43 protein-coding genes, 1 pseudogene and 1 other annotated feature (2 of these 45 only partly in view) are annotated in these 57,671 nt (G+C 45.5%); of the genes and pseudogenes, 19 read left to right on the top strand and 25 right to left on the bottom strand.

Translation table 11 applies throughout. The annotated features are described in order from the left end of the window. The 4 genes from prfB to xerD all read right to left on the bottom strand — a co-directional run. Positions 1 to 425 (bottom strand): peptide chain release factor 2 gene (gene prfB / locus HRQ85_RS20360; RefSeq protein WP_100208942.1). Its coding sequence is split into 2 segments (ribosomal slippage): positions 1 to 349 and positions 351 to 425, totalling 1,098 coding nucleotides (it extends 674 nt beyond the left edge of the window); the frame shifts between segments, so codons are not numbered across the junction. Positions 426 to 660: 235 nt separating this feature from the next. Further along, a complete protein-coding gene (gene recJ / locus HRQ85_RS20355) occupies positions 661 to 2,397 on the bottom strand; it encodes a single-stranded-DNA-specific exonuclease RecJ (RefSeq protein ID WP_081231018.1) in 1,737 nt (578 codons plus the stop codon). A gap of 80 nt (positions 2,398 to 2,477) precedes the next feature. Continuing rightward, complete coding sequence (locus HRQ85_RS20350) at positions 2,478 to 3,257, bottom strand: thioredoxin fold domain-containing protein (RefSeq protein WP_050651909.1); 780 nt, start codon at positions 3,255 to 3,257, stop codon at positions 2,478 to 2,480. Between the two features lie 26 nt (positions 3,258 to 3,283). Then, complete coding sequence (gene xerD / locus HRQ85_RS20345; protein ID WP_017059327.1) at positions 3,284 to 4,198, bottom strand: site-specific tyrosine recombinase XerD; 915 nt, start codon at positions 4,196 to 4,198, stop codon at positions 3,284 to 3,286. Positions 4,199 to 4,348: 150 nt separating this feature from the next. On the opposite strand from xerD, the gene fldB reads away from it, so the two are divergent. Continuing rightward, a complete protein-coding gene (gene fldB, locus HRQ85_RS20340) occupies positions 4,349 to 4,870 on the top strand; it encodes a flavodoxin FldB (protein WP_048606779.1) in 522 nt (173 codons plus the stop codon). A 153-nt stretch (positions 4,871 to 5,023) separates the two neighbouring features. Here fldB and brnQ read toward each other — a convergent pair whose 3' ends face one another. Further along, positions 5,024 to 6,337, bottom strand: coding sequence for a branched-chain amino acid transport system II carrier protein (gene brnQ, locus HRQ85_RS20335; RefSeq protein WP_019820574.1), 1,314 nt, complete (start codon positions 6,335 to 6,337; stop codon positions 5,024 to 5,026). Between the two features lie 314 nt (positions 6,338 to 6,651). On the opposite strand from brnQ, the gene HRQ85_RS20330 reads away from it, so the two are divergent. Together HRQ85_RS20330 and srmB are read left to right on the top strand one after the other, a co-directional pair. Then, positions 6,652 to 7,380, top strand: coding sequence for a tRNA1(Val) (adenine(37)-N6)-methyltransferase (locus HRQ85_RS20330; RefSeq protein ID WP_172380475.1), 729 nt, complete (start codon positions 6,652 to 6,654; stop codon positions 7,378 to 7,380). 107 nt (positions 7,381 to 7,487) lie between these two features. Next, on the top strand, positions 7,488 to 8,753 hold the full coding sequence (gene srmB, locus HRQ85_RS20325; RefSeq protein ID WP_017059323.1) for an ATP-dependent RNA helicase SrmB: 1,266 nt from the start codon (positions 7,488 to 7,490) through the stop codon (positions 8,751 to 8,753). A gap of 115 nt (positions 8,754 to 8,868) precedes the next feature. On the opposite strand, the gene yaaA is transcribed toward srmB, so the two are convergent. Then, on the bottom strand, positions 8,869 to 9,645 hold the full coding sequence (gene yaaA, locus HRQ85_RS20320; RefSeq protein WP_048606773.1) for a peroxide stress protein YaaA: 777 nt from the start codon (positions 9,643 to 9,645) through the stop codon (positions 8,869 to 8,871). A 208-nt stretch (positions 9,646 to 9,853) separates the two neighbouring features. Then, on the bottom strand, positions 9,854 to 11,281 hold the full coding sequence (locus HRQ85_RS20315; protein ID WP_032545312.1) for an alanine/glycine:cation symporter family protein: 1,428 nt from the start codon (positions 11,279 to 11,281) through the stop codon (positions 9,854 to 9,856). A 709-nt stretch (positions 11,282 to 11,990) separates the two neighbouring features. On the opposite strand from HRQ85_RS20315, the gene HRQ85_RS20310 reads away from it, so the two are divergent. After that, positions 11,991 to 12,179: a DUF3545 family protein gene (locus HRQ85_RS20310; protein ID WP_017059319.1), complete on the top strand. Its 189-nt coding sequence runs from the start codon at positions 11,991 to 11,993 to the stop codon at positions 12,177 to 12,179. A 152-nt stretch (positions 12,180 to 12,331) separates the two neighbouring features. Here HRQ85_RS20310 and HRQ85_RS20305 read toward each other — a convergent pair whose 3' ends face one another. From HRQ85_RS20305 to nfo, 3 genes are all read right to left on the bottom strand, one after another. Further along, positions 12,332 to 12,883, bottom strand: a complete 552-nt coding sequence (locus HRQ85_RS20305; RefSeq protein WP_172380474.1) for a hemerythrin domain-containing protein — start codon at positions 12,881 to 12,883, stop codon at positions 12,332 to 12,334. Positions 12,884 to 12,969: 86 nt separating this feature from the next. Further along, a complete protein-coding gene (gene ung / locus HRQ85_RS20300) occupies positions 12,970 to 13,650 on the bottom strand; it encodes a uracil-DNA glycosylase (protein WP_172380473.1) in 681 nt (226 codons plus the stop codon). A 397-nt stretch (positions 13,651 to 14,047) separates the two neighbouring features. Beyond that, complete coding sequence (gene nfo / locus HRQ85_RS20295) at positions 14,048 to 14,956, bottom strand: deoxyribonuclease IV (protein ID WP_172380472.1); 909 nt, start codon at positions 14,954 to 14,956, stop codon at positions 14,048 to 14,050. 326 nt (positions 14,957 to 15,282) lie between these two features. On the opposite strand from nfo, the gene grcA reads away from it, so the two are divergent. Then, positions 15,283 to 15,660, top strand: a complete 378-nt coding sequence (grcA, locus tag HRQ85_RS20290; RefSeq protein ID WP_017059315.1) for an autonomous glycyl radical cofactor GrcA — start codon at positions 15,283 to 15,285, stop codon at positions 15,658 to 15,660. A gap of 153 nt (positions 15,661 to 15,813) precedes the next feature. Here the strand turns inward: grcA and HRQ85_RS20285 are convergent, their stop codons facing one another. The 4 genes from HRQ85_RS20285 to thrA form a co-directional block, all read right to left on the bottom strand. Further along, a complete protein-coding gene (locus tag HRQ85_RS20285; RefSeq protein ID WP_172380471.1) occupies positions 15,814 to 16,473 on the bottom strand; it encodes an NADPH-dependent FMN reductase in 660 nt (219 codons plus the stop codon). A 176-nt stretch (positions 16,474 to 16,649) separates the two neighbouring features. Continuing rightward, complete coding sequence (thrC, locus tag HRQ85_RS20280; RefSeq protein ID WP_172380470.1) at positions 16,650 to 17,936, bottom strand: threonine synthase; 1,287 nt, start codon at positions 17,934 to 17,936, stop codon at positions 16,650 to 16,652. Beyond that, on the bottom strand, positions 17,933 to 18,889 hold the full coding sequence (gene thrB, locus HRQ85_RS20275) for a homoserine kinase (protein ID WP_032545653.1): 957 nt from the start codon (positions 18,887 to 18,889) through the stop codon (positions 17,933 to 17,935). Before thrB ends, thrC begins: the two co-directional genes overlap by 4 nt. A gap of 17 nt (positions 18,890 to 18,906) precedes the next feature. Further along, entirely contained in the window at positions 18,907 to 21,366 is a 2,460-nt protein-coding gene (gene thrA, locus HRQ85_RS20270) for a bifunctional aspartate kinase/homoserine dehydrogenase I (protein ID WP_172380469.1), read from the bottom strand. Positions 21,367 to 21,395: 29 nt separating this feature from the next. Next, positions 21,396 to 21,514: a sequence feature (Thr leader region), on the bottom strand. Between the two features lie 317 nt (positions 21,515 to 21,831). On the opposite strand from thrA, the gene HRQ85_RS20265 reads away from it, so the two are divergent. Beyond that, positions 21,832 to 22,290: a ribonuclease regulator gene (locus HRQ85_RS20265; protein WP_172380468.1), complete on the top strand. Its 459-nt coding sequence runs from the start codon at positions 21,832 to 21,834 to the stop codon at positions 22,288 to 22,290. A 112-nt stretch (positions 22,291 to 22,402) separates the two neighbouring features. On the opposite strand, the gene HRQ85_RS20260 is transcribed toward HRQ85_RS20265, so the two are convergent. Further along, the gene (locus HRQ85_RS20260) at positions 22,403 to 22,888 is read right to left on the bottom strand and encodes a putative 4-hydroxy-4-methyl-2-oxoglutarate aldolase (RefSeq protein WP_017059310.1); all 486 of its coding nucleotides are present in this window, start codon (positions 22,886 to 22,888) and stop codon (positions 22,403 to 22,405) included. Positions 22,889 to 22,935: 47 nt separating this feature from the next. Between HRQ85_RS20260 and HRQ85_RS26260 the strand changes: the two are divergent. Next, positions 22,936 to 23,037: pseudogene (locus tag HRQ85_RS26260) on the top strand (ribonuclease activity regulator protein RraA); the annotation flags it as partial. 429 nt (positions 23,038 to 23,466) lie between these two features. Further along, positions 23,467 to 24,183: a two-component system response regulator ArcA gene (gene arcA / locus HRQ85_RS20255; protein ID WP_004741534.1), complete on the top strand. Its 717-nt coding sequence runs from the start codon at positions 23,467 to 23,469 to the stop codon at positions 24,181 to 24,183. A 136-nt stretch (positions 24,184 to 24,319) separates the two neighbouring features. Here arcA and HRQ85_RS20250 read toward each other — a convergent pair whose 3' ends face one another. The 4 genes from HRQ85_RS20250 to HRQ85_RS20235 all read right to left on the bottom strand — a co-directional run bounded on the left by HRQ85_RS20250 (position 24,320) and on the right by HRQ85_RS20235 (position 30,111). Then, positions 24,320 to 24,763 carry a hypothetical protein gene (locus HRQ85_RS20250; protein WP_172380467.1) on the bottom strand — a complete coding sequence of 148 codons (444 nt, stop codon included), beginning with the start codon at positions 24,761 to 24,763 and terminating at the stop codon, positions 24,320 to 24,322. 7 nt (positions 24,764 to 24,770) lie between these two features. Then, positions 24,771 to 27,140: an aerobic respiration two-component sensor histidine kinase ArcB gene (gene arcB / locus HRQ85_RS20245; RefSeq protein WP_172380466.1), complete on the bottom strand. Its 2,370-nt coding sequence runs from the start codon at positions 27,138 to 27,140 to the stop codon at positions 24,771 to 24,773. A 174-nt stretch (positions 27,141 to 27,314) separates the two neighbouring features. Next, the gene (locus HRQ85_RS20240; protein WP_065676727.1) at positions 27,315 to 29,066 is read right to left on the bottom strand and encodes a sensor domain-containing diguanylate cyclase; all 1,752 of its coding nucleotides are present in this window, start codon (positions 29,064 to 29,066) and stop codon (positions 27,315 to 27,317) included. Between the two features lie 91 nt (positions 29,067 to 29,157). Then, positions 29,158 to 30,111, bottom strand: a complete 954-nt coding sequence (locus HRQ85_RS20235; protein ID WP_017059306.1) for a TIGR01212 family radical SAM protein — start codon at positions 30,109 to 30,111, stop codon at positions 29,158 to 29,160. A gap of 530 nt (positions 30,112 to 30,641) precedes the next feature. Between HRQ85_RS20235 and gltB (HRQ85_RS20230) the strand changes: the two genes are divergently transcribed. The 11 genes from gltB (HRQ85_RS20230) to HRQ85_RS20180 all read left to right on the top strand — a co-directional run bounded on the left by gltB (HRQ85_RS20230) (position 30,642) and on the right by HRQ85_RS20180 (position 48,986). Further along, positions 30,642 to 35,189 carry a glutamate synthase large subunit gene (gltB, locus tag HRQ85_RS20230; RefSeq protein WP_172380465.1) on the top strand — a complete coding sequence of 1,516 codons (4,548 nt, stop codon included), beginning with the start codon at positions 30,642 to 30,644 and terminating at the stop codon, positions 35,187 to 35,189. After that, positions 35,189 to 36,658 carry a glutamate synthase subunit beta gene (locus tag HRQ85_RS20225; protein ID WP_172380464.1) on the top strand — a complete coding sequence of 490 codons (1,470 nt, stop codon included), beginning with the start codon at positions 35,189 to 35,191 and terminating at the stop codon, positions 36,656 to 36,658. Before gltB (HRQ85_RS20230) ends, HRQ85_RS20225 begins: the two co-directional genes overlap by 1 nt. 428 nt (positions 36,659 to 37,086) lie before the next feature. Beyond that, on the top strand, positions 37,087 to 41,550 hold the full coding sequence (gltB, locus tag HRQ85_RS20220; RefSeq protein ID WP_172380463.1) for a glutamate synthase large subunit: 4,464 nt from the start codon (positions 37,087 to 37,089) through the stop codon (positions 41,548 to 41,550). Between the two features lie 16 nt (positions 41,551 to 41,566). After that, entirely contained in the window at positions 41,567 to 42,979 is a 1,413-nt protein-coding gene (locus tag HRQ85_RS20215) for an FAD-dependent oxidoreductase (protein WP_050651923.1), read from the top strand. A 169-nt stretch (positions 42,980 to 43,148) separates the two neighbouring features. Further along, positions 43,149 to 43,577, top strand: a complete 429-nt coding sequence (locus tag HRQ85_RS20210; RefSeq protein WP_017070085.1) for a DUF1499 domain-containing protein — start codon at positions 43,149 to 43,151, stop codon at positions 43,575 to 43,577. 127 nt (positions 43,578 to 43,704) lie between these two features. Continuing rightward, the gene (mtnN, locus tag HRQ85_RS20205; RefSeq protein ID WP_012603226.1) at positions 43,705 to 44,400 is read left to right on the top strand and encodes a 5'-methylthioadenosine/S-adenosylhomocysteine nucleosidase; all 696 of its coding nucleotides are present in this window, start codon (positions 43,705 to 43,707) and stop codon (positions 44,398 to 44,400) included. A gap of 10 nt (positions 44,401 to 44,410) precedes the next feature. Next, entirely contained in the window at positions 44,411 to 45,364 is a 954-nt protein-coding gene (locus HRQ85_RS20200) for a cobalamin biosynthesis family protein (protein WP_172380462.1), read from the top strand. A gap of 1 nt (position 45,365) precedes the next feature. Further along, a complete protein-coding gene (btuF, locus tag HRQ85_RS20195; protein WP_081231285.1) occupies positions 45,366 to 46,235 on the top strand; it encodes a vitamin B12 ABC transporter substrate-binding protein BtuF in 870 nt (289 codons plus the stop codon). A 74-nt stretch (positions 46,236 to 46,309) separates the two neighbouring features. After that, on the top strand, positions 46,310 to 46,927 hold the full coding sequence (locus HRQ85_RS20190; RefSeq protein ID WP_050649519.1) for a TRIC cation channel family protein: 618 nt from the start codon (positions 46,310 to 46,312) through the stop codon (positions 46,925 to 46,927). A gap of 242 nt (positions 46,928 to 47,169) precedes the next feature. Further along, a complete protein-coding gene (locus HRQ85_RS20185) occupies positions 47,170 to 47,748 on the top strand; it encodes a flavodoxin family protein (RefSeq protein ID WP_172380461.1) in 579 nt (192 codons plus the stop codon). A gap of 392 nt (positions 47,749 to 48,140) precedes the next feature. Continuing rightward, positions 48,141 to 48,986, top strand: a complete 846-nt coding sequence (locus tag HRQ85_RS20180) for a LysR family transcriptional regulator (RefSeq protein ID WP_017059296.1) — start codon at positions 48,141 to 48,143, stop codon at positions 48,984 to 48,986. Here HRQ85_RS20180 and HRQ85_RS20175 read toward each other — a convergent pair. The 6 genes from HRQ85_RS20175 to secA form a co-directional block, all read right to left on the bottom strand. Beyond that, entirely contained in the window at positions 48,937 to 49,716 is a 780-nt protein-coding gene (locus HRQ85_RS20175) for a TSUP family transporter (RefSeq protein WP_065676112.1), read from the bottom strand. The genes HRQ85_RS20180 and HRQ85_RS20175 overlap by 50 nt on opposite strands. A gap of 195 nt (positions 49,717 to 49,911) precedes the next feature. After that, positions 49,912 to 53,142: a carbamoyl-phosphate synthase large subunit gene (carB, locus tag HRQ85_RS20170; protein WP_050622300.1), complete on the bottom strand. Its 3,231-nt coding sequence runs from the start codon at positions 53,140 to 53,142 to the stop codon at positions 49,912 to 49,914. A 16-nt stretch (positions 53,143 to 53,158) separates the two neighbouring features. Next, positions 53,159 to 54,313, bottom strand: coding sequence for a glutamine-hydrolyzing carbamoyl-phosphate synthase small subunit (gene carA, locus HRQ85_RS20165; RefSeq protein ID WP_010434758.1), 1,155 nt, complete (start codon positions 54,311 to 54,313; stop codon positions 53,159 to 53,161). Positions 54,314 to 54,816: 503 nt separating this feature from the next. Further along, positions 54,817 to 55,641, bottom strand: a complete 825-nt coding sequence (gene dapB, locus HRQ85_RS20160; protein ID WP_020628676.1) for a 4-hydroxy-tetrahydrodipicolinate reductase — start codon at positions 55,639 to 55,641, stop codon at positions 54,817 to 54,819. A 92-nt stretch (positions 55,642 to 55,733) separates the two neighbouring features. Further along, positions 55,734 to 56,132 (bottom strand): 8-oxo-dGTP diphosphatase MutT, encoded by a 399-nt coding sequence (mutT, locus tag HRQ85_RS20155; RefSeq protein WP_048618233.1) that lies wholly within the window; start codon positions 56,130 to 56,132, stop codon positions 55,734 to 55,736. Positions 56,133 to 56,425: 293 nt separating this feature from the next. Further along, a protein-coding gene (secA, locus tag HRQ85_RS20150) for a preprotein translocase subunit SecA (RefSeq protein ID WP_172380460.1) crosses the window boundary here: on the bottom strand, positions 56,426 to 57,671 show its 3' end. It continues 1,481 nt past the right edge of the window; 1,246 of the gene's 2,727 nt are visible here — the last part of the coding sequence; its start codon lies off the right edge, out of view; it ends in the stop codon at positions 56,426 to 56,428.

Here is a 57,671-nt window from a genome sequence, read left to right as displayed (position 1 = left end):
GAGCTTCTGTACCGCCCGAGCCTGACTGTAAATCGATGTAGCAATCTGATGCATCGTGATCACCAGAGAACATACGACGGAATTCCAGCTTCTCTAGCTTAGCTTCAAGCTCGGCCAGTTCTGGTTCAATTTCATCGAACGTTTCTTGATCTTCTTCTTCAACCGCAAGCTCTAATAGGCCATCAACATCCTCAACACCTTGGTCAAGTTGGTCGATCGTTTCTACTACCGCTTCCAATGCAGAACGTTCTTTACCTAGCGCTTGAGCACGCTCAGGTTCGTTCCATACATCCGGTTGTTCTAATTCTGCGTTTACTTCTTCTAGACGCTCTTTCTTAGCGTCATAGTCAAAGATACCCCCTCAGGATATTTGTGCGCTCAGACACATCCTGCAGACGGTTTTTTATAGGATTGATTTCAAACATTTTAGCTCATCATTTATGAGTAGAATTTAACCGAAGAATTGTACTCAAAAGTGTGACGGAGATACAGAATTTTTTAGAGTGGTGAACCAAGATTCAACAACTTAATGGAATATAAAATTGACAGGCAGAAAAAACACGTAAAATTTGTAAGGGCAGGAAGGAAAACAAGCCCTGTTTTTGAACAGAGCTTGTTGAATTTAGCGCTATATGATGCGCATTATTGAGCCCAAAATAACTATTTGGCTTCGATATGATCAATCATCAACTGCAACGATTGATTGCCACGAAATTCGTTAATATCGAGCTTAAATGCAAGGTGAACGGTTTTCACCGAGGCATCAGGCCAGCGACGTAGGTCGACGTTAAAGGCAATACCGTCAATCATCACATTGGTTGGGTGGCCTTTGTAGAGCGGCTCGAGCATCAGCTTAAGGTGCTTTTCACCCACCAGCTTTTGGTGCAGCACTTTAAACTCACCATCGAAGATTGGCTCAGGGAAAGCTTGCCCCCACGGGCCACCTGAACGCAGCGTTTCAGCGGTGTGCATCGAGAACTCTTCAGGTAACAGCTCACCATCAGACAAGATAATGCCCTTCAGTGCTGTTTCTCCAAGTTCATTCTTCACAACATCATTGAACAGCTTGCTGAAGCGTTCAAAGTCCTTTTCCATGATGGTTAAGCCAGCCGCCATTGCGTGGCCACCAAACTTAAGAATCAAGCCTGGGTTTTGAGTGTCGATTCGGTCCAAAGCATCACGCATGTGCAAACCTGGAATTGAGCGACATGAACCTTTGATACTGCCTTCGCCGCCATCTGCAAACGCAATCACTGGGCGGTGGTATTTGTCTTTGATACGCGAAGCCAAGATACCAATCACACCTTGGTGCCAATCACGTTGGAACAGAGCTAAACCAGAAGGCAGATCGTCTTTACCAAACTCAAGGCGCTCACAAAAAGCCATCGCTTCTTGCTTCATACCCTCTTCGATCTCTTTACGTGTTTGGTTCAAGCCATCTAACTCACTCGCCATTCGACGCGCCGCATGGATGTTGTTGCTCATTAGCAGCTCAACACCAAAAGACATATCATCCAATCGACCAGCTGCATTGATACGAGGACCAAGTGCAAAGCCAAAATCAGACGCCACCAAACGTTTAGCGTCCCGCTTAGCAATTTCGATCAAAGCTTGAATACCCGGACGCGCTTTACCCGCACGAATGCGTTGCAAACCTTGATGCACTAAAATTCGGTTGTTTTCATCGAGTGGAACCACGTCGGCAACCGTACCCAGCGCCACAAGGTCAATCAGTTCCATCAACTTAGGTTCTGTCATGCCGCGTTCTGCAAACCAATTCAGTTTACGCATGTGAACACACAGTGCCATCATCAGATAGAAAGCCACACCTACACCCGCTAAGGCTTTAGAAGGAAAAGCACAACTCTCAAGGTTTGGGTTAACCATCGCATCGACCATTGGCAGTTCATTGCCCGGCAAGTGATGATCGGTAACCAGAACCTCTAGCCCCTTCTCTTTAGCAAAGCGAACACCTTCAATTGAAGAGACACCGTTGTCGACCGTCATGATCACTTCAGCACCAAGATCGATTGCCTGTTCGACAACCTCCGGGCTCAAGCCATAGCCATCTTCAAAACGGTTTGGTACTAGATAATCGACGTTAGAGCTGCCGAGCATACGTAACGCTAAAACAGACAACGCCGAGCTGGTCGCGCCATCAGCATCAAAATCACCAACAATGATGATGCGTTTTTGCTGTTGAATCGCTTTGAACAACAGCTCAACCGCAGCATCTATGCCACCCAGTTTTTGATAAGAGTGCAAGCCTTTCGCTGCTGTCTCTAGTTGGTCGGCACTGTCGATTCCGCGACTCACATAAATGCGCTTTAACAAGTCAGGTAAGTGAGCAGGTAAGACTGAAATGTCGACCTCAGGACGGCGTTGGATCTCTATCATATAAAAATGGGCCCGATATCAATCAGGCCACTCCTTAAATCAAAAACATGGGGGACAAATTAGCAATACAGAAAATGAGATTATTGCTCTAAACGTTGAAGAAGTTGTGCTGGCGGTAAGTAACCACTCACCAACTCACCACTTGCTAGCACGATAGCCGGTGTGCCATTGATGCCAAGCTCACGACCCAGTTGGTATTGTTTAGCAATGATCTGCTTTTGCTCTGCTAGGTCTTTACCAGACGCTGGCATTTGACGGTTTACTTTAGCGTCATGCATCGCTGTTTTTGGATCATCTGAAGCCCAGATTGCTGCCATTTGATCGGCAACTTGCCCTGTCGCGCCTTGGCGTGGGTAAGCCATGTAACGAACGGTGATACCCAAATCGTTGTAGCCTTGCATTTGGCTGTGCAGACGAACACAGTAGCCACACGTAATGTCAGTAAATACCGTCACAACATACTTTTCGTTATCGGCTTTGTATTCGATAACCGTATCCGACATCGCTGCGACTTTTTCAGCATTCAGCGGAGCTTGACGCTCAGCCAAAACATCACTGAACTTACCGTTTTCATCCAAAGAGTAAAGAGTACCCGCTAGAAAATGATCGCCCTCTGGAGAAGAAAAGATAATGCCGCTGTTGGTTTGAACTTCTAACAGACCATCGATATCCGAAGGGACAATCTTATCAACCTTAATACCGATTTTTTCAAAACGCTTAGTTAACGCAGCTGTATCAATAGCTTGAGCTGGACCAGCTTCTACGGCTGTTGATGTTGTTTCTACTTTCGCTTCTGATGCATTACATGCAGTAATCATAAGAGGAAGCGCTAGTAGAGGAAGACGGCGTAATACGCTCATTAAGTTCACCTTAAAAATAAATGGATTTAAGCACGTGGGTGATGCTGCGCGTGAATTTGCTTCAGCCTTTCAGTCGCCACGTGAGTATAAATTTGGGTTGTCGATAAGTCACTATGCCCAAGTAACATCTGTACGACCCTGAGATCTGCGCCATAGTTCAGTAAATGCGTCGCAAAAGCGTGTCTCAATACGTGGGGTGACAACAATTCTGTGTCGATTCCAGCGACGACCGAGTAGTGCTTGATACGATACCAGAACGTCTGACGGGTCATTTGCTTGGCGCGTTTACTCGGAAAAACCACATCAGAACTGTTTTCGCCAAGTAGATGTGGACGACCTTGTTCAATAAAAGTCTCTATCCAATCCACCGCATTTTCGCCCATGGGTACTAAGCGCTCTTTGCCACCCTTACCAATAACACGCACCACACCTTGTCTTAGGCTGATGTTTTCCATCGTCAAGCTAACCAGTTCTGTCACACGCAAACCGGTTGCATAGAGTAACTCAAGCATCGCCTTATCGCGAAGCTCAATCGGATCGTTCGGATCTGGCGCATCAAGCAAAGCATCAACCTGCTCTTCGCTCAAATCTTTCGGCAAGCGTTGCGGCAGCTTCGGGCTGATCAACAAGGCACTTGGATCATCGCCTCTGATTTTCTCGCGGTGTAAATATTGGAACAAGCGACGAATCGCCGACAACATACGGGCACGAGAAGTCTGTTTAAAATCGGCGTCTGCCAACCAGCCTTGATAATCCTGTAAACCTGAAAGGCTAATGAAGTCGAGGCGGTAATTGTTCTTTTCCATCCACGCTAATAACTTGGACAAATCGGTACGGTACGAGACAAGCGTATTCTCCGATAATCCTCGCTCCATCCACATAGCATCTAAAAACTGCTCAACGAGACCGTGGTCTGCGCTCTGCCCTTGAGGCGACTGCATAGTGTTACTCACAATATTGGAAACTGTTTTGAGAGTATGCCAGAGCAAATATGAATGCCATAAAAATTACGACTTGAGCGGATAATCGCTGCAATCGAAGTCGATTTATGGTTAGAATTCGCCATCTGAAATTAAAATCGAACGTTTGCTATGAAAATTGGATTATTTTACGGCTCAACCACCTGCTACACAGAAATGGCAGCAGAGAAAATTCGCGGCATTATTGGTGAAGACCTAGTTGATATCCATAACGTGAAAGAAACCCCTCTTTCATTGATGGCGGACTACGACCTTTTATTGCTGGGCATCTCGACTTGGGACTTCGGTGAAATCCAAGAAGATTGGAATGAACTGTGGGAAGACATCGCAACCACGCCAATGAAAGGCAAGGTTGTGGCTCTGTTTGGTTTAGGTGACCAAGAAGGCTACGGCGAATGGTTCCTTGATGCGATGGGTCTGTTGCATGATGAACTGAAAACCGCGGGGGCAGAGTTTGTTGGTTTCTGGCCAAACGATGACAGCTACGAGTTCGAAGCGTCTAAAGCGTTAACGGAAGACAAATCTCAATTCGTTGGTTTGGCGCTTGATGAAGATTCACAATACGAGCTTAGCGACGACCGTATCGCAAGCTGGGTTGAGCAAGTATTGGTTGAGTACAGCGAAAAGCTATAACCAAATAGAAATGCCTCGGCTAAGTAGTTAAGTAGTTAAGTAGTTAAGTAGTTGAATATAAAAAGACCACAGAATACAAAAAGGCCTCATTACTGCGAAGTAATGAGGCCTTTTCTATTTCATCTCGAAGGACAATCTAATCTCAACGGAAGATTAAACCGTCTCTTCAGCCATCTCTTGTTCTGTTGACTTGCCAACAAAGAACATACATATGATTGCAGCCGTTGTTGGAAGCAACCAACCCATACCGATCTCAAACAGTGGCAGCATCTTAAGTGCAGACACGTCTACACCCGCAACTTTAGCGCCATCAATAAGAGCAAACAGCAGTGACACTAATACCACTACGCGGTAAGCCGCTTTTGGATTAGGGAAACGGCTACGCAAGAATGTCAGAGCAACCAACGCGATAGCGACTGGGTACAGTGCAAACAGTACTGGAACAGACAGAGAAATCAGTTGAGAAAGACCAACGTTCGCAACAGTTGCACAAGCGACACCGTTGATGATTACCCAAGTCTTGTAAGACAGAGGCGTTAGCGAGCTGAAGTAATCAGAACATGCTGACACAAGGCCAATCGCCGTAGTTAGACACGCTAACAGTACGATCACAGAAAGCACTAGCTGACCAGAAGGACCAAACAACGATTGAACGTATAGGCTTAAGATCGCGCCGCCATTGTCGGCACCGGCTGCGACTGTTGCACTTGTTGCGCCTAGGAAGAATAGAGAGATGTAAACAAACGCTAGACCCGCTGCGGCAATACAACCCGCGCTAATTAGGTACTTAGTCGTCGCTGCACGGTCAGTAATGCCCTTGCTACGAATCGCATCAACAATCAGCATACCAAACATCAATGAAGCAAAAGTATCCATGGTGTTGTAGCCTTCAAGGAAACCTTTGGTCAGAGGTTGAGTGATGTACTCACCGTGAGCCGCAAGAATATCGCCTTGAGGGTTAACGAACACAGCAATCGCCAGTACAACCAAACCAACGAACAGTGCAGGTGTTAGTACCTTACCAATGACGTCAATAAGCTTACCTTGCGACCATGAGAAGAACATCGCTACGACAAAAAATGCAATTGAAAAGAGAGTTAGGTGAGCTTGAGAGGCATCGATGAAGAACGGTTTCACCGCCATCTCATAGGCAACAAGGCCAGTACGCGGTGCAGCAAATGCAGGACCGATAATGATAAAGATCAGCACAGCCATGATGGTTGCAGCTTTCTTAGGAAGATCTTTAGTTAAGTGACCCCAAGAGCCACCAGCCACTGCGACCGCGACGATAGTGATTAACGGCAGACCAACGGCAGTCAGCAGAAAACCAGACATCGCTGGAAGGAAGTGATCACCAGCTAATTGGCCAGCTAGAGGTGGGAAGATGATGTTACCCGCACCCAAGAAAAACGCAAAAAGCATAAAGCCCAATGCCATTATATCTGTTAGTTTTAGACTCTGTTTCACAGATAATCCTTAATTATATTTATGAATTTATGTTGTGCTTACATGAATGTTACAGCTCAAAGCTGCCAATCAATCTATAAAATAGTCGCGCATAATGACGAAACAACTGGCTAGCTGCAAGCCACCACACAAAAACACCATATAAATTTGCATATGAGAACAAAAAGCAGTGGATTCCACTAGCTATAGAAAAATAGCCACAATTATAAACTAACCATAATGCACAACAATAGTTTCTCAAGCAGAACATTGATCCATACAAGCGGTTAACATTAGAGCTAATCACTTAAAATATCTCGATACTCAGAACATTAATGAAAGACAAAACAGTGCAAACTAAAAGCTTCAATTTTAAGCAATTCTCAATTTACGGCGGGAAAAGCGGTATGCCAGTCAGTACCGATGGCGTATTACTTGGCGCATGGGTAAGCCTGCCACAAAGATCATGTGTACTCGATATTGGAACAGGAACAGGCCTGTTGGCCTTAATGGCAGCGCAGCGTTTTGAAGATGCTTCAATCTCTGCGATAGATATTGATCAACACGCCATTAATGCTGCCACAGTCAATATTGAGCAGTCGCCTTGGCAAGATCGTATCTCCCTTGATCACGGCAGCGTGTTAACGGCCGACTTTCCACAAAGTTTTGATGCGATCATCTGTAACCCGCCCTACTTCAACTCTGGAGAACAGGCGCAGCAAAGCCAAAGAGCCACCGCCAGACACACCGACAGCTTGGATCACTTAGCGCTTGCCCAGCGTTGTTTCGAGATAACCACTGAAGCCGCGACTGCCAGTTTCATCCTACCGACGCCTGAGGGGGAAGGTTTTATCAAGCTTGCCGAGCAATGTGGTTGGTATCTAGCAAAACGCCTTGATGTGAAAACAACAGACAAGAAACCGGCTAGCCGAATTCTATTTGAGTTATCTAAAGATCCTGCTTGCGAGCAAGATTTGCAGCGCGAATCGCTTACAATTCACCATCAAAGTGGTTATAGCGAAGCATTTATTGCGCTCACTAAAGATTTTTATCTCAAGATGTAGCAAATACCATGTGATCCTAATCACTAATGCTTCTATAATGTCCGACTACTCTTTTTTATCGTCTGCTTTTTGAGGCAGAAACATTTATTGCTTGTGGAGAAACAACAGTGATCAGAACCTTTGCAGAACTCGATCTAAACCAAGAGCTGCTTAAAGCAATTGACGAAATGGGCTACGAACGTCCAACACAGATACAAGCTGAAGCAATCCCACAAGCGTTAGATGGAAGAGACGTTTTGGCTTCTGCGCCAACAGGTACTGGTAAAACAGCATCATTTGTATTGCCAGCACTGCAATACCTACTGGATTTCCCACGTAAGAAATCTGGCCCTGCACGTATGCTTATCCTGACGCCAACGCGTGAGCTAGCAATGCAGATCACCGAACAAGCACGTGAGCTTGCTAAATACACCAGCCTAAATATCTTCACGATCACGGGCGGTGTGATGTACCAAGAGCACGCAGATATCTTAAGTACAACTCAAGATATCGTAGTAGCAACACCTGGCCGCCTGATGGAATACATTGAAGGCGAGCGTTTTGACTGTCGTGCGATTGAATGGCTGGTTCTAGATGAAGCCGACCGCATGCTAGACATGGGCTTTGGGCCTGTTGTTGACCGTCTGTCTGCAGAGTGTCGCTGGCGTAAACAAACTTTACTGTTCTCAGCAACGCTAGAAGGTAAAGGCATTGAAGGCTTCACTGAAGATCTACTGAAAAACCCAGCGGAGATCGATGCGAAATCATCACTTCGTGAGCGTAAGAAGATCACTCAGTGGTACCACCGTGCAGACACAGCAGAGCACAAGCTGAACATCCTAAAGCACGTCATCACAGAGCAAGCTGAACGCAGCATCGTGTTCTTGAAGACGCGTGATCGTCTAGGAGATCTACGAGCTCAACTTGAAAGCGCGCAAATCCCATGTGCGTGGATCCAAGGTGAAATGCCTCAAGATCGTCGTAACAACGCGATTGCTCGTTTCCGTGACGGCTCTGTAAACGTACTACTAGCGACTGACGTTGCGGCGCGTGGTATCGACCTTCCAGACGTAAGCCACGTAATCAACTACGACATGCCACGTACGGCTGACGTATACCTACACCGTATTGGCCGTACGGCTCGTGCTGGTAAAAAAGGTAACGCGGTTTCTATCATTGAAGCGCACGATCAACTAATGATTGAGCGTGTGGCTCGTTACACAGACGAACCAATCAAAGAACGCTTCATCGAAGGCATGCGCCCTACGCATAAGAAAGCGGCCGTGACCAAGAAGAAGAAGCCGAAGAAAGAAGATAAGAAAGCGGTGGAGAAACAAAAAATCGCGAAGAAGAAAAAAATCGCGAAGAAAAAGAAAGCAGCAAAGAAGAAGTAATCTACCAGCTTCAACGATTCAATAAAAAAGCCCCATGCAGTTCGCTGCATGGGGCTTTTCTCTATCGGGCCTGTTATCAGGCTAAAACCGAGAGCTACTCGTTAGCCAAGGACTACTAGTTTTGCTCTTCGCGCTTGAAAACAAGCTCTTTCGCGTTCGACTCTTCTTCAACGAAGTAGTACCCCGCCGTATCAAACTGAGTAAGCGCCTCAACCGAGTCGATCTTGTTCTCGATGATGTAGCGAGCCATCATGCCACGCGCTTTCTTCGCGTAGAAACTGATCACCTTGTACTGACCGTTCTTGCAGTCTTTGAAGACAGGGGTAATCACTTGGCCATCCAAGTTCTTCGGCTTCACGGCTTTAAAGTATTCGTTAGACGCTAGGTTGATCAGCACGTTGTCGCCTTGAGCATTCAATGCTTCATTCAGCTTGTCTGTGATAATGTTGCCCCAGAACTGGTACAAGTTAGTACCACGAGCATTCGCCAAGCGTGTACCCATCTCTAGGCGGTACGGCTGCATCAAATCTAATGGCTTAAGCAAGCCATATAACCCAGAAAGCATGCGCAGGTGGTTTTGTGCGTAGTCAAAATCTTCATCCGATAGCGTTTCAGCGTCTAGGCCAGTGTATACATCGCCCTTAAAGGCTAGGATTGCTTGGCGTGCGTTGTCTTGGGTAAAGGTCTCGCTCCACTGCTCAAAGCGCGCTACGTTCAACCCTGCGATTTTATCGCTGACTTTCATCAGTGCAGAAATATCTACTGGCGTCAGCTTGCGGCACTCTTCAATCAGCTCAGCAGAGTGTTCAACAAACTCAGGCTGACTAAAGCGTTCTGTCGCTAATGGTGATTCGTAATCAAGTGTTTTGGCTGGAGAAACGACAACTAACATAACTTTACCCTAATCGGTTATCTAACTGGATGCTGCTAGAGTATAGAAAAAACATCAACTTGTCTTTATGACTCTTCCTATTACTTCGATAGGGAGAATGAGCTTCGATAGACAGAATGAAACAAATGACAGGCAAAGAAAAAGGCTAAGGTCGAAACCTTAGCCTTTCTAATCACTTTAGGATGAGCCGTTTATCGCTCCAACAAGATTACTTCTTGTTGTTGTCCCAAATACCGTCTTCCAGCTGAGACTTAAGCTCTGGGAAGTCATTCGAATCGAATGTTGGTACTTTACCCGCGTCTAGTTGGCGGTTGTAGTCTTTCGCTAGCTTAATCACGATGCCTGATAGCAGGATAATCGCTACCAAGTTAACAATCGCCATTAGACCCATCGATACGTCAGCCAGTGCCCATACCGTTGGCAATGTCGCTAGAGAACCGAACATAACCATACCCAGAACAACAATACGGAACAGCACTAGGCCTTTCTTGTTGTTGTGCTCAAGGAAGATAAGGTTCGTTTCAGCGTACGAGTAGTTTGCAATGATTGAAGTGAAAGCGAAGAAGAAAATCGCTACCGCGACAAAGATGCCACCCCATTCGCCCACTTGTGCTGTTAGTGCACGTTGCGTTAGTTCGATACCCGTTACTTCACCGTGTGGTACATACTCACCAGACATCAGGATGATAGCTACTGTTGCTGAACAGATAACAATGGTATCCATGAACACGCCTAGCATTTGCACGTAACCTTGTGATGCTGGGTGCGGTGGGTAAGGCGTAGCAGAAGCTGCTGCGTTTGGCGCAGAACCCATACCCGCTTCGTTCGAGAACAAACCACGTTTGATACCGTTAATCATCGCTTGTGCGATTGCGTAACCTAGGCCACCCGCTGCTGCTTCTTGCAGACCGAATGCACTCTTGAAGATAAGAGCCAGTACTTCAGGCACTTTCTCGATGTTCGCGAACATTACGTACATAGCGATCGCTAGGTAAGCCAATGCCATGATTGGAACGATGATTTCTGCTGTACGTGCAATCTTACGGATACCACCGAAGATAACGAATGCAGAGATGATTACGATACCAACACCAACGTAGCTACGCTCAAGGTCGAATGCTGTGTTCATTGCGCTTGCAATCGCGTTCGCTTGAACCGCGTTGAATACAAGACCAAATGCAATGATTAGGAAGATAGAGAATAGAACCCCCATCCAACGCATGCCTAGGCCTTTCTCCATGTAGTATGCAGGGCCGCCGCGGTAGTTACCGTCGTTATCACGCGTTTTGTATAGCTGTGCCAGTGTGCTTTCTGCAAACGATGTTGCCATACCTAGCATTGCGATTAGCCACATCCAGAAGATAGCACCAGGGCCACCAGCGGTTAGTGCTACTGCAACACCTGCCATGTTACCCGTACCAACACGAGCAGCGAGACTAGTACAAAGAGCTTGGAAAGAAGAGATACCAGCACTGTCTGCTTTACGGCTGTTTCTAAGAACAGAGAACATGTGGCCGAAATGGCGGAATTGAATGAAGCCTAGTCGTACAGTGAAGTAGATACCCACACCAACCAGTAAGTAAACTAAGATAGATCCCCAAAGGAGATCGTTCATCAAATTGATTAAGTCTGTCACGTGAACCTCGTAATTGAGTTTAAGCACCGATCATGCTTCCTAGCCTTCCTCTTAATCGCCTATGCCTTTGTCAATGTTGTGTCGGCACTCTTGTTATATTCTTGCGGCGATTGAGACTGTAAATGTCGCTTCATGCATCCATTTTACGTATCAGTGTATTTTTTGACGGGCGGATAATGCAGCGAGACGGCCTAAAAATCAATATGCAAATGCACTTATATTAAAATGACATTTCACTAATAACACACCTTTTGTTAACACAACTTTCAACAATGCAGCCCAATAAAAGTCACATTATCGGGACATAATATCAACAACAGCCACGGCACTACCCCAACAAGAACATCATCCCATAAAAATGACGTCAGCCTAGGTTTTACAAGGTATAGTGAAGATCTTCGTTTTTTTCTAGGCCAATGAGATCCCTATACCGCACGGCACCATGTGCACTTCAATGCATTGTAGTCAAAACGCTATTCCATTCGCACAATGAATTAACATTCAATAACCCCCAATTTAATCGTTTACTTAGGTTTGTTTGCCTGTTTTTTGTACATAAAAATCCTGATAATGTGTGAGCATGCATAAGAAAATAGAACAAAAGCTTCATGAATTTGAAACAAATGAGAAACAAATCATAGTTATTGTGAACCTAAATATGATATTTATTGGTTCGTAAGAACTAGTCCCACGGAAGGAGATATGGCTTATGGATAGCTTTCAATTCGATGAAGTATCAGAACTAGAAATGCCTCGTGTAACTCAAAAATCACGCTCGAAACCACTCAAGCGCAAGTGGCGTGAAATCGAAGCCATCAACGATCGTAGGCAGCTTGAGAAAGAGCTGAGAGAGATGAACCTAGGTCTTGATTTTAGCCTTGACGATATAAAGCTTTAATCAGCACGATAAGAAATCAGATAGCAAAAGGCACCTATATAGGTGCCTTTTTTATTGTTTGAGGTAGTTAATCCGCTCAAAGCGCCATTTAGAAACCAACCCTCTAGTATAGAGGACACCTAAAAATAGGGGCGTTTCAACATTAAAACAGGCTAAACGCACTCTTGTTCATTTTGTCGAACCCGAGCCGCGAGTTGACGATATTGATCGGCGATGGTCTCTCCAAAGACAGGGTCATCTTCCGGTTGAAGCCATTGAGACTCCACTTCTTGCCAATCTTTCACCGTGAACGCCTCAACAATCATGGGTAGCACATGCTTCTCTTCATATTCCATGTGTTTTCGCTGGGCCTGAACAAACGCTTCAAGCTGCTCAATAAAGACTTGCTGAGGGACCACCGCATCTTGAAGGATCATATCGACCAAACCTAAAAAGTCCGCCGTTTTATCAGAAAGCAATTGATGCTCTAACTCCAAGTCTTCAATCGCTTGCTCGCTGCCATATTGCTTAAGATAGTAGCGATAAATGACGTCTTCTTTAGGGTGATGCACTTTGTCTGAATGGTTCATCAAGTAATGAACCACCTCTGCGATCAGGCTATAGTTTATTTCTCGCTCCTGTTTCAGAAACTCTAACTTACTGTTGAGTATCGCGAGTAAACGAGCCATATAGCCATGCTCTCGTCTTATCCTTTCAATCATCATAGTATTGCACTCCATTACACCTACTATTTATAAGTGTATACGAATATGCTGATTTATGATTTGACCCTGCTCAGAAAACCACCAACCTACACTTCTGTTGGTAAACGCCAGTCAATAGGTTGTTGATCCATAGAAGAAAGCAGCTTGTTGGTTGTAGAGAAGTGCTGACAACCGAAGAAGCCACGGCGTGCCGATAATGGCGATGGGTGAGGTGCAACCAACACATGATGCTTGTCGTCATCAATCGCTTGGCCTTTCTTCTGGGCGTGTGCGCCCCACAACAGAAAGATGATCGGTTCAGAACGCTGATTAAGCTCAGCAATAATGGCATCGGTAAAGGTTTCCCAGCCACACTTAGCATGTGAGTGTGCTTTTGCCTCTTCTACGGTAAGGACAGTGTTCAACATCAACACCCCCTGCCGTGCCCAAGAATCGAGATAACCATGACTAGGAATCTCAAAGCCCTCTATATCTTGTGCAAGCTCTTTGTACATATTGCGTAGAGAAGGGGGAATTTTCACACCAGGAAGCACTGAGAATGCTAAGCCGTGAGCTTGGTTAGCACCGTGATAAGGATCTTGCCCTAAGATAACCACTCGCACGGATTCGAAAGGCGTCATATCAAAGGCACTGAACACCTGATTTTGTGGCGGGTAGACGGTTTTGCCACTATCACGTTGCTGTTCAACAAACGTGAGCACACTCTGAAGGTACTCTTTATCACGTTCATCATTAATAATGGATTCCCAAGTCTTTGGTGCGCTCATCGTTTTACTTCCCAATCATCAAGGTTTCTAGCGGCTTTCGCCAGACAAAAAAATAGCTGTATCGGCTAACTGTCCTAAATAAGGCTCTAGTTATACCTCATACAGCTATCAATAAACATGATGTGTAGGGTTCACTTGTTGATGAATCATAATAATCAGTTCAAGTTGTGTTTATCTCGATTAACCACTTTTCTGCTGTGTACGATGGTGGCCGTGGTTATGCACGTGACGGTTTGGTGTAGGTAAACGGCGTGCGACTGCAATAGTTGAAGTTTGGGTGATTGAATACATAAAGGCACCTCCTCTAAGACATCGTGAACTACATATTCACTTTAATACTATGAAAGAAAGGTGCCAATTTTTAGAAATAGACGGAAATAAATTTTCCCCTCTATTATTACGCTTCTTCGCTCGCTAGCGTTGCTGAGCGATGAAACATTCTAAGTTGTTGAATTTCCTCTTTCCAGATGGTCGAATCAATGGTTTCCAATATAAGAGGGATACCATTAAAGTGAGAATCAGAGGCAATATACTCAAAACAATCCCAGCCAATTTCGCCTTTTCCTAAAGAATGGTGTCGATCGACTCGGCTCGCGAACTCAGCTTTTGAATCATTGATGTGCATTGCTCTTAGATAGTGCATACCTACGATGCGGTCGAACTCAGCAAAAGTATGCTCACACGCCTCTTTTGTACGTAAGTCATAGCCAGCAGTAAACGTATGGCAGGTGTCTAAGCACACACCAACACGTGACTTATCTTCTACCTGATCGATAATCTCTGCTAGATGTTCAAACTTCCAACCAAGGTTAGTGCCCTGCCCAGACGTATTCTCGATCACTGCGATTACGTCAGGTACCGCTTGATGAGCTAGGTTGATCGATTCAGCGATCTTCGCCAAACATTCGCTTTCTGAGATTTTCTTCAAATGACTGCCAGGGTGAAAATTCAAAAGCGTTAATCCAAGTTGATTACAACGCTCCATTTCATCAATAAAAGCCGCGCGTGATTTCTCTAGCTTCTCTTCTTCTGGTGCTCCTAGGTTAATCAGGTAGGAGTCATGAGGAAGAATGTGCTCAGCACCGAAGCCCAACATTTTGCAATTGGCTTTAAAGGCACTAATGGTTTTCGCTTCTAGCGGTTTTGCCGCCCACTGTCTCTGGTTCTTGGTAAACAGTGCAAACGCATTGGCGCCGATTTCACGTGCACGCATAGGCGCCTGATCAACACCACCAGCAGCCGACACATGAGCGCCAATAAACTTAATATTTGTTTCCGGTTTTGAGGATGAATTATTGTTTGTCATTAAATCACTTTACACTTTCAGAATGCTTAATAAATAAAGGGTCGTATCGGTTGTAGTTCAATAAAAACACAACAAATGTAGTAAACTTACAACAAATATGACTGTTAAATATTTTTTATACTTTAAAATATTTTGTAATTACTTTGTTTTCAAAGGTTTTATTGATTTACCTCAATATAATCACCTTTGTAAAAATATGGTTTTTGGTTGTTTTTTGACTTAAATCAATGTTAACCTTACTAATATTAGGTATATATTACCCAGCTCAATAAAAATCGAAAGTTAACACCATAATCAAACCACATTCAGTGGACTAGGAGATAGTTATGATCCAAGGTATTCAAATTACTAAAGCAGCAAACGATGACCTACTAAACTCAATCTGGCTACTAGATAGCGAGAAGAATGAAGCTCGTTGTGTTGTTGCTACTGCAGGTTTCGAAGCTGACCAAGTTATCTCAGCTGCAGACCTAGGCGAGTACGAGAGCCGTGAAGTTGCAATCGAAGCAGCACCACGCATCGAAGGTGGCCAACACCTAAACGTTAACGTTCTTAAGCGTGAAACGCTAGAAGATGCAGTTGCTCACCCAGAGAACTACCCACAGCTAACTATCCGTGTATCGGGTTACGCTGTACGTTTCAACTCTCTAACAACTGAACAGCAACGTGACGTTATCGCACGTACGTTCACTGAGTCTCTATAATCTCAGTAAACTAGAGTGTTAAAGATTTAAAAAGCTTGGTCAGAAATGGCCAAGCTTTTTTAGTTTTTGTCCTAGCAACTTCTTATCGTTTATTGTTCCAACTCAGAACCCGTTCCCTTAAAACCAAACAGCACTCTCACCAATCAAATTTGGTTATGGCGCATTTCGTTGAGAAGGATCTTTAGTAAAGGCTTTCGCCAGAGCCGTTGGATCAACATTGTCTCTTTGCAACGCAGCACCTTGTGCCCACCACATCAACTGATGGAATGTTCGATTCATGTATTCATCCCATTGTGCTTGCTCAGACTCTTGAACAACGCAGCCCTCTTCATCAAACACTTCTTGCGCTTTCGGCAAGTGAATCATCGCAGAAACAGGCAAGCAACCTAGCTCTGACAAGAAGGTTCTCATTGAAACGGATGCTCTTGCCCCACCCCACTGACCGGCAGAATAGGTCACAATCGCACTCGGTTTATATGAAAATAGCGAGCTACCAAAGTGATTGAGAATATTAGCTAGCGCTGGGCTCATCGAATGATTGTATTCCGGGCTAACCATCACATAACCATCAGCTTTAGCAATCTTGTCGGCTAACTCTGCTAAGTGCGCGGGTACTTTTGAGCGATGATACGAAAACTCAGGCTTAAACACATCGCCAAAGTCATAATTCAATGGGTCGATAATCTCGACCGTATGCTCTGAGTGCTGATTCGCAAGCAGCTTTTCACACGCCTTGCTGACTCTCATCCCTAATCGAGCAGGTCTTGGTGGTGTACTCTCACGTACAGAGCCAAGAAAAATCAAAAAATTCATACTATCCCTTTCCGTTTTGATCAGGTTAAAGCAATACACTTACTTAAAGCCATTTAAGCGTAAGAAAACCCTTAAATAAAGCTTACTTTAAAAACACTCAGACAATAAAAAAGGTGAATGATTGCTCATTCACCTTTTCTTATCGATCTAAGTTCTACACTCTACGTTTTGAAAAATTACGCAGGTTGAACTCGACGAAGCACTGCTTTTAGCGCTTCAAAATCGTTATCAAGATCTTCAGACAACAACTCCATCGCCGCGTGTTTTGCTAACGGGCCAGGCAGTTCAATATCCGAACCTAAAATATCATCAACCACTTCTTTGAATTTCGCTGGGTGTGCTGTACACAGGAACAAGCCAGTTTCGTTCTCTTGCAGTTGCTCTTCCAGTAGACGGTAAGCAATCGCACCATGTGGTTCACACAGGTAACCTTGCGCTTTTAGGTCGCGAACTGACTCAGCGCTCTGCTCGTCAGATACTTTACCTTTGCCTAGTGTATCTAAGCCCCAGCCTTTCAGTTGGCAAAGCTCTTCGATACGAGGCCAGTTATTTGGTTGGCTTACATCCATCGCGTTCGATGTTGTCGCAACGGTCGGTTTTGGAGTCCACTCGCCTGTTTCTAGGTAACGAGGAACCGTGTCATTTTCGTTGGTTGCTGCGATGAAACGCTTAACAGGTAGACCTAGCGCTTTAGCTAATAGACCAGCCGTTAGGTTACCAAAGTTACCACTTGGTACGGAGATAACAAGGTTTTCACGTTGCTCTTTAGTCAGCTGAGAAGCCGCCTCAAAGTAGTAACAGATCTGAGCCATTAAACGGCTGATGTTGATAGAGTTTGCTGAGTTCAAGCCAATCTCTTTACGCAGTTCGGCGTCATCAAATGAGTCTTTAACTAGAGCCTGACACGCATCAAAGTCGCCATCAATCGCCACTGTGTGGATGTTCTTACCAAGCGTACAGAACAGTTTCTCTTGCAGCGGGCTGATCTTGCCTTTCGGGTAAAGAATCACAACATTGATGTCTTCCATGCCGTAGAAAGCATGCGCAACCGCCGCACCAGTATCACCTGATGTTGCCGTTAAGATAGTGATTTGACCACCATCAGAAACAGCTGCTAAAGATTGAGCCATAAAGCGGCCACCGAAATCTTTAAACGCCAGTGTTGGACCGTGGAAAAGCTCAAGCGCGTAAACGCCATCTTTTACTTGGTTAATTGGTGCAGGGAATTGGAACGCTGCATCCACCATTTGGTCGATCTGTTCTTTTGGTAGTTCATCACCAATCAATGCTGACAGAATCTTTGAGCTACGAGGGACAAAGTCCTCTGCTAGCAGCGCATCGATATCATCAAACTTTGGCAGTTCAGATGGGAAAAATAGACCTTGATTACGGCCTAAGCCTTGACGAACGGCTTGGCCAAAAGAGACTTGTTCATCATTTTCTTTGATGTTGTACAGTTTCATAACTCACTTCCTGTAACGATCGAACCCTGCTTATCTAGGCGACAAACGTGAACGAATCCTTCTTCATTTTGTACGTAATTTTGTTCTAACCAGCGTGCAACACGCTCGGCGACATCTTGTTCTTTGCAAATGCTAAATAGAGTTGGACCACTACCAGAAATACCAGTAGCCAGAGCCCCAGCTGACAGCGCGTATTTACGAGCATCAGCAAACCCTGGAAGCAGTTTCTCACGATATGGTTCAGCAATCACGTCTTTGATCATCTTAGCGGCTAGCTCCGGCTGACCAGAGTGACAAGCGTGGATAAAGCCCGCTAAGTGACGACCATGAGCAATGATATCCTGACGACGATATTGAGATGGTAGGATCTCTCTCGCTTCAGCCGTTGAAACCTTAATACCCGGATAAGCCATCACCCAGTACCAGTCGTCAAAACACGGCACTTCTTGGCTGATGATGCCTAGCTCTTCAAGCATGAGCTGCACGCCACCAAGGTAACATGGCGCAACGTTATCGTAGTGGATACCACCTGAAATCTTGCCTTCCATTTCGCCCATCAGAGCAAGCAGTTCAGTTTCATTCAGTGGCTGACCGTGAAAACGGTTTAGCGCATCCAGTGCCGCGACGATTGAACATGCACTAGAACCCAAACCTGAACCGATAGGCATGTTCTTTTCTAGCGTCATTTCCAAAGGCTTTAGCGTAACGCCTTTTTTATCAAGCTCTCTCGAAAACACCACCCAGCAGTCGTAGACGATGTTTTCTTTTGCTTCAGTTGGCAGCTTAGAAACAAAGCTGCCTGCTGTTTTAAGTGAGAATGGTTCATCACCGGCTTTAACCATAACTCGGTCACCCAACAGTGTGCCATCCACTGGAGACACAGCGGCCCCCAGCACGTCAAACCCTACACTGACATTACCGATTGATGCAGGAGCATAAACGACAACATCCATATCACTTGAACTCATTCCTAAACTCCTAATTTCCAACCAAGAGTACGCATCACATCAGAGAATACGCCAGCTGCTGTTACTTCAGTACCCGCGCCGTAGCCACGCAGTACTAGAGGGATTGGTTGGTAGTAACGGCTGTAGAATGCTAATGCGTTCTCGCCATCTTTAATCTTGAACATTGGGTCGTCGCCATCAACAGCAGCGATACGAACCTTACACTTGCCTTCAGCGATTTCGCCAACATAACGAAGTACTTTGCCTTCTTCAGCTGCGATAGCTGACTGCTCTTTGAAGTAAGCATCCGCTTCTGGCAAGCGAGCCATGAACTCTTCAACCGTACCTGAATCATCAAAACCCGGTGGCAGAGCTTGGTCTACTTCAACATCTTCAAGTTCAAGCGCCATACCTGCTTCACGAGCAAGAATAAGCAGCTTACGCGCCACATCCATACCAGATAGATCATCACGAGGATCCGGTTCTGTGAAGCCGTTATCTTTTGCAATGTTGGTGGCTTGGCTCAGTGTCATACCTTCATCAAGCTTGCCGAAGATGTAAGACAGTGAACCTGAAAGAATACCGTTGAATTTCTCAAGTTCATCACCTGCAGAGATTAGGTTCTGTAGGTTTTCGATTACCGGTAGGCCAGCACCTACGGTTGTTTCGTACATCAGCTTACGACGTGAGTTACGTGCAACTTCACGAAGCTGATGGTAGTAAGCCATGCTTGCTGTGTTTGCTTTCTTGTTTGGTGTTACCACGTGGAAACCAGCCGCTAGGAAATCAGCGTACTGCGCCGCAATACCTTCGCTAGACGTACAATCAACCAATACAGGGTTGATGATGTGGTTACGTTGAACCAAAGCCGCTAAGCGAGCTAAGCTGAACTCTTCAGTCGCACTCGACATACGGTCACGCCACTGCTCTAGCGGTAGACCATCGCTGTCTAGCAACAAACCTTTGCTGTTTGCTAAACCACATACGCGAATCACGATGCCTTTTTCAGCCAGTTTGCCTTGCTGACGTTGGATCTGGTCAACAAGCTCGCCACCAACACCGCCGACACCCACAACGAATACGTCTAGGAAGTGCTTAGAGTTAAATAGGTTCTCGTGACACGCTTTGATGGCTTCAGAGATTTTGTCTTCAGGGATAACCGCTGAAATAGCGCGCTCAGATGAACCTTGCGCGATAGCAACAATGTTGACGTTCACTTCTGCTAAAGAAGAGAAGAACTGAGAAGCTACGCCACGTGAAGTGCGCATACCGTCACCCACCAGCGTTACAATCGCAACGTCATCCATGAACTCAACCGGCTCTAATAGGCCATCTTTAAGTTCAAGTTCAAACGCGTCTGACAACACTTGTTTCGCTTTCACTTTGTCAGCTGATTCAATACAGAAGCTGATGCTGTACTCAGAAGAAGATTGAGTAATAAGGACAATAGAAACGCCAGCAGAAGACATCGCGCCGAATACACGACTCGCCATGCCTACCATACCCTTCATGCCTGGGCCTGATACGTTGACCATTGTTAGGTCGCTTAGTGTCGTAATACCTTTAATTGCTAAGTTATCTTCGCCAGTGTCTTGGCCAATAAGAGTACCTGCACCCTGTGGGTTAAAGCTGTTTTTGATCAGACAAGGAATATGGAATTGTGCGATAGGCGCGATAGTTTTCGGGTGTAGAACCGAAGCACCAAAGTAAGAAAGCTCCATCGCTTCTTGGTAGCTTAATGACTTAAGAAGACGAGCATCATCAACTAAACGCGGGTCACAGTTGTAAACGCCGTCTACATCTGTCCAGATCTCACAGCAATCAGCACGTAGACACGCTGCTAGCACTGCAGCTGAATAATCAGAGCCGTTACGGCCAAGTGTCACTAATTCACCTTTATCGTTACCAGCTGTAAAGCCCGGCATGATATTTACGTGACCTTTAGGCAGTGGCGACTGACGGAAGTTCTGAGTTGAAACATCCACATCGACCATAGCTTCAAGGTGATCACCTTTCGCGTATAGATATTGAACTGGGTCAATCAGGCTTGATGGTTGGCCTTTCGCTTCAAGTACCGCTTTCATCAACTGGATTGAGATTCGCTCACCTTTACTGATGATGCGAGCATTAACATGGTTCGGGCACATGCCCAGTAGGTTAATGCCGTTTACGAACTGTTTTAGCTGAGCAAGAGAAGTATCAACCTGCTCTTGGAACGCAGAACCATCAATAGAAGGAACAACGGCTTGAATATCTGCAAACAGTGCAGCGAATGAGGATTCGATCTCTGTAATCTGTGCGTCTGCTTCACCATTTTTAAGTGCAGCTTCAATTACAGCGACCAACTTATTGGTTGTTTTTCCTGGAGCCGATAGTACAACGGCTAGCTCTTCTTGCTGGGCATTATTAGCGATGATATCAGCCGCTCGTAAAAAACGATCTGCATCAGCTAATGATGAACCTCCAAACTTTAAAACGCGCATCCCTTTCTCCATAAGTCATAAAAATGGTACAAAAAAAGGCCTGTATCTTGTTGGATACAGGCCTTTTTTTTAAAATCCGTTACTTAGCAGCCTGCCCCAACAATGTTAATGTCGGTAATAATAATGGTTGTGGTCATTACTAGGTGGCTTACGTGCTGCATATCAAATTCTCTGCTTGTGCTTTACTCTACGTGTATCAATTTTTACCACTGGACGTCAATGAAAAGTTGCGTTTTTTTTACATTCGTACCGTTTTTCAGAGCAAACCGTCATTTAAGGGATAAAACACCCTGTATAAACCTTCACTTAAGATACTGGATTTACTCATCGAACAGGCAAGAGTAATCAATTGCATATATAGTCATAACAAAATGCTATATCGATTGTGCAGCGAACGTACAAGTTCTGTGCTTTAATTGAACGATAACGTTCGAAGAACAATAATAATGACATCAGGAGTGGGAAATGAAGAGATTACTTATTCTTTTAGCTTTTGCTATGCCTGTTGTTTGTTCAGCGAATAGCTTGCCTCTGCTACCCAGCCAGATCGATCGTTCTTCTCATAAATTCTTTATCTCCACACAAAACGCGTCGAGTGAAAGCTTCGATACTTGGAAGATAGACAGTGGCTACTCTTATAGCTTGTTTTCAGATGTGGATCTTTTCGTCGGTACACGTATCAATAATGCGGCACTAAAACAGGAAAGTGGATTCTTGAGCGGTGTCAGTTATCAGTTTTCAGAAAGAGTCTCTTTCAACAGTTCCCTGCACACCTATAAAGACGAAACCGAAGACAATGAGAAATCGGTAGCCGCAGAGGTTTCCAGCCGAGTGCAACTGACAGATAACCTAGATTTGCATGCCACCCTTGATTATGAAGAGTGGCAGCAAGGTGTTGAAGTGGGATTAGGGTTTCGCTTTTAGTCTCTTTAGCTTGTTCTTTATTAACTGATTAGTGCGAATTGAGATCCAAGCTTTCAGCACATCACAAACCATTCCCCGATCCAATCTATCAACGGCATTAAATTTGAGTCAGTTACGATTCAATTAACAACTCAGATGAAATTAATACACCATTCCAATCGGCATAAATATAGTCACCAGGCTGAATCAGTTGATTATGTATAGAGAGCGTCACATTCACTTGGCCGACACCGCGTTTCTCTGTTTTGAATGGCGATGCACCTAACGCCTGAACGCCAAGGTCCATTTGCGACATCATGCCTACATCACGCACTGCACCGTTCACAATCACGCCTTCCCAACCATTTTCTATTGCGAGAATAGCGAGTTGATCACCAAGCAGTGCCTTCTGGCATGAGCCATTTCCGTCAACGACAAGCACTTTGCCACAGCCGTCGGTCTCTAAAACCTCGCGAACCTTGGAATTATCGTGATAACAACGAACTGTTACAATTTTTCCAAAGAACGCACCACGTTGGCCGAAGTTCTGCAATGGCATGTTCAGTAGGGTGACTTCGCTTTCAAACTCATCACACAAGTCGGGTGTTATATCGTGCATATATCCTCCGTGAGTAAGGCGTTACCGGTTATGTCAGGCTAGCCTCTATGCTTTTATATGTTATTAAAATTAATCCTTTGTTTTCATTGTTCTATGCTCAATTTATTACTCAATAAAAGTTGATTGAGCATATTTATCTACTAGACTCTTAAGACAGCTTTCAGCTTCCTTGGTTCATAATCCGGTCTTTAGCAGGCAAGATGTGCTAAGCATCACGAATAATCATTCTTGTTTTGGTGCTAAATAGTCACCATAACACTGGTTAAGTTGTAGCCATACTATTAAAGTTTGTTGCGATACGGCAATTGATGTAAATCAACAAAGTGAATGGAATTAACATTCTCGCGTTGTTAGCATGCTGTTAACATTATAGAATCCACTCCAATCACTAAAAGAATGATTGAAAGGCGTACTGGATCTACGTTATTGGGCAATACTTCAAGGAAGGCAGATAGCTGGAAGTAAGTGTTTTTTTGAAAACTTTAAGTTATCATCAAAAATACATTACCTGTATGTTATGTTTTTGCCTAGAATTTATTCTATTAGCACAGTTTCGTCACAAATTTAGGTACCGCCAAATGCAAACCCCGCAGATTCTTATCGTTGAAGATGAGCAAGTAACTCGTAACACTCTAAAGAGTATTTTTGAAGCAGAGGGATATGCTGTTTTTGAGGCTAGCGACGGTGAAGAGATGCACCAAGTGCTATCTGACAACCAAGTTAACCTTGTAATTATGGACATCAACCTTCCAGGTAAGAATGGTCTACTACTTGCGCGTGAACTACGTGAGCAAGCAAACGTAGCGCTTATGTTCTTAACTGGTCGTGATAATGAAGTTGATAAGATCCTTGGCCTAGAGATCGGCGCTGATGACTACATCACTAAGCCTTTCAACCCTCGTGAACTGACTATCCGTGCACGCAACCTTCTGAACCGTTCAATGAGCACAAGCTCTGTTCAAGAAGAGAAGCGTAGCGTTGAGAAGTACGAGTTCAACGGTTGGGTACTAGATATCAACAGTCGTTCTCTGGTTAGCCCAGATGGCGAAGGCTACAAGCTACCTCGTTCAGAGTTCCGTGCTCTACTTCACTTCTGTGAGAACCCAGGTAAGATCCAAACACGTGCTGACCTTCTTAAGAAGATGACAGGCCGTGAGCTTAAGCCACACGATCGTACTGTAGACGTAACAATCCGTCGTATTCGTAAGCACTTTGAATCTGTTTCTGGTACGCCAGAAATCATTGCAACGATTCACGGTGAAGGCTACCGCTTTTGTGGTGATCTAGAAGACTAATTCGATTCGCGCTTCTGACCATTTAGCACTACTCACCAGTAAGTACTTTGAACATTAGAAGCGTCATCAATAGTTATTAAAAAGGGAGAATGCCAACGCATTCTCCCTTTTTTATTGTTCTTAATTGGATAAGGTTTTAATAAACCGTATCCACCTTAACGTCTTTCTCTACTAGCCACTTCACGGTTTCGCCATCTTTAAGTTCCACCGCCACATCAACAGGCTTATCACTGTCGATTTCTAACTGCCATACAAACGCGACTTCCCATTGAGTTTCACTGTGTGTTCTTAAATCAAGATCGTCAGCCGTTATCAACAAGGTGTCTGCACCCTGTTTAACCGTAACACTCTCAACCGCAAGCGTTGCTGGCAGTTGTGAGTCTGACTCTAGGTAGATAGAACCATGCAGGGTCTTATCTTGAGTCTCGCCAATCGTTGGCATCTTGTTGTGCCAAAGGTTGCTTTTCATGGTAACTGTTGCTGCAGATACTTCGACTTGATTATCTTGCTGCCATTCTACTTGTGGCGTAGAACAACCCGCTAATGCCACTACACATGCGGCGAATGCTAATTTTTTCATTATTCTTCTACCTTTGGTTTAACCAACTCTTTAAGACTTCAATGTCATTCTGGTATTCGTTATTTATCTCATCAACCCAATCTGAAATGTTCTCCCACCACGCAGGCATATCTGGAGATTGAGCTTTCTGGGCAACTTGTTGGATGCGTTTCAGGCCAATAGAACCTGCTGCACCTTTAATCTTATGTGCTTCAGAAACGATACTGGCTTTATCTTTCGCGACCATGTTGGAGTTCAATATTTCCATATACTCCGGCATCATATCTTCGAACATCGCGATGCTATCCAAAACCGGTTTAGGTCCAACAATATCAACATAAGACTCTAGCATATCAATATCAAGCAAAGTGGTATCAATTGCTGAAAGAACAGGCTTACTCGCGTCGACTTTATCAATGCTCTCAACCTTATCCGTGCCCGCTACCTTCTCAATTACCTCTGGTGCATCTTCGATAAGTTCACTGATGACATCTTGGATAGCTCGAACCGACAAAGGTTTACTGATCGCTTCGTCCATGCCTTTCTGGAAGTACTCTTGCTTGTTGTTTAATACGTTCGCAGTTAACGCCACCAAAGGCGGTAGCTGGCTGTATTTCTCGCGGTAGTATTGAGCAATATCGAAACCCGTCATATCTGGCAGTTGGATATCCAACAACACCAAATCATAGTCTTCAGGATTGAAAGCAATTTGCGCCTCTTTACCCGTCATCACGACGGTCACTTCATGGCCAAGGCTTTCAAGTAGAGAGCGAGCCACTGTGATATTGAGTTCAATGTCTTCGACCATAAAGATCTTAAGATTCGACTGTTTTCTTGGCGTTTTGATCAGAGCCTGAGTATCGTGATTCACTGGAACTCGAATCGAAACCGTAAAGGTACTGCCAAAGCCCTCTTCACTGGTGACTTCAATGTGGCCATCCATCATATTGATTAGCTGTTGAGAGACAGCAAGACCAATACCCGTGCCGACAGCGTGCAAGTTGTCCTTGCCCGATTTCACCTGATAGTACATCGCGAAAATCTTCTCGATTTCACTTTCAGGAATACCAATACCAGTATCTTCCACTTCCATTGTAATGTTGGCAAAGTCACCATCAATGTCGGCGCTGACTGTCATCACCACTCCACCATCTTTGGTGAACTTCATCGCGTTACTAACAAGGTTCCACAGTACCTGTCGAAGACGAGTACCATCCACCTCAACAGCAGCAGGAAGATCAGACAACCTTTCTAGATCGAACCTTAACCCTTTCTGCTCTGCCATCAATGCAGAGATACTTTCGATCTCGACAACGAAATCTTCAAAGTTGATAGGCGTTGGGAAGAGCTCAAGCTTACGGCGGTCGAACTTATCCATGTCGATAATATCGTTGAAAATATTACCCAATGTCACCGCGCTCACCTTGATGGTCTGCATCTGTTTACGCTGCTCAGTGGTCAGTTGGCTATCAAGCAGCATGCGACTTAAACCAATAATGCCATTGAGCGGCGTTCTTAACTCGTGGCTAATGGTTGAGATAAAGGTGGTCTTATCGCGGCTGGCTTTTTCTAGATACTCTTGGTGCTCTTTGCGCTCAGTGATATCGCGGCCGAAACCGACTAAACCTAAGTGGCGGCCATCTTTGCTGTAGAAAGGGACTTTACGCAGTTCGAAATAACTCTTGCGGCCATCTGGGTATTCAAGCCATTGGTCATAAGTCAGTGCTTGGTTGTCAGCAAATACTTTCTTATCGGTTTCAACAACTTGCTGAGCGACCTCTTTGCTGTAAACATCCCAAGGCGTTAAACCAACTAGCTCTTTTTCTGTTTTACCAGTGAGCTCTTCAACCGCACGGTTACAACCAGAGAACACACCATCTTCATTACGGTAGTAAATAAGGTCAGGCGAGGCATCGATAAACGAGCGTAACAGTGCAGTACGTTCTGCGAGTTCAAGCTGAGTACGCTCGCGCTGGAACACCTCGTTTTCGAGATCTTGCATTGCTTCTGCGCGCGCTTCTTCCGCTTTTTCACGCTCTTCAATTTCTTGATTAAGCTTCTCGATATTGAGCTGCATTTTATTGTTGAGTTCTTGGTCTCGCTCACGCATGTCGCCAAGTTTAGAGACCAATTTCGCTAACCTTTGACGTGATTCTTCCAACTGGTCCACGACCACTGACAGAAAATAAACCGCCCAAGGCGTGATCACTAAACCGAAGAAAACTGAACGGACAATGTCGATGTCATCAACATTGCCTTTGAGTGCGAGGGTGATACCGACTTGCACAACAACAGCGAGGGCAACAAGCGCTAGGGCGAGTAAGATAGAAAAGCGGACAATCCCCAGTTTTACGAGTAGATCCACGTAATACTGGGCAAGATTTTTCATGGGTTTCATTTAGCGCTCCATGCGATAAGACTAGCAACATTCTACCCTGTTTGAAGATGGGAGGTAAGCTAGCTACATCACACGCAGCAAGTGTTCAGCGGTAATTTCGAAGGTTAATTAACCAATACAAATACTAACTAAGCAAAAATAGCCGGGGATAATCAAATTGCCAATTTTATAGCGTTAGCGAATTGAGTATGGATGCACCATTGAACGGTTGCGACCGTCTGATTTCGCTTGATACAACGCACTATCAGCCAAGGCAACAGCCGATTCCATTTCATCATCAGGTGTAGGAATGTAAGAGATAATACCAATACTCACCGTGATGAATTCAGAGACTGTCGACTTCTCATGCGCAAGTTCCAATTTTAGGACTTCGTCATGAATACGCTGCGCCACCAGCTGAGCACCTTCGGTCGTTGTATTTGGCAGAATAAAGCCGAACTCTTCACCACCATAACGAGCCACACAATCAGATGAACGATTCAACACCTGCTTAAATGCCTGAGAAACCTGAATCAAAGCATCATCGCCTTGTTGGTGTCCGTAAAAGTCGTTGTAGCCTTTAAAGAAGTCGATATCACATAGCATGATCGTCAGTGGCAGCTTATCACGCACATGATAATGCCACAGTGTAGAGAGCTGTTCATCGAAACGACGTCGGTTAGAAACTTTAGTCAGGCTATCCATAAAGCTGAGGCGTTCAAGTTCAAGGTTGGCTTCTTCAAGCTTTTGTTCTGCTAGATAACGCTCTGTAATATCACGCGCCATGATCAACACACCATTAGTGCTCGATGCTGGATCTCTAAACGGTGATTTGACTACATCATACCAAGTAAATGCTCCATCACTTGAGACCACTTTGTCGATATAACGCAGCGATTTACTTTGATGAAGCACTTGATGATCGGTTTCTGATATTCGCGTATAGATGCTATGTGGCACCACATCTTGTAAACGCTTACCGATCAAGTCACTGACTTCAGAGATACCCAGCGCAGCCACAAATGGTTTATTACACGCTTGATAAACCATGTTTTCATTAAAGATACCAATCGAGTCTGGGCTGGCCTCCAGGATGTTTTGCAAGATGGTGTCACGCTGCGCAAGTGCCACTTCGGTATCTTTTCGCTTCTCCATTTCGCCACGCAGCTTCTGCTGCATGTCATGCCAATCGGTCACATCATGGCTAATAGAGAGCGTACCTATGGTTGATCCGTCTTGTGAGAGCAAGACACTTTGGTAGGTTTCAAGCAAGCAGCTTTTTCCATCTTGATCTGTAGTCCAAGAGCGTTCACTTACACGACCTTTTAATACTCCACCAGAAACACTCAGGGTGCCCTCTTCAGCACGACCATGCCAAAACTTTTTAAACGAGCGATTACTCGTCACTAACTGACCTTTCTGATCTTTCACGTAGATCAGCTCAGACAAAGAATCCAAAGCGGTACGAGCAACATTCAGTTCTCGAACTTCTTGGGACAGTTCTTCGTTAGTGTTTTTATAAGGTGAGGCGTGAATCATCCAAGCCTGCTTATTTCTAAAATGGATCTTACGACCGATCAAGTTGATCTTGAACGACTCAAATTCAGAAAGCGCCCACAGGGAGACCTGTTCGAAGGCTCGAGAGTTGATGTGGTTGGTTAAGTAGTGACGAAAGCTGTTCTCGCTTTCCACAGTAGGAAAGCGAAAATTAACACCGATTTGGCGGATACCGAGCAACTGCATGGCTTGGCGATTGGCATAAAGTATTTCGCCACTTCGAACATCAACAAAGTAGAGTGGCGACGGGGTAGCAAGTAGAAGCGTTTCGATATGCGACTGATAACGAGAATAGAGATGCCAGCAGATGAGAGCAATCAGCAATACAACAACGATATAAATACCGTAGCCATACGCCCTGTCCCACAACCAAGTCATTACCAGTTCCATTTACTCTCAATCTATACCATAAAATCTGTGAGGGAAATGTTACCACTATTTGTTGGTTTTATCTGCTGTTACCTACAGTCACCCATTTCTATTAATTGGCTGCGTTTAAAACAGGCAACGTGTACTCGAATGCAGAGCCCGTTTTGATGCCTTGAGCACCGGTTTTATCGAGCGAACGACCTATTTCAGTCATCGCTAACCAGCGATTCTCACACCATAAAGGAGAAAGCAACGTTGGGCGTCTCGCCGCTGAAGAAACACGGTGATAAACCACGTCCGCAGGCGTGCGTTGAATGATCTCACTCGCGATATCAATGTACTCTTCAAGGCTTGGTGCTTCTAGCTTTCCTGCCTTCCACGCCTTAGCCATGGTACTGCCCTCTACTATATGAAGGCCGTGAAGCTTAATACCATCGGTGCCAACGGCTAATACCTTATCTAAGGTTTCAAGGTTATCCGCTTTAGTTTCTTTTGGTAGACCAACAATCAGGTGAGTACACACCTTGATACCTAAAGCGCGTGCGCGTTGGGTGATCGTTTCATACACCGCAAAATCGTGGCCGCGGTTAATTCGCTTGAGGGTTTTATCATTGGCGGTTTGCAGGCCGAGCTCGAGCCAAATCTCATAGCCTTGTTTAACGTAGCCCGCTAACAGATCCAACACCGCATCAGGCACACAGTCTGGTCGCGTACCAACACAAAGGCCGACGATCTCTGCACCGGGTGCTTTTAGCGCCTCTTCATACATATTCTTGAGCACTTGCACCTCAGCATAAGTGCTGGTGTACGCCTGAAAGTAAGCCAGGTACTTCTTGGCACGAGCAATCTCACCCGCACGATCTTTTAGCTGGTCAGCAATACTTTGAATTTGAGTTTGTTCATCGGCAAAGGAAGCCACGTTACAAAACGTGCAACCTCCACGGCCAATTGTCCCGTCTCGGTTTGGGCAGCTGAAACCACCATGAAGCGTCAGCTTGTGAACCTTCTCGCCATAGCGGCGTTGAAGGTCTTGGCCGATAGTATTGACCAACTCGTGTAATTGCATATTTTCAAAGCACTCAAGTAAATAAGAATGAATATCAGTCTTTTTTTGAAAAAAAATTACATCCCTGCAAAATTCGACCAATTAGTTTACTCAAGGCTTTTTGCGAGCAACCTAACAAATATCAATAAACATGCAAAAAATCGGCTCTATTTGCCTAATGTTGCACATTTGTTAGGCATTAAATTCAAAATAAAACGAAAAAAATGGTCTACATGGGTCAACTTTCATTGCAATTCGCCTAGACAAAATTGTAGGATACTTACACATATTGGCTATTTTTGAGTATTTACTTACAACGAAAACTTGCTAATAAGTCGGTGATATCTAACTCCCACCTATATAAACCACTAGTTTGTGGTTAAAAATAAACAGGTATCACTAAGGATTGTTTTTCTCGCAATACTTTTCCTGCGAGATACGGAAAGGATTCAAACCGCCAGCATAGGCAGGTTTAGACCCATAAATATAAAAGGACAAGGCTGACTTTATACAAATAAGTTGCGCCTAGATTTAACTGGAAGGATGTATCTATGGTAGATCAAGAGCAGAACTCACAGGGTCTGTATACTCCTGAATTGGAGCATGACGCTTGTGGTATCGGTTTTGTTGCGCATCTAAAGAATCGCAAATCTCATGATGTAGTAACTCAAGCACTCGATATGCTTGCACGTATGGAACACCGTGGCGGCCAAGGCTGCGATCCGTGTTCTGGTGATGGTGCAGGTATCCTGCTACAGAAGCCGCACGAATTCTTACTAGAAGAAGCCGTAAAGCTTGGAATTAAGCTGCCATCTTTTGAAAAATATGGTGTTGGTGTTGTACTTTTCCCTAAAGATGAACACAAACGTGCACAGTGTCGTGACATTCTAGAACGCAATGCACAACGCCTTGAGTTAGAAGTTATCGGTTACCGTGAACTTCCAACTGACAATTCAATGATTGGTGCTGACCCACTAAGCACTGAACCTCAATTTGAACACGTATTTATTTCTGGCGGCCCTGGTATCACACCAGAAGAGCTTGAGCGTAAACTGTATGTTCTACGTAACTACACGGTTCGTGTATGCCTAGAAAGCGTTTCAAATATCGGTGATGACTTCTACATCAACTCTATGTCTTACAAGACATTGGTGTACAAAGGTCAGCTAACAACTGAACAAGTTCCTCAGTACTTCCTAGACCTGCAAAACCCAACCATGGTGACAGCTCTAGCACTGGTACACTCTCGCTTCTCTACCAATACATTCCCACGTTGGCGTCTAGCTCAGCCTTTCCGTTACATCGCGCATAATGGCGAAATCAATACGGTTCGCGGCAACCTGAACTGGATGAAAGCACGTGAAGCAATCCTAGAATCGGATCTGTTTACACAAGCTGAAATCGACATGCTGCTTCCTATCTGTCAGGAAGGTAGTTCGGATTCATCAAACTTCGATATGGCGCTTGAGCTACTTGTTCTTTCAGGTCGTACTCTTCCACACGCGTTGATGATGATGATCCCGGAAGCATGGCAAGAAAACAAAAATATGGATCCAACTCGTCGTGCGTTCTACCAGTACCACGCGAACGTTATGGAACCATGGGATGGCCCAGCATCAGTATGTTTCACCGATGGTGTTCAAGTAGGTGCAACACTGGACCGTAATGGTCTGCGTCCTTCTCGCTACACAGTAACTAAAGACGACTTCCTAGTCATGGCGTCTGAGTCTGGTGTTGTTGAGATTGCACCTGAAAACGTTGAGTACCGTGGTCGTCTGCAACCAGGTCGTATTTTTGTTGCTGACCTTGAGCAAGGCCGCATCATTTCTGATGAAGAAGTGAAAGACAGCATTGCTAAAGCACAACCTTACGAAAAGTGGGTTGAAGAGAACCTTCTGAGCTTGAAAAAGCTACCAGATGCGAGCAACGAATTTAGCCAACCTTCTCCAGAGAAACTACTACACAAACAACAATCGTTTGGCGTGAGCTCTGAAGAAGTAAACGAAATCATTCTACCTCTTGCAAAAACAGGCTACGAGCCACTTTCTGCAATGGGTGCTGACTGGCCGCTAGCGATTCTTTCTCACCAATCGCAGCACCTTTCAAACTACTTCAAACAGTTGTTTGCACAAGTAACCAACCCGCCGATCGACCCGATTCGTGAGCGCATGGTTATGTCTCTGAACACTTACCTAGGTAAGGATCAGAACCTACTTGCTGAAACACCTGAGCACTGTCAAAAAGTAGAGCTTGAGTCTCCAGTACTGTCTAACTCTGAGTTAGAAAAACTGCGTGCAATCGATAACGAGCACCTTCAAGCGAAGACGCTGGACATCGTATTCCAAGCAAATGGCGACCAAGGTAAGTTAGAGCGCGCACTTAAGCGTATCTGCCAATACGCAGAAGACGCAGTGATTGATGGCTACTCTATCATCCTACTGACAGACCGTGCGGTTAACTCTAACCATGCCGCTATTCCAGCAATGCTGGCTGTTGGCGCAGTTCACCACCACCTAATCCGTAAAGGTCTACGTGCTAAGTGTGACATCGTGGTTGAAACGGGCGACGCTCGTGAGACACACCACTTTGCAACGCTTATCGGTTACGGTGCGAACGCAGTTAACCCATACCTAGTTATTGAAACGATTGTTGAACTGCAACGTACGAAGAAGCTAGATCCAAACGTACACCCACGTGAGTTATTCGATAACTACCGTAAAGGTGTTAACGGCGGTCTACTTAAGATCTTCTCTAAGATGGGGATCTCTACGCTGCAGTCTTACCACGGTGCACAAATCTTTGAAGCACTTGGTGTTAGCAAATCAGTGGTTGAAAAATACTTCACAGGTACTGTTTCTCGTATCCAAGGTCTAACGATCGACGATATCGCACGAGAAGTACTGGTTCGTCACCGTGTTGGTTACCCAGCTCGTGAAATCCCAGCTCAGATCCTTGATGTTGGTGGTGTTTACCAATGGAAACAACGTGGCGAGAAGCACCTATTCAACCCTGAAACGATTTCTCTACTTCAAGAATCGACACGTAACAAAGATTACGGTCAGTTCAAGAAGTACGCAAAAGCAGTTGATGACCAAGGCGACAACGCAGCAACGCTACGTAGCCAACTGGACTTCATCAAGAACCCTGCAGGCTCTATTCCTCTAGCAGAAGTAGAACCTATTGAGAAAATCCTTAAGCGTTTCGCAACGGGTGCAATGAGCTTTGGTTCAATCTCACATGAGGCTCACTCAACACTGGCTGTTGCAATGAACCGCATTGGCGCGAAATCAAACTCAGGTGAAGGTGGTGAAGATCCAGCACGTTTCGAACGCAAAGAAAACGGTGACTGGGAACGTTCAGCAATCAAACAGGTGGCTTCTGGTCGCTTTGGTGTAACGTCTTACTACCTGTCTAACGCTGATGAGCTACAAATCAAGATGGCTCAAGGTGCGAAACCGGGCGAAGGTGGTCAACTACCTGGTGATAAGGTTGATGACTGGATCGGCGCAACGCGTCACTCGACTCCGGGCGTAGGTCTTATCTCGCCACCGCCACACCACGATATCTACTCAATCGAAGATTTGGCTCAGCTGATCTACGATCTGAAAAACGCGAACCGTAATGGCCGTGTAAACGTGAAGCTAGTATCAGAAGCTGGCGTAGGTACGATTGCATCGGGTGTAGCGAAAGCGAAAGCTGACGTGGTACTTATCGCAGGTTTTGATGGTGGTACGGGTGCATCTCCAATGTCTTCTATCCGTCACACTGGTCTGCCTTGGGAACTGGGTCTAGCAGAAACGCACCAAACACTACTGAAAAACGGCCTACGTAACCGTATCGTTGTTCAGTCTGATGGTCAGATGAAAACACCACGTGACCTTGCAGTAGCAACGTTACTTGGCGCTGAAGAATGGGGCGTAGCAACAGCAGCATTGGTTGTTGAAGGCTGTATCATGATGCGTAAGTGTCACAAGAATACATGTCCTGTTGGTATCGCAACACAGAACAAGACCCTGCGTGAACGTTTCGACGGCCGCGTAGAAGACGTAGTCACTTTCTTCCAATACATGGCTGAAGGTCTGCGTGAAGTAATGGCTGAACTTGGCTTCCGCTCTATCGATGAGATGGTGGGTCAATCGCACAAACTTAAAGTTCGTGATGACATCGGTCACTGGAAGTACAAAAACCTAGACCTAACACCTGTACTGCATATTGAGCAGGCACGTGAAGAAGATGGTATCTACAACCAGACACAACAAAACCACAACCTAGAAGACGTTCTAGACCGCAAGTTGATTCAGGCTGCGATTCCAGCTCTTGAGAAAGGCGAAGCTGTGAATGCGAGCTTCCCTATCATCAACACGGACCGCTCTGCTGGTACCATGCTGTCGAACGAAATCTCGAAGGTTTACAAAGACCAAGGTTTACCACAACCAATGAACGTTAAGTTCCACGGTAGTGCTGGCCAATCTTTCGGTGCGTTCCTTGCGAAAGGCGTTAAGTTCGAAGTAGAAGGTGACGCGAACGATTACTGGGGTAAAGGTCTGTCTGGCGGTACGTTGGTACTGTACCCAGATGCGAAATCGACTATCGTTGCTGAAGACAACATCGTGGTAGGTAACGTATGTTTCTACGGTGCGACTTCAGGTGAGTCTTTCATTCGCGGTATGGCTGGCGAACGTTTCTGTGTTCGTAACTCTGGTGCGAAGGTTGTTGTTGAAGGCGTTGGTGACCACGGTTGTGAATACATGACTGGCGGTGTCGCAATTATCCTTGGCTCAACGGGTCGTAACTTTGCTGCTGGTATGAGTGGCGGTGTGGCTTATGTTTGGGATAAAGCGGGTGATTTCGAAACCAAGCTTAACTCTGAACTTGTAGACCTAGATCCAATTGAACAAGAAGATAAAGTTCTTCTACTAGATATGCTAACTAAGCATGTTGAATTCACAGGAAGTGAAGTTGCTCAGTCTTTCCTAGACAACTTTGAAGCAAGTGTTGCATCGCTAGTTAAAGTAATGCCACGCGACTACAAAGCGGTTCTTGAAAAGCGTAAAGCTGAAGCACAACAGGCACAAACGGAAGAAGTGGAGGCAGTATAATGGGTAAGCCTACTGGATTTTTAGAACACGGTCGTGAGCTTCCAAAGAAGCTTGACCCGTCAGTTCGAATTGAAGACAACAAAGAGTTCGTACTCAACGAAGAGTTTGGTGAAAGGATCAATACTCAAGCCTCTCGTTGTATGGACTGTGGCGTACCTTTCTGTCACAACGGCTGTCCGATTGGTAACATCATCCCAGAATTCAATGATGCGGTTTACCGTGACAGCTGGGAAGAGGCTTGGAACATTCTAAGCTCTACCAATAACTTCCCTGAGTTTACAGGTCGTGTTTGTCCTGCTCCTTGTGAAAGTGCCTGTGTTCTTGGTATCAACCAAGACCCAATCACTATCTGTAATATCGAGAAAACGATTGTAGAAACTGCGTACCGTGAAGGGTACGCAAAACCTAAAACACCACGCTCTCGTACAGGTAAAACTGTCGCAGTTATCGGTTCAGGCCCTGCAGGCCTAGCCGCAGCTGAGCAACTAAACAGCGCTGGTCACTCGGTAACGGTATTTGAACGTGACGAGAAAGTCGGTGGTCTACTTCGCTTCGGTATCCCAGATTTCAAACTGGGTATGGACGTGATTGATCGTAAGATCAACCTAATGGCTGAAGCTGGCGTTGAGTTTAAAGTAAACCAACACATCGGTGTTGATGTTAATGCTCAACAGCTACGCCAAGAGTTTGATGTGGTATTGCTAACAGGTGGTTCTACGGTTCCACGTGATTTACCAATCCCAGGTCGTGAGCTGAAAGGCGTTCACTTTGCCATGGAATTCCTTGGTCAAAACAACCGCCGTGCTAACGACTTAGACCTTAAAACAGAAGAGCTTCACGCTAAAGATAAACACATTGTGGTTATCGGTGGTGGTGATACGGGTTCTGACTGTGTGGGCACATCAAACCGTCATAAAGCAGCAAGCATTACTCAGGTTGAGATCATGCCGATCCCACCAGAGAAGCGCCCTGCAAACATGCCTTGGCCTCAATACCCAATGATCATGAAAACCACTACTTCTCACGAAGAAGGTTGTGAGCGTCACTGGAACATCTTAACCAAAGAGTTCATCGGTAACGAGCAAGGTCAAGTGACGGGTCTACGTATTGCTGACATCGTTTGGCAAGATGCGAAACCAGGTGAGCGTCCAGGCTTTGATGAAGTAGCGAACTCTGAACGTGTTATTCCTTGTGACATGGCATTCCTAGCAATGGGCTTCTTACACCCGGAGCCAACTGGCGTGCTTGCTCAACTAGACATTAAACTGGACGAGCGCGGTAACGTCGCTTCTGAAGGTTTTGCAACGAACCAGAAAGGCGTTTTCGCTGCTGGTGATATGCGTACTGGTCAATCTCTAGTTGTACGTTGTATTAATGAAGGTCGTGAATGTGCAATTGCCATTGATGACTTCTTAATGGGTAACTCAAACTTAGAAGCGAAAGCTGATTCACTCATGCTTTCCGCATAATATTTCTCAGGCTAGCGTCAATGACGTTAGCCTAGAGGAAAAGCAACACCCTTCCTAACTTTTATATTTGGCTAGCACTCGATGCTAGCCTTTTTTCTACCTGGCATTTGTCGTTTTCAAAATCACCCTGTTGTATATGTTAAATCTCGTTAACATCCATCTTATTTATCTCATTGATATCCATCGACTATTTTAGATTATTAAGTGGCTAATCGCGTTTATGCATGATAATTAACCATGAACTTGACCTTAAACACAATTAGCTATACGTTGTAAAGCTGATGAAAATAAAATCAATCGGTTTTGTTAACACAACCAATAACGTTTTAACTGGCTAAAGCAAACTATCAGTTTATAAAAAACAACAAGTATATGAATAGTTAGTCATTTACTGTCTGGATGACAGAGAAGCAAAAGGGAGAATTGCAATGGCTCTATATGATCCTAGTCTTGAAAAAGACAACTGTGGATTTGGTTTAATAGCGCAAATGGAAGGCCAACCTAGTCATAAGTTGGTAAGAACTGCTATTTCAGCCCTCGATCGCATGACACACCGTGGTGGTATCGCTGCGGATGGTAAAACCGGGGATGGCTGTGGCTTATTACTACAGAAGCCTGACTCTTATCTCAGAATTATTGCAGAAGAGAGTAACTTCAAGCTCGGCAAGCAATACGCTGTCGGCATGATTTTCTTCAGCCAAGATCCAATCAAAGCGCGAACCGCGCAAGACATCGTCAATAAAGAGCTTGCTCAAGAGACCTTAACGGTTGCAGGTTGGCGCGTAGTGCCGACCAACACCGACGTATTAGGCCCGATTGCCAAAGATTCCGTTCCCAATATTCAGCAAGTCTTTATCTCTGCCCCTGCTGGTTGGCGTGAACGCGATATTGAACGACGCCTTTATATTGCTCGTCGCAGAATTGAAAAACAGATCACCGAAGACAAAGATTTCTATATTTGTAGCCTTTCGACTCAAGTCATGGTTTACAAAGGTCTGTGTATGCCGGCCGATCTTCCGCGATTTTACCTCGATCTTGCTGACTTACGTATGGAATCGGCGATATGTCTGTTCCACCAGCGTTTCTCAACCAATACTCAACCACGTTGGCCATTGGCTCAACCATTCCGCTATTTAGCGCACAATGGTGAGATCAATACCATCGAAGGTAACCGTCAGTGGGCTAAGGCTCGTGCCTATAAATTCTCTTCGCCGTTGCTGCCAGACTTACAAACCGCAGCACCCTTTGTGAATGAGACAGGCTCGGATTCATCAAGCCTAGATAACATGCTCGACCTGTTCCTTGCCGGTGGTATGGATGTGTTCCGAGCGATGCGCATGCTTGTTCCGCCTGCTTGGCAAAATCACCCAGACATGGACCCAGATCTGCGTGCATTCTACGACTTCAACTCCAAGCACATGGAACCGTGGGATGGCCCTGCTGGTATCGTTCTTTCTGATGGTCGTTACGCTGCGTGTAACCTAGATAGAAATGGCCTGCGTCCTGCGCGTTATGTGATTACCAAAGACAACTTAATCACGCTAGCATCTGAAGTCGGTATCTGGAATTACGCACCGGATGAAGTTGCAGAAAAAGGTCGTGTCGGCCCTGGTGAATTGCTCGTCATAGATACGCGCCGCGGTAAATTGTGGCAATCTAACGAGATCGACAATGACCTTAAAGGTCGCCACCCTTATAAAGAGTGGATGGAAAAGAACGTTCACAAACTCACACCGTTTTCCGATCTGCCCGATGAGCAAGTCGGTAAGCGCAGCTTTGATGATGACACGCTCAAGACCTACCAAAAACAGTTTGCGATGAGCAACGAAGAATCAGACCAAGTACTACGTGTGCTCGGTGATATGGGACAAGAAGCGGTTGGATCGATGGGTGATGATACGCCAATGGCCGTACTCTCTTCTAAAGAGCGTCTCATCACTGATTATTTCCGTCAGAAATTTGCACAGGTCACCAACCCGCCGATCGACCCATTGCGTGAAAAACACGTGATGTCTTTAGCGACCAGTATCGGTAAAGAGATGAATGTGTTCTGCGAAACAGATGGTCACGCCTATCGTGTGACATTTAATTCGCCCGTTCTTCTCTACTCTGACATGCAGCAACTTCTGCAGTTAAATCAAAAACACTATGGTCACACGATTCTAAGCCTACACTACGATCCGGCTCAGCAAGATCTCGAACAAGCCATCAATGACTTGTGTGATCGTGCGGTTCAAGAAGTGCGTGATGGTACTGTGCTAATTGTGCTTTCAGACAAAGGTTTAGAAAAAGGGAAACTGCCAGTTCCAGCAGCGATGGCTGTCGGTGCAGTGCAAACCAGACTTGCTGACAACAACCTACGATGTGATGCCAACATAGTGGTTGAAACCGCAACTGCGCGCGACCCACACCAATTTGCTGTGCTGCTTGGCTTCGGTGCAACCGCGGTTTACCCATACCTCGCTTATGAAGCGTTAGGTAAAATGTTGGATGATGGCTCTTTAGATAAAGACTATCGTGCCGCAATGCAAAATTACCAAAACGGCATCAACAAAGGTCTGTACAAGATCATGTCGAAGATGGGCATTTCAACCATTGCCTCTTATCGCTGTTCACAGCTTTTCGAAGCCGTTGGCCTTCATTCCGATGTTGTTGAGCTCTGTTTCCGCGGAGTTACCACTCGAATCCAAGGCGCAAGCTTTAGCGATTTCCAGCAAGATATCTATAATTTATCTCGTAAAGCCTGGACTAAGCGTAAGCCAATCGAGCACGGTGGTTTACTCAAATACGTACACGGCGGCGAATATCACGCCTATAACCCTGATGTGGTTGGCACTCTGCAAACTGCAGTAAAAACAGGTGAGACATCGGATTATCTCTCTTTTGCTAAGCAAGTAAATGCTCGTCCAGCCGCGATGTTACGCGACTTAATGAGCCTCAAAAAGGCCGATAAGCCTCTACCACTCGAGAAAGTCGAGCCTAACAGCGATCTGTTTAAACGCTTCGACTCTGCGGCAATGTCGATCGGTGCTTTGAGCCCAGAAGCGCATGAAGCATTAGCAATGGCGATGAACCGCTTGGGGGGGTACTCAAACTCTGGCGAAGGTGGTGAAGACCCTCGACGCTTTGGTACCGACCGTAACTCGCGCATTAAACAGATTGCGTCTGGTCGTTTTGGTGTGACACCACATTACTTAACCAATGCGGATGTTCTTCAAATCAAAGTCGCACAAGGTGCGAAGCCAGGAGAAGGCGGTCAACTACCCGGTCATAAAGTTACCGCAGAAATCGCTAAGCTGAGATATTCAGTTCAAGGGGTGACACTGATCTCCCCTCCTCCACATCACGATATTTACTCTATCGAGGATCTAGCGCAGCTGATTTTCGACCTTAAACAAGTGAACCCTAAAGCCTTGGTTTCAGTGAAGTTAGTATCGGAACCGGGTGTAGGCACGATTGCAACAGGTGTAGCAAAAGCCTATGCCGACCTGATCACCATTTCTGGCTACGATGGCGGTACCGCGGCAAGCCCACTGACCTCAGTAAAATACGCAGGTTGTCCTTGGGAGCTTGGTCTAGCAGAAACTCAACAAGCACTGGTAGCCAATGGCCTACGTCATAAGATCCGCTTGCAAGTCGATGGTGGTTTAAAAACTGGCCTTGATGTGATTAAAGGCGCGATTCTCGGTGCTGAAAGCTTTGGTTTCGGTACTGCACCAATGGTCGCTATGGGTTGTAAGTTCTTACGAATTTGTCACCTAAACAACTGTGCAACGGGTGTGGCGACTCAAGATGAAACACTACGCCGTGAATACTTCAAAGGCCTGCCAGACATGGTAGTCAACTACTTTACAGGCCTAGCCGACGAAGTTCGCCAGTACCTTGCAGAACTTGGCGTCGAAAAGCTCACAGACCTGATTGGTCGTACGGATTTACTTGAAGCCGTTCAAGGCCTCACCGCGAAACAGAGCAAACTTGATCTCTCTTCAATACTCGAAGCTCCGGTATCTCCAGAAGGTCACCCACTGTTTTGGACCGAGCCAAACGCACCATTTGATAAAGCTCAGCTCAACCAGCAGATCCTTGATGATGCACTCGATGCAATTGAGAAGCGCCAATCCACCAGCCTCTACTACAACGTGATCAACACCGATCGCTCAATTGGCGCTCGTGTCTCTGGCGAAATAGCAAAGCGTTACGGTAATCAAGGTATGGCGGGCTCACCAATTAAGTTGTACCTCGACGGTACTGCAGGCCAATCCTTTGCGGTTTGGAACGCCGGTGGCGTCGAGTTGTACCTTACGGGCGATGCTAATGACTATGTTGGCAAAGGCATGGCGGGCGGTAAGGTGGTTATCAAGCCTCACCAAGGCACTGCATTTGTTTGTAACGAAGCGACCATCATCGGTAACACCTGTTTGTATGGCGCAACCGGAGGCAAGCTATTTGCAGCAGGTACTGCTGGCGAACGATTTGGCGTACGTAACTCAGGTACGGTTGCAGTGATTGAAGGTGCGGGTGACAACGCCTGTGAGTATATGACGGGCGGTATTGTGGCGATTCTTGGCGCAACCGGAGTCAACTTCGGCGCAGGTATGACGGGTGGTTTTGCTTATGTGATGGATAAGAATGAAGACTTCCAAGGCCGTGTGAACAACGAATCGGTTGAGGCACTTTCTCTGTCTGACCTATACATCCACCAAGAACATCTGCGTGGTTTGATTGCAGAGCACTTAGAAGAGACAGGTTCAGTACACGCTGAAGCGATTCTGGCGAACTTTGATGAATGGATTCCGAAGTTCTACCTAGTGAAGCCAAAGACGGCGGATCTTAACACCCTGCTCGGCCACCAAAGCCGCAGTTCTGCTGAACTTCGTGTTCAAGCGCAATAATTGGAAGGAGCCAATAATGAGCCAGAATGTATACCAATTTATTGATGTGAATCGCGTAGATCCAGCGAAGAAACCAATCAAGATACGTAAGATTGAGTTTGTAGAGATCTACGAACCTTTCACCAAACAGCAAGCCAAAGCACAAGCAGACCGCTGTTTAGATTGTGGTAACCCATACTGTGAATGGAAATGTCCGGTTCACAACTACATCCCTCAATGGCTCAAGCTTGCCAATGAAGGGCGTATTATCGAAGCGGCTGAACTGTCTCACCAAACCAACAGCTTGCCTGAGGTTTGCGGACGAGTTTGTCCTCAAGACCGTTTGTGTGAAGGCTCTTGTACCCTCAACGACGATTTCGGCGCAGTAACCATCGGCAACATTGAAAAATACATCAATGACAAAGCGTTTGAGATGGGTTGGAAGCCAGACATGTCGCATGTCGAATGGACCGACAAAAAGGTCGCAATCATTGGCGCAGGCCCCGCTGGTCTTGCTGCTGCTGATATCTTAGTTCGAAACGGAGTGAAGGCCGTAGTATTTGACCGCTATCCGGAGATCGGTGGTCTGCTCACGTTTGGTATCCCATCGTTCAAACTAGAGAAAGGCATCATGGAAAACCGTCGCCGTATCTTTAGTGGTATGGGTGTCGAATTTAAGATGAATACCGAAGTCGGTAAAGACGTTCAACTACAACAACTGGTCGATGACTACGATGCTGTCTTCTTGGGTGTCGGCACCTATAAAAACATGCGTGCAGGTTTAGACAACGAAGATGCACCGGGCGTTTATGATGCCCTGCCATTTCTTGTTTCCAATACTTACAAGGTCATGGAACTGGATAACCCAACGCCGTTTATCGACATGAAAGGTAAGAAGGTGGTCGTGCTTGGTGGTGGTGATACAGCGATGGACTGTGTCCGAACCTCGATTCGCCAACATGCAGCTAATGTTGTCTGTGCTTACCGCCGAGATGAAGCCAATATGCCGGGCTCTCGCCGTGAGGTGAAGAATGCGCGTGAAGAGGGTGTGAAGTTCAAGTTCAACCTCCAACCTATTGGCTTAGAGCTTAACAGCGCTGGTCATGTTGTTGGCGTTAAATTCGTGAAAACCGCTTTGGGTGAACCTGATGAAGCAGGCCGTCGTCGCCCAGAGCCTGTCGAAGGCAGTGAACATGTTCTTGAAGCCGATGCTGTAATCATGGCATTTGGTTTCCAACCTCATGCGATGGAATGGCTAGAACCTTTCGGTGTGGAGCTCGATCAATGGGGTCGCATCAAGGCTCCCGGCAAACAAGAGTTTCAATACCAAACTACCAACAGCAAGATCTTTGCAGGTGGTGATGCGGTTCGAGGCTCTGACTTAGTGGTGACCGCTATCGATGAAGGCCGCAAAGCCGCAGAAGGAATATTAGATTACCTAGAAGTGTGATTAGGTTTCCTTTATTACTCAGTTCGTTACTATAAAAAGGATCCAATGATGGATCCTTTTTTGAATTAGATACGTTTATCACAAGCATAACTAAAATACGTAAAACAGTCGCAAACAAGCCAATACCTATAACTACAATTAAAACTAAAACAACGCCATAGGAAACACTATGAAAAAAGCCGCTCTCCTCTCTCTATCTCTTTTGACTTTAACCGCTTGCAGCCAAGGAATCACGGACATGAAAGACAGAACTTCATCACCTTGTGGAGACAAACCAAACTGCGTATCAACTCAAGATGACCGTGAGCAACATGCATTGGCCGCGTTTGAGTTATCAGATTCAGCGAACTTAGATGCGATTGAGCAGGTTGCACTAACCTTACCGGGATCGAAAACCGCGAGTAAAACAGAAGATTATCTGCGTGTTGAATGCACCTCTCGCATCATGCGTTTTGTCGATGACTTAGAACTTAAAATCACCGATGGCAAACTGATCGTGCGTTCAGAGTCTCGTACTGGCCATTCTGATTTTGGCGTAAACCGAAAACGAGCTGAACAACTTCGTGCTAGCTTGAAAAGCGAAGGCCTAATCAAATAGATAAAAGAATACGCAGATAAATCGCTACTATTCGGATGAGAAGTGCCTCTGGGCAGTCGCTCGACACTTCTTATCCATGCTACAATTTCGCTCTACTGTTTAAATATTATTTATTAAGAGACTACACATGAAAATCGGCATCATTGGCGCAATGGAGCAAGAAGTTGCGATCCTAAAAGCAGCAATTTCAGACATTACTGAAGTTAATAAAGGCGGTTGTACCTTTTTCTCTGGTCAGCTAAATGGTGTTGACGTTGTTTTGCTTCAATCTGGCATTGGTAAAGTAGCAGCGGCTGTTGGTACTTCAATCCTACTAAGCGAATACCAACCAGATGTCGTTCTGAACACAGGCTCTGCTGGCGGTTTTGATTCAACACTGAACCTTGGCGATGTGGTTATCTCAACTGAAGTTCGACACCACGATGCAGACGTTACAGCTTTCGGTTACGAAATCGGCCAAATGGCAGGTCAACCTGCAGCGTTCAAAGCTGACGACAAGCTGATGGCTGTTGCTGAACAAGCTCTAGCTCAAATGGAAGATAAGCATGCCGTTCGCGGTCTTATCTGTACTGGCGACGCATTTGTTTGCACAGCTGAACGCCAAGAGTTCATCCGCAAGCACTTCCCATCTGTTGTTGCTGTAGAGATGGAAGCATCGGCTATCGCTCAAGCTTGTCACCAATTCCAAGTACCATTCGTGGTTGTTCGTGCAATCTCTGATGTTGCAGACAAAGAATCACCAATGAGCTTCGAAGAGTTCCTGCCACTAGCAGCACAAAGCTCTTCTGAAATGGTTATCAAGATGGTTGCCCTACTAAAGTAAGCGACTAGACATGCAAACACTGTTTGAACAGGTATTTGCAAATGGCGTGCTCCTTGTGATGTGGGGAGCACTGCTTTTTCATTTGGTTTTACCTATCCCCCATGCCGCACACCCCACAACCTTATGGCATAAGTTTGCTGAGCTTTTAGCAAGCAAGGTTAATAACAACCACAACTATTCCCAAAGTTTAATCTCAGGCACATTAGCTTGGGGGTTAATGGTACTGCCAACTCTGGTTATTCTATTGGCACTGCAACCATTGGTTTGGCAATCTCAACTGTTTGAATTGGCACTGTTATTACTCGCGATTGATTGGCGCAATAATGAAAAGCTGGCTAACCAACTGATCAAAGCACTTGGCCGAGAAGATAAAGCGGCCGCTCGTCAGTTACTGGCTCCGATTGTCAATCGTCAAACCGAATCACTTTCGTCACTTGGCCTCGGCAAAGCCGCCACAGAAACCATCATCATGGGTTACGCTCGTAACGTAGTTTGTGTGTTGTTCTGGTACGCCATTGGTGGTGGAATCGCTGCGTTAATGTATCGCCTTGTGGTCGAGTTAGCTCGAGCTTGGTCGCCAAGTCGCAAGCAATTTTCTCCGTTCGGCTCAACGGCTATCAAGATAGTCGCTATCCTAGAATTCATACCGATGCGTTTGTTTGCTTTGATGATCGTATGTGGTGATAAAGCAATGCACACATTCAAGATGATGCTTGCCCAAAGCCGTTCTTGGCCACTGCCTGGGCCTGCTTGGTTGATCACGGCCGTTGGCAACAAGCTGGAATTATCATTGGGTGGCCCTGCTATTTACAACAACACCAAAGCCATTCGCGCAAAATTGGGTGGAAGAATCGCCCCATCAGCTCTGCATCTATCTCAGGTTCAGAAGCTGCTGTTTGGCCGCATCGCTATCTGGATATTCTTACAAAGCCTAGTCTTACTATTTATTCACCAAGGGATTTAGAGTGAAACCTTCAGCACTTGTTACAAGCCTTACTATTTTGTCTTCCAGCTTATGGCTGCCTTTATCATTTGCAGAAGAAGCACCACTGACTCCAGAAAAAGTACAGCCGGCTCAACGCGTGGTCAGCCTTGCTCCTCATGCCACTGAACTCGCGTACAGCGCTGGTTTAGGTAATAACCTTGTAGCCGTAAGTGAACGAAGTGATTACCCACCACAAGCCGATAAGCTCGAAAAAGTAGCAAACTATCAAGGCATCAAGGTTGAAAAGATCATCGCACTTCAGCCTGATTTGATTCTTGCGTGGCCAGCCGGAAACCCGCCCAGAGAGCTCGCGAAACTAGAGCAATTTGGTTTTAATATTTACTACTCCAAAACCAAAAGCCTAGACAGTATCGCAACTAATATTGAACAACTCAGCCAATACGCTAGCGATCCAAGTATTGGCAAAAATAACGCTCAGCAATACAGAGAGCAGCTCAACGCGTTGAGACTAAAATACAAAGATGCCGAGCCAGTAAACTACTTCTACCAACTCAGTGAAAAGCCGATCATCACTGTTGCTCAAGGACACTGGCCAAGTGAGGTGTTTGAGTTTTGTGGTGGACACAATATTTTTGAAGACAGCGCCTCCCCTTATCCGCAAGTTGGTATTGAACAAGTTGTATTAAGAAAACCGCAAGTGATCTTCACTTCTCAGCACGCGATTGAGAATGGAACCATGTGGCAAACATGGGAAGATGAAATCCCAGCAGTCGCTCAAAATCAGATTTGGTCGCTCAATTCAGACTGGATTAATCGCCCGACAACAAGAACTTTGAAAGCGATCCAACAAGTGTGCGATTTCTTCGATAGAGCTAGGCAAAATCACTAACTATTTGCTGCGTTTTTTCGTACAATTCGCCACCGACCTGTCCCTACAATTTTAACTATAAGAGCACCAGTATCATGGACTCCATGCTGCTTTATATTATCGATTTATTTGGCACTGCCATCTTTGCCGTCTCAGGCGTATTTGTCGCTGGCCGTCTTAAGATGGATCCCTTTGGCGTCGCCGTTCTAGGTAGTGTTACCGCAATTGGTGGCGGTACAATTCGAGACATGGCATTGGGTGCAACTCCCGTGTTTTGGATCACCGATACCACCTACCTTTGGGTTATCATCATCACCTGTTTGCTGACCATGATTATTGTAAGACGCCCGAAACGTCTTGCTTGGTGGATATTGCCGGTATGTGATGCGATTGGCCTAGCGGTGTTTGTTGGCATTGGTGTAGAAAAAGCGCTTATCTATCAAGATTCAGCATTAGTGGCCATCATCATGGGTGTCATCACCGGTTGCGGTGGCGGTATTATCCGTGACGTACTTGCTCGTGAAGTGCCCATGATCTTAAGAAGTGAAGTCTACGCGACCGCTTGTATTATTGGTGGCGCTTTCCATACCATGGCGATCAGCATGGGGCACGACTCAGAAACTGCATTTCTGGCCGGCGTATTCTCAACGCTATTGATCAGGCTTGGCGCTATTCGTTGGCATTTATCATTGCCGACCTTCGCCATCAAATAAGCTATCGTTACAAAGTGAAAGGCTCCGCAAAGGGGCCTTTTTTAATCCGGTTTCAAATCACTGATACCCTCTATTTCCACTCTTCAAAGATCCCTTCTTTTCCTAACATTCAATTTAGTAAGGTCGTTAGCCAACACCTTAGTAATGTTTTTTGTTTACTTGTCTAATTCGCAGGCTATATTAATAAACTAATAGCTTTATAAATAAATGCATTTACTAACATTGGCAAAAGGGAGTTCAAGATGAGTATTGGTAAAGTGGGCATTGTTTTCTTCTCTAAGAATGGAGCAACTAAGCAAGTTGCTGAAACAATTGCTGAAGGCATTAACACTCAACAACCTAACTCAGTGCTCCTTGTCGAAGTGCTATCTTCTGAAGTGGTCGAAGGAAGGTATGACAATGATGATAAGCTCAAGTCATTAGACAGCTGTGACGCCATTATCTTTGGCTCCCCGACTTATATGGGTTCACCAGCCGCGCAGTTTAAGAGCTTTATGGATGCAAGCAGTGATACCTATTGTAAGAAAGCATGGCGAAATAAACTCGCAGCAGGCTTTACCACTGGCGGCAGCCTTAACGGTGAGCAGCAGCAAACCTTGTTGAGCTTTTTCACTCTGGCTTGTCAGCATGGCATGATTTGGGCCGGGCTTGATATCTCAAAGCACATTGATGACTTAGGTCTGAATCGCACAGGATCAAGCATTGGTTTGGTCGCCAGTGAAGGTGAGACTGCGGAAAGCACCAACAATCACATCAACAGTAACGATCTTCAGACTGCTTTCTATTTTGGTCAGCGCATCGCAAACCTAGTAAAAGCCTAATTAATTAACTAACGGGCAAGCTTCAAAACTCCTAGCTTGTTTGATATCTATGAGCCCAAGACTAGGGCGTGTTGACCTTTCGTGGTTAAATTTTGTTCGAGATAAAAGCGTTTTAATCGCGGCGAGGGGGAAGTAGCCTAGTCACTCTAAGTAAATCTCCCTAAACAAAGAGTAAAACGCTTTTAGCCGACCCCTTCGGGCAGCGTTTGCTGGTCATTTCTACTACGTTATCGGCTTCTCATGTAGGCTAGCTACACATCAAAGCCTCTGCCTTGTATAAATACCCAGCAACTCGCTGCAAAAACCAGCTCGAAAGATCAACACGCCCTAGAGAATGAATGTTGTTTGAGGTAAGTTGAAACAATCATTCCCAACTTTCATGAATATAACCAATGCTACTCGAAGGAATCGAAACTCTACTGGTATTGAGTAAAGCAAAGACCATGAGCCGCACAGGCAGTTTGCTTTATATCAGCCAATCAGCGGTCAGCAAACGAATTGCGAATTTAGAAAAGAAGCTAGGTAAAAAGCTCATTGAACCGAGTGGCCGACAGATAAAACTCACGCCAGATGCGATAGCATTAATCGAGAGTATCGGCCCTACATTCAACGAACTTCGCGGGCTTATTTATGAACAGCAAGAGTTGGAAGATACCACTCTTATCACCCTAGATAGCTCTAAGTCTCTGATAGCTGGTTATTTAGGTGAGATGATGGGCCAATTTATCCAGCAAGATAAATACATCACCATAACCACCAACCACACACCGAGAATCATAGAGCGAGTGCAATCTGGCAAGGCGACTTTGGGGTTGTGTGCTGGCTTACTGCCACCGCATCATGGGTTGATGACCTTCCATCTGTTTGATGAACCGTTTTACATAGTGAGCAAGTCGCCGCTAACGGAGCTTCCTCCAATGGTCATCACTAACGACATGACCAATCCTGCCAATTCTTATCAACTTTCTGTATTAGAGAAGTTTGGTATCAAACCCTTGATGGAGATGGATGCCTACACCGCAGCAGCTCAACTTGCATTGGGCGGGACTGGGCCAGCGTTAATACCGCTCTCTATCGTAAAAACACTCAATATTGAGCCTCAATATCTGTATAGTTTCACCGAATTAGCAGGCTTGATTCGGCCGATTCATATCTGTGTCAGACCAAATAGTTACCAGTCTCCACGAGTTAAAACACTGATAGAATCCATTGTTGATGCTGTTCCCAAAGCAGTTTAGACGCCATTAGCATCGACATCACGATCACAAGGGGGCGAATCCATTTCTGCCCTTTTGTCACCACCACTTTAGCGCCAAGCTGAGCGCCCATAAATCCACCGACCGCCATCACTAATCCCAACTCCCAAATAGGCAAACCAGCCAAAATAAAGAAGATTAAAGCTGCGATATTCGAAGTGAAATTAAGAACCTTAGTACGTGCCGTTGCATCGACTAACGAGAAGTGACCAATCGCAACAAAGCAGACGGTAAAGATAGAACCTGTTCCCGGGCCGAAAAAGCCATCATAAAAACCCACGCCGCCGCCAATACACAGAGCAAACATCGCCTCAGAGATCTTCTGTTTTCCTTCAGATATTCTAGTTTGCGGTGCCAACAGAAAATAGAGAGAGATAGCGATAAGCAGCAGTGGGATAACACTGGTCAGTAGGCTCGCATCAATGTGCTGAACTAACTCGGCACCAATAGCAGAGCCGATAAAGGTACAAAAGATAGCAAGGCGCATCTCTTTGATGCTGACGATACCGTTGCGCACGAAATACCAACTCGCAGAGAAGCTGCCAAATGAGCTTTGGAGTTTGTTGGTTGCCAATGCTTGCGTTGGTGGAACTCCAGCCGCTAGCAATGCAGGTAGAGTCAGTAACCCACCGCCGCCAGCCATTGCATCAATAAAGCCTGCTGCCGTTGCAACAACAAACAAGATAGCTAATATTTCTAGAGTGATTTCCATATACCCAACGCCTTAAAGTCCTGTGTAGCGACAAGTTACCACTCACGGCAGACGAGCAATAACGAAACACAAGATTCTAACCTATTCCAAATATTCATCATTAAGTTACCGCGGAATAACAGACATAAAAAAGCCCACTCCGAAGAGTGGGCTTTGAGCATTTATATCCGCTTATCAGCGATACACTTTAGGCGATTAAGCTTGAGAAGCTTTAACCTGAGCGTGTAGCTCTTGAACTGAAGTTACTGACGTTTTCGCGTCTGCAGTGTGCGCCATACAAGTCGCGAATGCAGCGTTTAGCGTAGTCGTGTAGTTAACTTTCTCAGCAAGTGCACCACGACGAAGAACTTTAGAATCTTCAATCGCTTGACGGCCAGCTGCAGTGTTCACGATGTACGTGTACTCGTTGTTCTTGATACGGTCAAGAATGTGAGGACGACCTTCGTGTACCTTGTTTACTAGACGTGGGTTGATGCCCGCTTCGCCAAGGATAACCGCAGTACCGTGAGTTGCGTCTAGCTGGTAACCAAGCTTAGATAGTTTAGATGCTAGGTCAACAACACGCTCTTTGTCGCCTTCGCGAACAGAAAGAAGTGCACGACCGCCTTCTGGGTAGATGTTGCCACAACCCAATTCAGCTTTAGAGTATGCTTCAGCAAACGTTGGACCAACACCCATAACTTCACCAGTAGAGCGCATTTCTGGGCCTAACAGTGGGTCAACACCAGGGAACTTGTTGAATGGAAGTACAACTTCTTTCACTGAGTAGTAAGGTGGGATGATTTCTTTCGTAAAGCCTTGAGACTCTAGAGATTGACCCGCCATTACACGAGCGGCAATCTTAGCGATTGGCGCACCAGTTGCTTTAGATACGAATGGAACCGTGCGTGCTGCGCGAGGGTTAACCTCGATTAGGTACACTTCATTGTTCTTAACAGCAAACTGCGTGTTCATCAGACCACGAACACCCAACTCAAACGCCAGCTTTTCAACTTGCTCGCGCATTACGTCTTGGATTTCTTGGCTTAGCGTGTATGCAGGAAGAGAACATGCTGAGTCACCTGAGTGAACACCTGCTTGCTCGATGTGCTCCATGATACCGCCGATTACAACGCGCTCACCGTCACAAATCGCATCAACGTCTACTTCAACAGCGTCATCTAGGAAGCTATCAAGTAGTACTGGAGATTCGTTTGATACGCTAACTGCTTCGTTGAAGTAGCGACGTAGGTCTTGCTCGTCGTATACGATTTCCATCGCACGACCACCAAGTACGTAAGAAGGACGTACAACCAGTGGGAAGCCGATTTCGCGAGATTTCTCTACCGCTTGCTCCATTGTTGTTACTGTCGCGTTTTCTGGCTGAAGTAGGCCTAGACGGTCTACAGCAACTTGGAAACGCTCACGGTCTTCTGCACGGTCGATCGCGTCAGGGCTAGTACCGATGATTGGTACGCCAGCAGCTTCAAGAGCACGTGCCAGTTTAAGTGGCGTTTGACCACCGTACTGAACGATAACGCCTTTTGGCTTCTCAACGCGAGCGATTGCTAGTACATCTTCTAGAGTTACTGGTTCGAAGTACAGACGGTCAGACGTATCGTAGTCTGTAGAAACTGTCTCAGGGTTACAGTTAACCATGATAGTTTCGTAGCCATCTTCACGTAGCGCTAGTGATGCGTGTACACAACAGTAGTCAAATTCAATACCTTGGCCGATACGGTTTGGACCGCCGCCTAGAATCATGATTTTTTCTTTGTCTGTTGGGTTTGCTTCACACTCGTCATCGTAAGATGAGTACATGTAAGCCGTATCTGAAGAGAACTCAGCTGCACACGTATCTACACGCTTGTATACCGGGTGGATATCGTATTGGTCACGTAGACGACGGATTTCGCTTTCCGCTACACCTAGAATCTTAGATAGGCGCGCATCAGCAAAACCTTTACGCTTAAGCTTGTTTAGCTCGTCTTTGTTCAGACCAGCAAAGCCTTTCGCTTTAAGTTCTTGCTCTAGTTTAACGATGTCTTCGATTTGAACTAGGAACCAACGGTCGATTTGCGTTAGGTTGAATACACCGTCTACCGACATACCAGCACGGAATGCGTCAGCGATGTACCAAATACGCTCTGCGCCAGCTTCTTTAAGTTCGTGACGGATAGTCGTTAGAGCATCTGGTGCGTCTAGGTCTACCATTTCGTCAAAACCAGTCGCGCCAACTTCTAGACCACGAAGTGCTTTTTGTAGAGATTCTTGTTGGTTACGGCCGATAGCCATAACTTCACCAACCGACTTCATTTGCGTCGTTAGACGGTCGTTAGCACCTGCAAATTTCTCGAAGTTAAAACGAGGAATCTTAGTTACTACGTAGTCGATTGTTGGTTCGAATGATGCTGGAGTTGCGCCGCCAGTGATGTCATTCATTAGCTCGTCTAGCGTGAAGCCAACAGCCAGTTTCGCAGCAATCTTAGCGATTGGGAAACCTGTTGCTTTAGATGCTAGTGCTGAAGAGCGAGATACACGTGGGTTCATCTCGATGATAACCATACGGCCATCTTTCGGGTTGATACCAAACTGTACGTTTGAACCACCTGTTTCAACACCAATCTCACGCAGTACTGCTAGAGATGCGTTACGCATTAGTTGGTATTCTTTGTCTGTCAGCGTTTGAGCTGGAGCCACAGTGATTGAATCACCTGTGTGAATACCCATTGGGTCGAAGTTTTCAATCGCACATACGATGATGCAGTTGTCGTTTTTGTCACGAACCACTTCCATCTCGTACTCTTTCCAACCGATAAGTGATTCATCGATAAGAAGTTCGTTTGTTGGAGATAAGTCCAAACCACGACGACAGATTTCTTCAAATTCTTCTTTGTTGTAAGCGATACCGCCACCAGTACCACCCATCGTGAACGATGGACGAATGATACAAGGGAAGCCAACCATGTCTAAAACTTTGTAAGCTTCTTCCATCGTTTTCGCTGTATCAGCAGTTGGACACTCAAGGCCAATTGCTTTCATTGCTTTATCGAAGCGTGAACGGTCTTCTGCTTTATCGATAGCGTCAGCCGTTGCACCAATCATTTCAACACCGAACTCTTCAAGAACGCCGTGCTTTTCTAGGTCTAGAGCACAGTTCAATGCAGTTTGGCCACCCATGGTAGGTAGAACTGCATCAGGCTTCTCTTTAGCGATGATGTTACGCACAACTTCCCATTGGATAGGCTCGATGTAAGTTGCATCGGCCATATCTGGGTCAGTCATGATTGTCGCTGGGTTCGAGTTTACAAGAATAACTCGGTAACCTTCTTCGCGAAGCGCTTTACAAGCTTGAGCACCAGAGTAATCGAACTCACATGCTTGGCCGATAACGATCGGGCCAGCACCTAGAATAAGAATACTTTTAATGTCAGTACGTTTTGGCATTGTCTACTACTCCGAATTACGCTGTGTGCTGTTTGATTAGTTCAATAAAGTGGTCGAATAACGGCGCTGCGTCTTCTGGACCTGGGCTCGCTTCAGGGTGACCTTGGAAGCTGAATGCTGGTTTGTCTGTACGGTGAATACCTTGTAGAGAACCATCAAATAGTGATTTGTGCGTTGCACGTAGTGTCTCTGGAAGGGTTTCTTCGTCAGCAGCAAAGCCGTGGTTTTGCGAAGTAATCATCACAACATCACGATCTAAATCTTTCACTGGGTGGTTTGCACCGTGGTGACCAAACTTCATCTTCACTGTCTTAGCGCCTGACGCAAGAGCAAGAATCTGGTGACCTAGACAGATACCGAAGATTGGTAAGCCTTTTTCTAGGAACACTTTTGTCGCTTCAATTGCGTAAGTACATGGTTCTGGGTCACCAGGGCCATTTGAAAGGAAAACACCGTCTGGGTTCAGAGCAAGTACTTCTTCAGCTGAAGTCTCAGCAGGAACAACCGTTAGGCGGCAGCCGCGGTCAACAAGCATTCGTAGGATGTTTCGTTTTGCACCGAAGTCATAAGCAACAACGTGGTATGGCAATTCTGAGTCTGCTTTCGCTTCAGGAAGTCCACCCGTAAGCGTCCACGAACCTTGTTTCCATTGATACGCTTCTTTTGTTGTAACTTCTTTCGCAAGGTCCATACCTTTCAGGCCAGGGAATTCTTTTGCTTTAGCTAGAGCCAAAGCTTCGTCTAGGTTTCCGTCGTTTACTGAAGAGCCCGCTACGATACAACCGTTCTGCGCGCCTTTTTCACGAAGAATACGCGTCAGCTTACGAGTATCGATATCAGCGATACCAACAACGTTTTGCGACTTAAGGTAATCAGAAAGGGATTGTTCATTACGGAAGTTAGAAGCGATTAGAGGGAGATCGCGAATCACAAGGCCTTGAGCGTGGATTGAAGAAGATTCTTCGTCTTCGGAATTGGTTCCGGTATTGCCAATGTGAGGGTAAGTAAGGGTAACGATTTGTTGAGAATAGGAAGGATCAGTGAGGATTTCTTGGTACCCCGTCATCGAGGTATTAAAAACGACTTCACCAACTGCAGAACCTACAGCGCCAATGGCTTCACCGTGAAATACTGTCCCATCTTCTAGGACGAGTAGTGCTGACTTCTTCAAGACAACCTCCAGAAATAAAAATGCATTAAAATTGATTTAATTTGCAAATCTACCTTCCTGCAACACCAAAAACTGCGTGTTTATGGAAATTAGACAAATTGGCGGTATTTTAGTGATCTGCGTGATACGTGTCAACATTTAACTCAAAAGAAATTAAACATTTGTAAGGACTAATTCAATTTACCCCCTCAAAGCTCCAAAAGTTCAACTTTCATACGCATTTAGCTCGAATATTACGATTTTCTAATTTTCACCCCTCATTTTAGCCAACCATAGAGTGATAAAAATATCAGCAACAAAACGCAATCGATAAATACCAAGAGAAAACATGACAATTTAAAGATCTAAAACAAAAAACACACTAAAGACCACATAAACAGCACAAAAATAGAGGAAAAATGACGATAAGAAGAAAGTAGAAGGAAGATCGTAGAAGGGAGATTACTAAGGAAAAGGTACCAAATAAAGAAAGCGCCGGCAATTGCCAGCGCATAAATATCTATTTAGAGGTCATTCAAACCAAGCACATCCGTCATGGTATAAAAGCCTGCTGGTTTATCATTTAACCAAACCGCGGCCTTGATTGCGCCATTAGCAAAGGTCATTCTATCAGTGGCTTTATGGGTAATTTCCACTCGTTCACCGATATCAGCAAACATAGCGGTGTGTTCACCAATAATGTCACCGGCACGAATCGTCGCGAAACCAATCTCATCTTTAGTACGCTCACCAGTAATACCTTCGCGTGACCATACAGCTACATCGTTCAGCTCGTTGCCCATCGCACCCGCAATAGCTTCGCCCATACCAATCGCAGTACCTGACGGTGCATCGACTTTATGACGGTGATGAGCCTCAACGATCTCAACATCACAGTAATCGCCCATCACTTTAGCGGCCTTCTCTAACAGCTTAAAGACCAGGTTCACACCAACGCTGTAGTTAGGTGCCATTACGATCGCCATCTCTTTTGAAGCAGCATCAATCACCTGCTTCTCTTCTTCAGAGAAACCCGTCGTACCGATAATCAGTTTTTTACCGTGACGTTTACAAAGTTCAATATTCGCTAATGTGCTAACAGGGGCAGTAAAATCGACAATCACATCAAACTCTTCGATGGCTTTAGACAAATCATCGACTAAAGCAACATCAAAACGACCTTCACCGCATAACTCGCCGACATCTACGCCGACCAAAGATGACTCTGGACGCTCTGAACCAGCTCCAACACTTGCTTCTGAATTATGATGAGCGGCTTTCACCAAGTTGCGACCCATGCGGCCCGCTGCTCCTGCAATTGCAATTCTTACCACTGCGAATATCTCCATTGTTTTGGTTACCGTTGCCACTTATCTCTTGCAGCAACGTTCAATCGATTAATCTCTTTAAACTAACAACAATCTCAAACTCAGGCTAGCAATTACGAAAACTCTTTTATTACTCGCTCTAAAATTGGCACATTTGCCTCTGGGAAGGCGTATTGATTCAATGATTCTAGGCTCACCCATTCACCTTGTTGACCTTCTTTGCCATAAGGCTGCTCTTCAAAGTCGGTCACAAGGATGAAGTCGAACTTAAGCGACTTATCGGTGTAATCAAATTCAAGGTGCTCAAACAGAGACTGTTCTGTCACCTTGATGCCAATCTCTTCATCAAGCTCACGAGTCATCGCTTGCTCAATGGTTTCACCCTCTTCAACCTTGCCACCAGGAAATTCCCAGAAACCGCCTTTGTGTTTGTCGTCCGGACGTTTAGTGATAAATACCTGTGACTTATCTTGGTTGAAGATAATGCCCGCTACAATGTGGATTCTTTTCATATGATGGTGTTCCTTCTATGTCCCTACCGTCATTCCCTACAATGAGGAACGAATTAGATAGGGAATCTGCTCTTTTGTTAGTTCGAAAGATCCCCGACTCGCTCGTACCTCACTCTCGAGGATGACGCTATCAAAACCTTATTATTTACATACAAAAAGAGCCGCCTAAGCGACTCTTTTTATCAAAATTATATTAAGGCAAAGCTGTATTGGTTGAGAGCGAGGAGGCGAAGCGGAGTTTACAAGTGTAAATGAGCATCGCCGACGAAGTTATCAGCCACTACAGCAAAGCATTAGTCAATTTTACCGTGACACTGTTTGTATTTCTTGCCACTTCCACATGGGCATGGTTCGTTACGACCCACTTTACGCTCATCACGTACTACCGTTTGTGGAGATGCCGCTTCAGCTTCATCGTCAGCTAGCTGGTTTTCAGCCGTTGCATGTTGTGCTTGTGCACGACGCGCCGCTTCTTCAGCTTGAGCTTGACGTTGAGCTTCCATCTTTTCAACTTCTTCTTGTTGCTGAACGCGAACTTTAGAAAGGATGGTAACAACGTCTGTTTTTAGTACATCTAGTAGGCCTTCAAACAGTTCAAACGACTCGCGCTTGTACTCTTGTTTCGGGTTCTTCTGAGCGTAACCACGTAAGTGGATACCTTGACGAAGGTGATCCATCGCAGCCAAGTGCTCTTTCCAAAGACCGTCTAGCGTTTGTAGCATCACAGATTTCTCGAAGTTACGCAGTACTTGAGCACCAACCACTTCTTCTTTCTGTTTGTACGAATCAACCGCCATACCAAGAATACGCTCACGCAATGCTTCTTCATAAAGCTTGTCGTCTTCGTCTAACCAACCTTGAATATCAAAGTCTAGATCGAAGTCATTCTTCAGACGATCTTGTAGACCCGCGATATCCCACATGTCTTCAAGAGACTGAGGTGCGATGTATTCATCAATCACTGATGCTAGTACATCTTCACGGTTGTGTTCGATCATTTCGCTGATGTCGTCAGAACTCATCAGTTCATCACGAAGCTCATAAACCACTTTACGTTGGTCATTGGCTACATCATCGTACTCAAGAAGCTGCTTACGAATATCGAAGTTACGACCTTCAACTTTACGTTGTGCTTTTTCAATTGAGCGAGAAAGCATCTTAGATTCGATAGCTTCGCCCTCGTCCATACCACTTTGGATAAGACCAGCCATACGATCCGATGTGAAGATACGTAGCAGAGAATCTTCCATTGATAGGTAGAAACGAGAAGAACCCGCATCACCTTGACGACCAGAACGACCACGTAGCTGGTTATCGATACGGCGAGATTCATGACGCTCAGTACCAATGATGTGCAGACCACCTGACTCAAGCACTTTATCGTGGATTACTCTCCAGTCAGCTTTGATCTTCTCGATCTGCTCTTTGGTTGGATTATCTAGCTTTTCAACTTGTGCCTGCCAGCTACCACCTAACACGATATCGGTACCACGACCAGCCATGTTAGTTGCGATAGTTACCGCACTCGGCATACCAGCT

This window comes from Vibrio sp. Vb339 (assembly GCF_902751245.1).
Lineage (GTDB): Bacteria > Pseudomonadota > Gammaproteobacteria > Enterobacterales > Vibrionaceae > Vibrio > Vibrio coralliirubri.
Note: the sequence above shows the minus strand (reverse complement) of the source record. Positions and strands in the feature narration are given on the sequence as shown.

Coding starts and splice junctions, on each gene's coding strand:
- recJ (WP_081231018.1), bottom strand. CDS start 2,397: ATGATAGAGATCCAACGCCGTCCTGAGGTCGACATTTCAGTCTTACCT.
- HRQ85_RS20350 (WP_050651909.1), bottom strand. CDS start 3,257: ATGAGCGTATTACGCCGTCTTCCTCTACTAGCGCTTCCTCTTATGATT.
- xerD (WP_017059327.1), bottom strand. CDS start 4,198: ATGCAGTCGCCTCAAGGGCAGAGCGCAGACCACGGTCTCGTTGAGCAG.
- fldB (WP_048606779.1), top strand. CDS start 4,349: ATGAAAATTGGATTATTTTACGGCTCAACCACCTGCTACACAGAAATG.
- HRQ85_RS20330 (WP_172380475.1), top strand. CDS start 6,652: ATGAAAGACAAAACAGTGCAAACTAAAAGCTTCAATTTTAAGCAATTC.
- yaaA (WP_048606773.1), bottom strand. CDS start 9,645: ATGTTAGTTGTCGTTTCTCCAGCCAAAACACTTGATTACGAATCACCA.
- HRQ85_RS20310 (WP_017059319.1), top strand. CDS start 11,991: ATGGATAGCTTTCAATTCGATGAAGTATCAGAACTAGAAATGCCTCGT.
- HRQ85_RS20305 (WP_172380474.1), bottom strand. CDS start 12,883: ATGATGATTGAAAGGATAAGACGAGAGCATGGCTATATGGCTCGTTTA.
- ung (WP_172380473.1), bottom strand. CDS start 13,650: ATGAGCGCACCAAAGACTTGGGAATCCATTATTAATGATGAACGTGAT.
- nfo (WP_172380472.1), bottom strand. CDS start 14,956: ATGACAAACAATAATTCATCCTCAAAACCGGAAACAAATATTAAGTTT.
- grcA (WP_017059315.1), top strand. CDS start 15,283: ATGATCCAAGGTATTCAAATTACTAAAGCAGCAAACGATGACCTACTA.
- HRQ85_RS20285 (WP_172380471.1), bottom strand. CDS start 16,473: ATGAATTTTTTGATTTTTCTTGGCTCTGTACGTGAGAGTACACCACCA.
- thrC (WP_172380470.1), bottom strand. CDS start 17,936: ATGAAACTGTACAACATCAAAGAAAATGATGAACAAGTCTCTTTTGGC.
- thrB (WP_032545653.1), bottom strand. CDS start 18,889: ATGGATGTTGTCGTTTATGCTCCTGCATCAATCGGTAATGTCAGTGTA.
- thrA (WP_172380469.1), bottom strand. CDS start 21,366: ATGCGCGTTTTAAAGTTTGGAGGTTCATCATTAGCTGATGCAGATCGT.
- HRQ85_RS20265 (WP_172380468.1), top strand. CDS start 21,832: ATGAAGAGATTACTTATTCTTTTAGCTTTTGCTATGCCTGTTGTTTGT.
- HRQ85_RS20260 (WP_017059310.1), bottom strand. CDS start 22,888: ATGCACGATATAACACCCGACTTGTGTGATGAGTTTGAAAGCGAAGTC.
- arcA (WP_004741534.1), top strand. CDS start 23,467: ATGCAAACCCCGCAGATTCTTATCGTTGAAGATGAGCAAGTAACTCGT.
- HRQ85_RS20250 (WP_172380467.1), bottom strand. CDS start 24,763: ATGAAAAAATTAGCATTCGCCGCATGTGTAGTGGCATTAGCGGGTTGT.
- arcB (WP_172380466.1), bottom strand. CDS start 27,140: ATGAAACCCATGAAAAATCTTGCCCAGTATTACGTGGATCTACTCGTA.
- HRQ85_RS20240 (WP_065676727.1), bottom strand. CDS start 29,066: ATGGAACTGGTAATGACTTGGTTGTGGGACAGGGCGTATGGCTACGGT.
- HRQ85_RS20235 (WP_017059306.1), bottom strand. CDS start 30,111: ATGCAATTACACGAGTTGGTCAATACTATCGGCCAAGACCTTCAACGC.
- gltB (WP_172380465.1), top strand. CDS start 30,642: ATGGTAGATCAAGAGCAGAACTCACAGGGTCTGTATACTCCTGAATTG.
- HRQ85_RS20225 (WP_172380464.1), top strand. CDS start 35,189: ATGGGTAAGCCTACTGGATTTTTAGAACACGGTCGTGAGCTTCCAAAG.
- gltB (WP_172380463.1), top strand. CDS start 37,087: ATGGCTCTATATGATCCTAGTCTTGAAAAAGACAACTGTGGATTTGGT.
- HRQ85_RS20215 (WP_050651923.1), top strand. CDS start 41,567: ATGAGCCAGAATGTATACCAATTTATTGATGTGAATCGCGTAGATCCA.
- HRQ85_RS20210 (WP_017070085.1), top strand. CDS start 43,149: ATGAAAAAAGCCGCTCTCCTCTCTCTATCTCTTTTGACTTTAACCGCT.
- mtnN (WP_012603226.1), top strand. CDS start 43,705: ATGAAAATCGGCATCATTGGCGCAATGGAGCAAGAAGTTGCGATCCTA.
- HRQ85_RS20200 (WP_172380462.1), top strand. CDS start 44,411: ATGCAAACACTGTTTGAACAGGTATTTGCAAATGGCGTGCTCCTTGTG.
- HRQ85_RS20190 (WP_050649519.1), top strand. CDS start 46,310: ATGGACTCCATGCTGCTTTATATTATCGATTTATTTGGCACTGCCATC.
- HRQ85_RS20185 (WP_172380461.1), top strand. CDS start 47,170: ATGAGTATTGGTAAAGTGGGCATTGTTTTCTTCTCTAAGAATGGAGCA.
- HRQ85_RS20180 (WP_017059296.1), top strand. CDS start 48,141: ATGCTACTCGAAGGAATCGAAACTCTACTGGTATTGAGTAAAGCAAAG.
- HRQ85_RS20175 (WP_065676112.1), bottom strand. CDS start 49,716: ATGGAAATCACTCTAGAAATATTAGCTATCTTGTTTGTTGTTGCAACG.
- carB (WP_050622300.1), bottom strand. CDS start 53,142: ATGCCAAAACGTACTGACATTAAAAGTATTCTTATTCTAGGTGCTGGC.
- dapB (WP_020628676.1), bottom strand. CDS start 55,641: ATGGAGATATTCGCAGTGGTAAGAATTGCAATTGCAGGAGCAGCGGGC.
- mutT (WP_048618233.1), bottom strand. CDS start 56,132: ATGAAAAGAATCCACATTGTAGCGGGCATTATCTTCAACCAAGATAAG.